The organism is Phenylobacterium sp. (genome assembly GCF_035276905.1).
Taxonomy (GTDB): Bacteria; Pseudomonadota; Alphaproteobacteria; order Caulobacterales; family Caulobacteraceae; genus Phenylobacterium.
The window spans coordinates 1-53015 of the sequence record NZ_DATELG010000162.1 but is presented as its reverse complement, the minus strand read 5'-3'; the positions used below and the strand labels follow the sequence as shown (position 1 = coordinate 53015).

Annotated in this window: 67 protein-coding genes and 1 pseudogene (1 of these 68 running past the window's edge); 25 read left to right on the top strand and 43 right to left on the bottom strand. The window is 67.7% G+C overall.

Features of this window, described 5'->3' with window-relative positions; genetic code table 11:
- The 3 genes from VJS38_RS07565 to VJS38_RS07555 form a co-directional block, all read left to right on the top strand.
- On the top strand, positions 1–285 hold the end of the coding sequence (locus VJS38_RS07565; protein ID WP_324087542.1) for an SDR family oxidoreductase. 471 nt of this gene lie to the left of the window's left edge; 285 of the gene's 756 nt are visible here — the last part of the coding sequence; the start codon falls outside the window, past its left edge; the stop codon is at positions 283–285.
- A gap of 98 nt (positions 286–383) precedes the next feature.
- On the top strand, positions 384–602 hold the full coding sequence (locus VJS38_RS07560; protein ID WP_324087541.1) for a hypothetical protein: 219 nt from the start codon (positions 384–386) through the stop codon (positions 600–602).
- Complete coding sequence (locus VJS38_RS07555) at positions 599–2080, top strand: PAS domain S-box protein (protein WP_324087540.1); 1482 nt, start codon at positions 599–601, stop codon at positions 2078–2080. The genes VJS38_RS07560 and VJS38_RS07555 overlap by 4 nt, the downstream gene beginning before the upstream one ends.
- Before the next feature lie 26 nt (positions 2081–2106).
- On the opposite strand, the gene VJS38_RS07550 is transcribed toward VJS38_RS07555, so the two are convergent.
- Positions 2107–3030 carry a hypothetical protein gene (locus tag VJS38_RS07550; RefSeq protein WP_324087539.1) on the bottom strand — a complete coding sequence of 308 codons (924 nt, stop codon included), beginning with the start codon at positions 3028–3030 and terminating at the stop codon, positions 2107–2109.
- 219 nt (positions 3031–3249) lie between these two features.
- Entirely contained in the window at positions 3250–3897 is a 648-nt protein-coding gene (locus tag VJS38_RS07545) for a TetR/AcrR family transcriptional regulator (protein ID WP_324087538.1), read from the bottom strand.
- A gap of 457 nt (positions 3898–4354) precedes the next feature.
- Between VJS38_RS07545 and VJS38_RS07540 the strand changes: the two genes are divergently transcribed.
- Positions 4355–7795: an indolepyruvate ferredoxin oxidoreductase family protein gene (locus VJS38_RS07540; RefSeq protein WP_324087537.1), complete on the top strand. Its 3441-nt coding sequence runs from the start codon at positions 4355–4357 to the stop codon at positions 7793–7795.
- A 43-nt stretch (positions 7796–7838) separates the two neighbouring features.
- Positions 7839–8804 (top strand): fumarylacetoacetate hydrolase family protein, encoded by a 966-nt coding sequence (locus VJS38_RS07535; protein WP_324087536.1) that lies wholly within the window; start codon positions 7839–7841, stop codon positions 8802–8804.
- A gap of 39 nt (positions 8805–8843) precedes the next feature.
- Here the strand turns inward: VJS38_RS07535 and VJS38_RS07530 are convergent, their stop codons facing one another.
- A complete protein-coding gene (locus tag VJS38_RS07530; RefSeq protein ID WP_324087535.1) occupies positions 8844–9119 on the bottom strand; it encodes a metal-sensitive transcriptional regulator in 276 nt (91 codons plus the stop codon).
- Between the two features lie 113 nt (positions 9120–9232).
- Between VJS38_RS07530 and VJS38_RS07525 the strand changes: the two genes are divergently transcribed.
- Entirely contained in the window at positions 9233–11596 is a 2364-nt protein-coding gene (locus VJS38_RS07525; protein WP_324087534.1) for a heavy metal translocating P-type ATPase, read from the top strand.
- A gap of 69 nt (positions 11597–11665) precedes the next feature.
- Here the strand turns inward: VJS38_RS07525 and VJS38_RS07520 are convergent, their stop codons facing one another.
- The 7 genes from VJS38_RS07520 to VJS38_RS07490 form a co-directional block, all read right to left on the bottom strand.
- Positions 11666–12259, bottom strand: a complete 594-nt coding sequence (locus VJS38_RS07520) for an RNA polymerase sigma factor (RefSeq protein ID WP_324087533.1) — start codon at positions 12257–12259, stop codon at positions 11666–11668.
- Positions 12256–12696, bottom strand: coding sequence for a Spy/CpxP family protein refolding chaperone (locus tag VJS38_RS07515; protein ID WP_324087532.1), 441 nt, complete (start codon positions 12694–12696; stop codon positions 12256–12258). Before VJS38_RS07515 ends, VJS38_RS07520 begins: the two co-directional genes overlap by 4 nt.
- Positions 12693–12986, bottom strand: coding sequence for a hypothetical protein (locus tag VJS38_RS07510; protein ID WP_324087531.1), 294 nt, complete (start codon positions 12984–12986; stop codon positions 12693–12695). The genes VJS38_RS07515 and VJS38_RS07510 overlap by 4 nt, the downstream gene beginning before the upstream one ends.
- Positions 12987–13053: 67 nt before the next feature.
- Positions 13054–13371, bottom strand: coding sequence for a copper-binding protein (locus VJS38_RS07505; protein WP_324087530.1), 318 nt, complete (start codon positions 13369–13371; stop codon positions 13054–13056).
- A 90-nt stretch (positions 13372–13461) separates the two neighbouring features.
- The gene (copD, locus tag VJS38_RS07500; protein WP_324087529.1) at positions 13462–14370 is read right to left on the bottom strand and encodes a copper homeostasis membrane protein CopD; all 909 of its coding nucleotides are present in this window, start codon (positions 14368–14370) and stop codon (positions 13462–13464) included.
- Positions 14371–14374: 4 nt separating this feature from the next.
- The gene (gene copC, locus VJS38_RS07495; RefSeq protein ID WP_324087528.1) at positions 14375–14737 is read right to left on the bottom strand and encodes a copper homeostasis periplasmic binding protein CopC; all 363 of its coding nucleotides are present in this window, start codon (positions 14735–14737) and stop codon (positions 14375–14377) included.
- Positions 14738–14925: 188 nt separating this feature from the next.
- Entirely contained in the window at positions 14926–15225 is a 300-nt protein-coding gene (locus VJS38_RS07490) for a hypothetical protein (protein WP_324087527.1), read from the bottom strand.
- A gap of 178 nt (positions 15226–15403) precedes the next feature.
- Here VJS38_RS07490 and VJS38_RS07485 point away from each other — a divergent pair, with 178 nt between their 5' ends.
- Positions 15404–17116 (top strand): copper resistance system multicopper oxidase, encoded by a 1713-nt coding sequence (locus VJS38_RS07485; protein WP_324087526.1) that lies wholly within the window; start codon positions 15404–15406, stop codon positions 17114–17116.
- A complete protein-coding gene (locus tag VJS38_RS07480) occupies positions 17113–17949 on the top strand; it encodes a copper resistance protein B (protein WP_324087525.1) in 837 nt (278 codons plus the stop codon). The genes VJS38_RS07485 and VJS38_RS07480 overlap by 4 nt, the downstream gene beginning before the upstream one ends.
- Before the next feature lie 67 nt (positions 17950–18016).
- On the opposite strand, the gene VJS38_RS07475 is transcribed toward VJS38_RS07480, so the two are convergent.
- The 6 genes from VJS38_RS07475 to VJS38_RS07450 all read right to left on the bottom strand — a co-directional run bounded on the left by VJS38_RS07475 (position 18017) and on the right by VJS38_RS07450 (position 24347).
- Positions 18017–18889, bottom strand: a complete 873-nt coding sequence (locus tag VJS38_RS07475) for a ribose-phosphate diphosphokinase (RefSeq protein ID WP_324087524.1) — start codon at positions 18887–18889, stop codon at positions 18017–18019.
- On the bottom strand, positions 18886–20409 hold the full coding sequence (locus VJS38_RS07470; RefSeq protein ID WP_324087523.1) for a thymidine phosphorylase family protein: 1524 nt from the start codon (positions 20407–20409) through the stop codon (positions 18886–18888). The genes VJS38_RS07475 and VJS38_RS07470 overlap by 4 nt, the downstream gene beginning before the upstream one ends.
- Complete coding sequence (locus VJS38_RS07465; protein WP_324087522.1) at positions 20406–21764, bottom strand: MBL fold metallo-hydrolase; 1359 nt, start codon at positions 21762–21764, stop codon at positions 20406–20408. The genes VJS38_RS07470 and VJS38_RS07465 overlap by 4 nt, the downstream gene beginning before the upstream one ends.
- A 17-nt stretch (positions 21765–21781) precedes the next feature.
- The gene (locus VJS38_RS07460) at positions 21782–22129 is read right to left on the bottom strand and encodes a hypothetical protein (RefSeq protein WP_324087521.1); all 348 of its coding nucleotides are present in this window, start codon (positions 22127–22129) and stop codon (positions 21782–21784) included.
- Between the two features lie 67 nt (positions 22130–22196).
- On the bottom strand, positions 22197–23468 hold the full coding sequence (locus VJS38_RS07455; RefSeq protein ID WP_324087520.1) for an MFS transporter: 1272 nt from the start codon (positions 23466–23468) through the stop codon (positions 22197–22199).
- 15 nt (positions 23469–23483) lie between these two features.
- Entirely contained in the window at positions 23484–24347 is an 864-nt protein-coding gene (locus VJS38_RS07450) for an MBL fold metallo-hydrolase (RefSeq protein WP_324087519.1), read from the bottom strand.
- Between the two features lie 72 nt (positions 24348–24419).
- Between VJS38_RS07450 and VJS38_RS07445 the strand changes: the two genes are divergently transcribed.
- From VJS38_RS07445 to VJS38_RS07435, 3 genes are read left to right on the top strand one after another with little or no spacing between them, the layout of a single operon-like run.
- Entirely contained in the window at positions 24420–24791 is a 372-nt protein-coding gene (locus VJS38_RS07445; protein WP_324087518.1) for a metalloregulator ArsR/SmtB family transcription factor, read from the top strand.
- Positions 24748–25281, top strand: coding sequence for a rhodanese family protein (locus VJS38_RS07440; protein ID WP_324087517.1), 534 nt, complete (start codon positions 24748–24750; stop codon positions 25279–25281). The genes VJS38_RS07445 and VJS38_RS07440 overlap by 44 nt, the downstream gene beginning before the upstream one ends.
- A 2-nt stretch (positions 25282–25283) precedes the next feature.
- Positions 25284–26060: a sulfite exporter TauE/SafE family protein gene (locus VJS38_RS07435; RefSeq protein WP_324087516.1), complete on the top strand. Its 777-nt coding sequence runs from the start codon at positions 25284–25286 to the stop codon at positions 26058–26060.
- Positions 26061–26133: 73 nt separating this feature from the next.
- Here the strand turns inward: VJS38_RS07435 and VJS38_RS07430 are convergent, their stop codons facing one another.
- On the bottom strand, positions 26134–27012 hold the full coding sequence (locus tag VJS38_RS07430) for a DUF1259 domain-containing protein (RefSeq protein WP_324087515.1): 879 nt from the start codon (positions 27010–27012) through the stop codon (positions 26134–26136).
- A gap of 403 nt (positions 27013–27415) precedes the next feature.
- Between VJS38_RS07430 and VJS38_RS07425 the strand changes: the two genes are divergently transcribed.
- From VJS38_RS07425 to VJS38_RS07415, 3 genes are all read left to right on the top strand, one after another.
- Complete coding sequence (locus tag VJS38_RS07425) at positions 27416–30172, top strand: HAD-IC family P-type ATPase (protein WP_324087514.1); 2757 nt, start codon at positions 27416–27418, stop codon at positions 30170–30172.
- Positions 30069–31214: a M10 family metallopeptidase C-terminal domain-containing protein gene (locus tag VJS38_RS07420; protein WP_324087513.1), complete on the top strand. Its 1146-nt coding sequence runs from the start codon at positions 30069–30071 to the stop codon at positions 31212–31214. Before VJS38_RS07425 ends, VJS38_RS07420 begins: the two co-directional genes overlap by 104 nt.
- 204 nt (positions 31215–31418) lie before the next feature.
- Complete coding sequence (locus tag VJS38_RS07415; protein WP_324087512.1) at positions 31419–32207, top strand: hypothetical protein; 789 nt, start codon at positions 31419–31421, stop codon at positions 32205–32207.
- Here the strand turns inward: VJS38_RS07415 and VJS38_RS07410 are convergent.
- Both VJS38_RS07410 and VJS38_RS07405 read right to left on the bottom strand, forming a co-directional pair.
- Positions 32185–32472 (bottom strand): multiubiquitin domain-containing protein, encoded by a 288-nt coding sequence (locus VJS38_RS07410; protein WP_324087511.1) that lies wholly within the window; start codon positions 32470–32472, stop codon positions 32185–32187. The genes VJS38_RS07415 and VJS38_RS07410 overlap by 23 nt on opposite strands.
- Positions 32473–32562: 90 nt before the next feature.
- A complete protein-coding gene (locus VJS38_RS07405; RefSeq protein WP_324087510.1) occupies positions 32563–32760 on the bottom strand; it encodes a DUF2188 domain-containing protein in 198 nt (65 codons plus the stop codon).
- Between the two features lie 156 nt (positions 32761–32916).
- On the opposite strand from VJS38_RS07405, the gene VJS38_RS07400 reads away from it, so the two are divergent.
- Positions 32917–33816, top strand: coding sequence for an ImmA/IrrE family metallo-endopeptidase (locus VJS38_RS07400; RefSeq protein WP_324087509.1), 900 nt, complete (start codon positions 32917–32919; stop codon positions 33814–33816).
- 40 nt (positions 33817–33856) lie between these two features.
- Here VJS38_RS07400 and VJS38_RS07395 read toward each other — a convergent pair whose 3' ends face one another.
- Positions 33857–34786, bottom strand: a complete 930-nt coding sequence (locus VJS38_RS07395; RefSeq protein ID WP_324087508.1) for a 5'-nucleotidase — start codon at positions 34784–34786, stop codon at positions 33857–33859.
- Between the two features lie 249 nt (positions 34787–35035).
- Between VJS38_RS07395 and VJS38_RS07390 the strand changes: the two genes are divergently transcribed.
- Positions 35036–35863: a hypothetical protein gene (locus VJS38_RS07390; protein WP_324087507.1), complete on the top strand. Its 828-nt coding sequence runs from the start codon at positions 35036–35038 to the stop codon at positions 35861–35863.
- Between the two features lie 30 nt (positions 35864–35893).
- Here VJS38_RS07390 and VJS38_RS07385 read toward each other — a convergent pair whose 3' ends face one another.
- The 5 genes from VJS38_RS07385 to VJS38_RS07365 form a co-directional block, all read right to left on the bottom strand.
- Positions 35894–36298: a type IV toxin-antitoxin system AbiEi family antitoxin domain-containing protein gene (locus VJS38_RS07385; protein WP_324087506.1), complete on the bottom strand. Its 405-nt coding sequence runs from the start codon at positions 36296–36298 to the stop codon at positions 35894–35896.
- Complete coding sequence (locus tag VJS38_RS07380; RefSeq protein ID WP_324087505.1) at positions 36274–36501, bottom strand: type IV toxin-antitoxin system AbiEi family antitoxin domain-containing protein; 228 nt, start codon at positions 36499–36501, stop codon at positions 36274–36276. Before VJS38_RS07380 ends, VJS38_RS07385 begins: the two co-directional genes overlap by 25 nt.
- Before the next feature lie 126 nt (positions 36502–36627).
- Positions 36628–37215, bottom strand: a complete 588-nt coding sequence (locus VJS38_RS07375) for an RES family NAD+ phosphorylase (protein ID WP_324087504.1) — start codon at positions 37213–37215, stop codon at positions 36628–36630.
- Positions 37212–37928, bottom strand: a complete 717-nt coding sequence (locus tag VJS38_RS07370; protein ID WP_324087503.1) for a hypothetical protein — start codon at positions 37926–37928, stop codon at positions 37212–37214. Before VJS38_RS07370 ends, VJS38_RS07375 begins: the two co-directional genes overlap by 4 nt.
- Before the next feature lie 125 nt (positions 37929–38053).
- On the bottom strand, positions 38054–38500 hold the full coding sequence (locus tag VJS38_RS07365; RefSeq protein WP_324087502.1) for a DNA-binding protein: 447 nt from the start codon (positions 38498–38500) through the stop codon (positions 38054–38056).
- A 247-nt stretch (positions 38501–38747) separates the two neighbouring features.
- Between VJS38_RS07365 and VJS38_RS07360 the strand changes: the two genes are divergently transcribed.
- Complete coding sequence (locus VJS38_RS07360) at positions 38748–39281, top strand: chemotaxis protein CheB (RefSeq protein ID WP_324087501.1); 534 nt, start codon at positions 38748–38750, stop codon at positions 39279–39281.
- Between the two features lie 164 nt (positions 39282–39445).
- Here the strand turns inward: VJS38_RS07360 and VJS38_RS07355 are convergent, their stop codons facing one another.
- The 5 genes from VJS38_RS07355 to VJS38_RS07335 all read right to left on the bottom strand — a co-directional run bounded on the left by VJS38_RS07355 (position 39446) and on the right by VJS38_RS07335 (position 41747).
- The gene (locus VJS38_RS07355; RefSeq protein ID WP_324087500.1) at positions 39446–39712 is read right to left on the bottom strand and encodes a hypothetical protein; all 267 of its coding nucleotides are present in this window, start codon (positions 39710–39712) and stop codon (positions 39446–39448) included.
- Between the two features lie 54 nt (positions 39713–39766).
- Entirely contained in the window at positions 39767–39922 is a 156-nt protein-coding gene (locus tag VJS38_RS07350) for a hypothetical protein (RefSeq protein ID WP_324087499.1), read from the bottom strand.
- Between the two features lie 50 nt (positions 39923–39972).
- Positions 39973–40122 (bottom strand): hypothetical protein, encoded by a 150-nt coding sequence (locus VJS38_RS20985; RefSeq protein WP_414692419.1) that lies wholly within the window; start codon positions 40120–40122, stop codon positions 39973–39975.
- A gap of 634 nt (positions 40123–40756) precedes the next feature.
- Positions 40757–40939, bottom strand: coding sequence for a hypothetical protein (locus tag VJS38_RS07340; protein WP_324087498.1), 183 nt, complete (start codon positions 40937–40939; stop codon positions 40757–40759).
- A 340-nt stretch (positions 40940–41279) separates the two neighbouring features.
- Positions 41280–41747 (bottom strand): hypothetical protein, encoded by a 468-nt coding sequence (locus VJS38_RS07335; RefSeq protein WP_324087497.1) that lies wholly within the window; start codon positions 41745–41747, stop codon positions 41280–41282.
- A gap of 565 nt (positions 41748–42312) precedes the next feature.
- On the opposite strand from VJS38_RS07335, the gene VJS38_RS07330 reads away from it, so the two are divergent.
- Positions 42313–43101 (top strand): hypothetical protein, encoded by a 789-nt coding sequence (locus VJS38_RS07330; protein WP_324087496.1) that lies wholly within the window; start codon positions 42313–42315, stop codon positions 43099–43101.
- On the opposite strand, the gene VJS38_RS07325 is transcribed toward VJS38_RS07330, so the two are convergent.
- The 7 genes from VJS38_RS07325 to VJS38_RS07295 form a co-directional block, all read right to left on the bottom strand.
- The gene (locus VJS38_RS07325; protein WP_324087495.1) at positions 43085–44452 is read right to left on the bottom strand and encodes a cation:proton antiporter; all 1368 of its coding nucleotides are present in this window, start codon (positions 44450–44452) and stop codon (positions 43085–43087) included. The two genes, VJS38_RS07330 and VJS38_RS07325, sit on opposite strands and share 17 nt — an antisense overlap.
- A gap of 197 nt (positions 44453–44649) precedes the next feature.
- Positions 44650–44904 (bottom strand): hypothetical protein, encoded by a 255-nt coding sequence (locus VJS38_RS07320; protein WP_324087494.1) that lies wholly within the window; start codon positions 44902–44904, stop codon positions 44650–44652.
- A gap of 628 nt (positions 44905–45532) precedes the next feature.
- Positions 45533–45733, bottom strand: a complete 201-nt coding sequence (locus VJS38_RS07315) for a hypothetical protein (protein WP_324087493.1) — start codon at positions 45731–45733, stop codon at positions 45533–45535.
- Positions 45734–45823: 90 nt separating this feature from the next.
- Positions 45824–46018 carry a hypothetical protein gene (locus VJS38_RS07310; RefSeq protein WP_324087492.1) on the bottom strand — a complete coding sequence of 65 codons (195 nt, stop codon included), beginning with the start codon at positions 46016–46018 and terminating at the stop codon, positions 45824–45826.
- Positions 46015–46374: a DUF6481 family protein gene (locus VJS38_RS07305; protein ID WP_324087491.1), complete on the bottom strand. Its 360-nt coding sequence runs from the start codon at positions 46372–46374 to the stop codon at positions 46015–46017. Before VJS38_RS07305 ends, VJS38_RS07310 begins: the two co-directional genes overlap by 4 nt.
- Positions 46375–46844: 470 nt before the next feature.
- Entirely contained in the window at positions 46845–47057 is a 213-nt protein-coding gene (locus VJS38_RS07300; RefSeq protein ID WP_324087490.1) for a hypothetical protein, read from the bottom strand.
- Positions 47058–47180: 123 nt separating this feature from the next.
- Positions 47181–47390: a cold-shock protein gene (locus VJS38_RS07295; protein WP_324087546.1), complete on the bottom strand. Its 210-nt coding sequence runs from the start codon at positions 47388–47390 to the stop codon at positions 47181–47183.
- Between the two features lie 155 nt (positions 47391–47545).
- Between VJS38_RS07295 and VJS38_RS07290 the strand changes: the two genes are divergently transcribed.
- The 5 genes and pseudogenes from VJS38_RS07290 (at position 47546) to VJS38_RS07270 (ending at position 49561) form a co-directional block, all read left to right on the top strand.
- Positions 47546–47827 carry a hypothetical protein gene (locus VJS38_RS07290; protein ID WP_324087489.1) on the top strand — a complete coding sequence of 94 codons (282 nt, stop codon included), beginning with the start codon at positions 47546–47548 and terminating at the stop codon, positions 47825–47827.
- A gap of 92 nt (positions 47828–47919) precedes the next feature.
- Entirely contained in the window at positions 47920–48078 is a 159-nt protein-coding gene (locus tag VJS38_RS07285; RefSeq protein ID WP_324087488.1) for a hypothetical protein, read from the top strand.
- A 234-nt stretch (positions 48079–48312) separates the two neighbouring features.
- Positions 48313–48551: pseudogene (locus tag VJS38_RS07280) on the top strand (transposase domain-containing protein); the annotation flags it as partial.
- 122 nt (positions 48552–48673) lie between these two features.
- Positions 48674–49036 carry a response regulator gene (locus tag VJS38_RS07275; protein WP_324087487.1) on the top strand — a complete coding sequence of 121 codons (363 nt, stop codon included), beginning with the start codon at positions 48674–48676 and terminating at the stop codon, positions 49034–49036.
- A gap of 135 nt (positions 49037–49171) precedes the next feature.
- Complete coding sequence (locus VJS38_RS07270; RefSeq protein WP_324087486.1) at positions 49172–49561, top strand: hypothetical protein; 390 nt, start codon at positions 49172–49174, stop codon at positions 49559–49561.
- 9 nt (positions 49562–49570) lie between these two features.
- On the opposite strand, the gene VJS38_RS07265 is transcribed toward VJS38_RS07270, so the two are convergent.
- The 6 genes from VJS38_RS07265 to VJS38_RS07240 form a co-directional block, all read right to left on the bottom strand.
- A complete protein-coding gene (locus tag VJS38_RS07265; RefSeq protein ID WP_324087485.1) occupies positions 49571–49990 on the bottom strand; it encodes a hypothetical protein in 420 nt (139 codons plus the stop codon).
- A gap of 1 nt (position 49991) precedes the next feature.
- Positions 49992–50123: a transglutaminase N-terminal domain-containing protein gene (locus VJS38_RS07260; protein WP_324087484.1), complete on the bottom strand. Its 132-nt coding sequence runs from the start codon at positions 50121–50123 to the stop codon at positions 49992–49994.
- A 10-nt stretch (positions 50124–50133) separates the two neighbouring features.
- Entirely contained in the window at positions 50134–50313 is a 180-nt protein-coding gene (locus VJS38_RS07255; RefSeq protein ID WP_324087483.1) for a hypothetical protein, read from the bottom strand.
- On the bottom strand, positions 50310–50501 hold the full coding sequence (locus VJS38_RS07250; protein ID WP_324087482.1) for a hypothetical protein: 192 nt from the start codon (positions 50499–50501) through the stop codon (positions 50310–50312). Before VJS38_RS07250 ends, VJS38_RS07255 begins: the two co-directional genes overlap by 4 nt.
- A gap of 134 nt (positions 50502–50635) precedes the next feature.
- On the bottom strand, positions 50636–51022 hold the full coding sequence (locus tag VJS38_RS07245; RefSeq protein WP_324087481.1) for a hypothetical protein: 387 nt from the start codon (positions 51020–51022) through the stop codon (positions 50636–50638).
- Positions 51023–51071: 49 nt separating this feature from the next.
- The gene (locus VJS38_RS07240; protein ID WP_324087480.1) at positions 51072–51260 is read right to left on the bottom strand and encodes a hypothetical protein; all 189 of its coding nucleotides are present in this window, start codon (positions 51258–51260) and stop codon (positions 51072–51074) included.
- A 507-nt stretch (positions 51261–51767) separates the two neighbouring features.
- Here VJS38_RS07240 and VJS38_RS07235 point away from each other — a divergent pair.
- Positions 51768–52229, top strand: coding sequence for a ParB/Srx family N-terminal domain-containing protein (locus VJS38_RS07235; protein WP_324087479.1), 462 nt, complete (start codon positions 51768–51770; stop codon positions 52227–52229).
- A complete protein-coding gene (locus VJS38_RS07230) occupies positions 52226–52915 on the top strand; it encodes a hypothetical protein (RefSeq protein ID WP_324087478.1) in 690 nt (229 codons plus the stop codon). Before VJS38_RS07235 ends, VJS38_RS07230 begins: the two co-directional genes overlap by 4 nt.
- The last annotated feature ends 100 nt before the right edge of the window (positions 52916–53015 follow it).

Below are 53015 nucleotides of genomic sequence, written 5' to 3'. Positions count from 1 at the left end.
GTGACCAAGCACGCGATCACCGGCCTGACGAAGAGCCTGTCGCTGGACGGCCGGCCGTTCCGCATCGCCTGCGGCCAGATCGACATCGGCAACGCCGACACCGATCTCGCCGCGAAGATGAAGATCGGCATGCCCCAGGCCGATGGATCAGTGCGCGCCGAGCCGGTCATGGCGGTGGAGGATGTCGCCCGCGCCCTTGTCTACATGGCCGAGCTGCCGTTGGAGGCCAACGTGCAGTTCATGACCCTGATGGCGACGAACATGCCGTTCGTCGGGCGAGGGTGAAGCGGAGCGATCCCGGCCTGGCTCCTTGACCAGGGTCCCTAGCGCCGCCGCATGCCGCAGTGGAAAGCACCTAGCGCGGGAAGGTCCGGATTCTCACGGTGGTCGAACTTCCCCTGTTGGCGCAGCTCGGCCAGACAGCTGAGGATCCACCGTCGACAATCCGGCGCCGGGCCGTCAATGTCGCGATGCAGCATGAGGCGGCGCAGATGGCCAATGTCGCGGAAAAATCCGGCCTTTTCGGCGCGCGCTTCGACGCCAAGGGAGGCTTGTCGTCATCGTATTCGGGCCTTCGCCCCTCTCCGCGGAGATCATGGTGAGCGTGGAAGCCGCCGACAGCAACCGGCCACAGCTGGCCAGCGCCTATCTGCGCCTCCTCAATGAGGCCGCAGGCCGTCTGCTGGCGGCGACCGACGCCGAGCTGGCGACCGCTGAGCTCTTCGCCTTGATCCGAGGCGAACTCAGGCTTGACGTGTACGTCAGCTACACGGCCGAGCCGGACGGCCGGTTGCGCCTCGGCGCTGTCGCCGGCGTGGACGACCCGCGCCGCGACGAGGCCGCCTACCTCGAACTGGGCGCGGCCGCATACGAAGGTGCGGCCTCGCGCCGAGAGCCACGTTACGCGGCCGGGATCCACTGTTCCGAAGATTCGCGGGCCGTTCTGCTGAGGCGCCTGGGGCTGACCTGCTACGCCTGCACCTCGATGCTCGTGGGGCCGCGACTGCTCGGCGGGCTCGGGTTCGGGCGCCGCCACGGGGAGAAGTTCAGCGAGGACGAGCTGCAATTCCTCCGCACCGTCACGCAGTACTTGGCGATGGCGAGCGAGCGGCTGCGCGTCGAAGCCGCGCTGCGCGAGAGCGAGCGGCGGCTGAACGCGGTTCTCGACAATGCGAGCGTGGCGATCTTCCTGATGGACGCCCGCCAGCACTGCACCTACATGAACGCGACTGCGGAAAAGCTGACGGGCTACAGCCTGGAAGAGACATTCGGCCAGCCGTTGCACGACGTGGTGCACCACACGCGGCCGGACGGCTCTCCATACCCGCTCCACGAATGCCCGATCGACCGCGCCTACCTGGAGAACAATCAGGAGCAAGGCGAGGAGATCTTCGTCCACCGCGACGGGCGCTTCTATCCCGTGGCTTTCACCGCAAGTCCTATTCGCGACGAAGAGTCGAAGACCGTCGGCACCATCATCGAGGTGCGGGATATTTCCGAGCAGAAGCGCAACGAACAGGCGCGAGAGCTGCTCATGCGCGAAGTGGATCACCGGGCCAGGAACGCGCTCGCCGTGATCCAGTCGATCGTGCAACTCACGAAAGCTCCGAACACTGCGGCCTATAAGGAGATCGTGCTGAACCGCATCTGCGCGCTCGGGCGCGCGCAAGGCTCGCTCGCCGCCCAGCGGTGGGAGGGCGCGCCGGTGCGACAGGTGATCGAGCGCGAACTCGAGGCCATCGCCAAGCCTGGGCAGTTCAAGCTCGTGGGTCCCCACCACATGCTTCGACCCGAGCAGGTGCAGCCGCTCGGAATGATTTTCCACGAACTGGCCACTAACGCCGCCAAACACGGGGCGCTCACGACGGTTCCGGGACGCGTCACGGTCCGGTGGCGGTTCTCTCCTCGCGGCGGGCTCGACATTGACTGGGAGGAAATCGGCGGCCCGGAGGTCCAGCGGCCCTCGCGCCAGGGCTTCGGATCGCGGCTCATGGAAGGCCTGGCCAAACAGTTGAACACGGCCATCGAGCGGGAGTGGCGCCGGGAGGGGCTCGTCGCCAGCATCCGGCGCCTGAGCTGACCGACGCCGCGCCCGCGCAATCGGCTCTAATCTCCGGCGGGTAGCAGACCCTCCGCAAGGTGGGGAAGGGCGGAGCCTTGCGCAGGGGCGATCCGCGCGACGTAGGTCTCGATCTCGTGCTCGTCGGGGTCGGCGCCGATCACAGTCGAGACGCTCAGGCCTGACCGACGGGGCGACAGGATGACCTTGCAGCCGTTGTTGACGTAGTCGGCGGTCAGATAGGGCTCCGAAGCGACGACCTGGGCGAGGGAGAGGCCGCTCTCATGGGCGATCGCGCCCGCCAGGGCGAGCGCGTAGATCCGGTTACGGCGGGCATAGGCCGCGACCTCGGCCCGATGCTCGCCGAGGAACACATAGGGGTCGTCGCCGATGACCACGTTGGCGATGCGGGGGTCGGCCTGCGCGGCGAACACGCCGGCCTGTGGCCGCGCGCCAGGCGAGCCAAAGGTGACCGCGCGGTATTTGTCGTCCCCGGCATGGGCGAACATGAAAAGCTGCACCACTGCGCCGCCGAAGCTATGTCCGACCAGGAGCACCTTTCGGCGGGCCGCGGCGTCTGCTTCAAGAGCGCGCATCAGCGGCCGGAATTGTCGATACGGCGCATTGATGTCCCGCAGGTCGGCAAGCCAGGTGGCGGCATCGTCGCTTCCCCCAAAGCCGACAACGAGCACGGACGCTTTATCGAACTGGGCTGTCATGACGAGGGCGGTCGCCGATTCATTCCGATAGCGCCCGGCCCGAAGCGAAACGCCGGCGATCTCGGCGGCGTGGAAATCGGGCGGCGGCGTCGCTGTCGGATCGCCCCCATAGGCGGCGTCGGCAAATCGGGCCAGCTTCCGCAGGATCTGGGCGCAGTCTGCAGGGCTGAGCGAGGGCGAAACGGCGCAACTTTCGGCCCGGGCCGTCCGCGCGGGCGGGGCGGCGCTGTCCGGCGCGCCGCCGCCGAGCAACAGGCCTGCAGCCAAGGCTGGAGCGAGCCCGGCTCTCATCGAAAGCGCTTCCCGGTCGGTCTGATGTTCGGACCAGCGTGCCCGCGCGCCGCGACGCCTGCATCAGGTCAACGCCCCAAGGTCGCCTCATAGACCGGCGCGGCCGACGGCTCACATTGCCTAGTCGCCGGACAGCCACGCCCCCGGCGAAGGTCCGCCTCCTGGAGCCTTCCGCTGTCCTCAGGACTTGCCGAGCGGGATGACGTTGGGGGCCGGCGAGGCCGGGGGGCGCGGTGGCGAAGCGGCGTCCACGCCCGTCGCCGCCAGAGCTTTGAGCCCGCCGGCCGCGAACGGCAGCAAGCTCCGCAGGATGTCGTCGGCGGTGGCGAGCGAATCGTCGCCGGTCAAATCTTCATATTTATTATTATCGTACACGGCGCCGAGCATGGCGAATACAGTATAGGTGAAGCCGCGCGCCAATGCGGTCTCCGAGGCTCCCGGGATGGCGCGCACAAGGGCTTGGTAGAATTCTCGGGCTGTCGGGTAGAACAGCCGTATGTTCAGGTCTCGCCAGCGTTCGCCGTGGTAGACTTGGTTCGTAAGCCGCGAGTAGTTCCGCCATTCCGGGCGGAAGCCCATCTCCACGGCCGGGCGAACGAAGGCGTCGAGCACCTGCTCAATCGTGGGGTCTTCGTGCTTGCGAAGGGCCGCAAGCCGAGCTGCGTTCGCTTCGTCCGCCCTGCGGGCGACCACCTCTTCGAAGAGCTTCTCCTTGCTTTTGAAGTGATAGCTGACCAGCCCCAGCAGAACGTCCGCCTTCTGCGCCACGTCGCGCATGGAGATGGAGTCGTAATGATCGTTGCCGAAGAGCTCTTCTGCGGCGTCCAAGATCGATTGCCGGGTTTTAGCGCCTTTGGCCAGGATCGCCTTGTCTGCAGCTTCACGCATGGTCCGAAAATAGGGCGGTTCACTCCGGTGGCAAGCGTCCAGGCCCGGGGAGGGGCGGCCAAGGCGCTTCGACTGGACAGTCGTACAATAATGGCTAGAGTGGCTCTCCTGAGCGAGGAGGGAGAGCCGTGTCGCTGATGTTCAAAGCGCCGCAGACGAAGGTTTTTGGGGGGCCGCGCGACCGAAGCTATGCGCCACCCGTCAAGCTGCGCCGGAGCGAGCTTCGGATCCAAAGATCACACTAGAAAATGGCTGATGAACGCGGCGGCGTTTCGAGAAGGCCCTGGCCAGGCTCCGCCGCCAGGTTCCCTTGCCGTTTGCAGGGATGTCCGGCGCCTGCTCGCGCCACTTTCCCGCACGACGCCTTGGTCAACGTCGCCGAACGAGGTTCAAGACCATGACGGTGCTCGACTACGACTATAGACTTGAGGACAAGTATCTCCGCGCCTCGGGCCGGGTGTTCCTCACGGGTATTGAGGCGCTGGTCCGCCTGCCGATGCTGCAGCAGCAGCGAGATAGGTCGGCAGGGCGGAACACGGCCGGTTTCATCAGCGGGTACCGCGGTTCGCCTCTCGGCGGCTACGACAGCGCTCTATGGAAGGCGCGCAAGCAACTCGCCGACAATGGCGTGGTGTTCCAGCCGGGGCTGAACGAGGAATTGGCCGCTACCGCCGTGTGGGGCTCGCAACAGCTCGACCTTTATCCCGCGGAAGCCAAGGTGGCTGGCGTCAACGCCATCTGGTACGGCAAGTCGCCCGGCGTGGACCGGGCGATGGACGCGCTGAAGCATGGCGCCCTGGCCGGATCGTCCAAAAGCGGCGGGGTCCTGGTCGTGGCGGGCGACGACCATGCCTGCCAGTCTTCCTCCGCCGCCAGCCACAGCGACTTCAACTTCGTCACCGCGGGCATTCCCACCCTGCAGCCGACCGGCGCGCAGGACATCATCGATTACGGCCTCTGGGCGTTCGAGCTCTCCCGTTTCTCAGGCCTGTGGGTCGGCTTCAAACTGGCCGTGGATACGGTGGAGAGCGGCGGATCGGTGGACGTGTCCCCCGATCGGATCCACACCATGGTCCCGCCCGACTTCGTCCTTCCCGAAGGCGGCCTCAACATCCGCTGGCCGGACCCGTTTCTGGAACAGGAGCGGCGCCTGTTCGGGCCGAAGATGGACGCGCTGGCGGCGTTCGCGCGGACCAACTCGATCGACAAGGTGGTGCTGGACAGCCCCAGGCCGCGCCTGGGGATCGTCGCTGCGGGCAAGAGCTACCTGGATGTGCGTCAGGCGCTGGCGGACCTCGGCATCGGCGAGGCGCAGGCGTCCGAACTCGGCATCCGGGTCTACAAGCTCGGCCTTTCCTGGCCATTGGAGGCCCGCGGGGCGCTCCGGTTCGCGGCGGGCCTGGAAGAGATCCTCGTGGTCGAGGAGAAACGCGGGCTCATTGAGGAGCAACTCGCGTCCCTGCTGTACCGCATCGAAGGGCCGCGCCCGCGGATCGTGGGAAAGAAGGACGAGGCGGGGCAGGCGCTGATCCCGCCTTTCGGAGAGGTGAATTCGGCCTTCGTCGGCCGCGTCATCTGCGAGCGCCTGCAGTTCCTGAACGTGGATGTGCGGCCCTTCGCCCAACGCCTGCCGGCGGCGCAGCTGCTTGCCAAGCCCGACGTGGTGCGGCAGGCCTACTTCTGCTCGGGTTGCCCGCACAACACATCCACCAAGCTGCCTGACGGCAGCCGGGGCATGGCCGGCATCGGCTGCCACGGCATGGTGATGTGGATGCCGGAACGCAACACCGGCCCGGTCAGCCAGATGGGCGGAGAGGGCCTGCATTGGGTTGGCCAAGCGCCCTTCAGCAGCCGGGCCCATGTGTTCCAGAACTTGGGTGACGGCACCTACAGCCACTCGGGGCTGCTTGCGATCCGCGCGGCCGCCGCGGCGGGCGTCAACATCACCTACAAGATCCTCTACAACGACGCTGTCGCCATGACCGGCGGTCAGCCGGTCGAAGGCCACCTGACCGTCCCGCAGATCACCCATCAGGTGAAGGCGCAGGGCGCCAGAAAGACCGTCATCGTCACCGACGACGTGGGCCGCTATGCCGGCGTTAGCGGATTGGCTCCCGGCGTGACCGTCCGCCCGCGCGAGGAGCTTGACGTCGTCCAGCGCGAGCTGAGCCAGACGCCGGGACTGACGATCCTGATCTACGATCAGACCTGCGCGGCCGAAAAGCGCCGCCGGCGCAAGGGCGGCTCCTTCCCGGATCCGGACCGGCGCATCTTCATCAACAAGCTGGTCTGCGAAGGATGCGGCGATTGCCAAGCCGCCTCCAACTGCATCTCGGTCCAGGCGGTGGAGACCCCGTTCGGCCTGAAGCGCCAGATCGACCAGTCCAGCTGCAACAAGGACTACTCCTGCGTGGAGGGGTTCTGCCCGAGCTTCGTCAGCGTGAAGGGCGCCAGGGTGCGCAAGTCCAAGGTCGCCACGGACGACCCGGCCGAGGGCCTGCCGGCGCCTGCTGCGCGGCTGGACGAGCCCTGCAGCATCCTGATCACCGGCATCGGCGGCACCGGCGTGATCACCGTCGGCCACATCATCGGGATGGCGGCGCACCTGGAAGGCCGCGGCGTATCGGTGCTCGACAATACCGGCATGGCCCAGAAGAACGGCGCGGTCATGAGCCATGTGCGGCTGGCGCCGAAGCCTGCCGACCTGTTCGGCGTGCGCGTGGCGCAAGGCCGGGCGGACCTGTTGCTCGGTTGCGACATGGTCACCGCCGTCAGTCCGAACGCCATGGCCTCGCTGGCGGAGGGCGTCACCTGGGCGGTCGTGAACGACGACGTGGCGCCCGTCGCAGCCGGGCTGACGCGTCCGGACTACCGGATCAACGTCGCCGCAATGCGCAACAAGCTGCGCCGGGCCGTCGGCCGCGAAAATCTCCACCTCGTGCCGGCGACGCGGATCGCCACCCAGCTGATGGGCGATTCGATCGCGGCCAACATGTTCACCCTGGGCTACGCCTTCCAGAGCGGCCGGCTGCCGCTATCCTACGAAGCGATCAAACGCGCCATCGAGCTCAACGGCGTCGCCATCGAGGCCAACCTGCGGGCGTTCGCCTGGGGCCGCCTGGCGGCGCACGACCTCGACAGGGTGACGACGGCGGCCCGGATGGAAACCGAAAGCGCCGAGGCCGAGAGCCTGGAGTCGGTCGTCGGGCGGCGCGTCGCCTTCCTCGAGGACTACCAGAACTCGGCCTATGGCGAGGCTTATCGGCAGTTTGTCGAGCAGGTCCACGCCGCCGAACAACGCATCGGCGCCACCGACTTCGCGCTGACCGAGGCCGTGGCCCGGTCGTTGTTCAAGCTGATGGCCTACAAGGACGAGTACGAGGTGGCGCGCCTCTATCGCTCGCAAGAGTTCCGCGAGGCGCTGAAGGCCCAGTTCGAAGGCGACTACAAGATCAGCTTCCACCTGGCGCCCCCGATCCTGGCCAAGCATGACCGGTTCACCGGCAAACCCGTGAAGCGCACGTTCGGCGGGTGGATGCAGGGCGCCTTCGCCCTCCTGGCGCCGCTCAAGGTCCTGCGCGGCACGCCCTTCGACATCTTCGGCATGACCGCCGAGCGTCGGCAGGAACGCCGGGACATCGAGGACTTCAAGCTGCTGGTCGGCCGTCTCATCGAGGGCCTGTCGCCGGCGAACCGGGACGTCGCCGTGAAGCTGGCGGCTTCGGTCATGCAGATCCGGGGCTACGGCCACGTCAAGGACGCCAATCGCGCGCGGGTGCTGCAGGAGCAGGCCGAACTGCTCGCCACCTTCGACTCCGCGCATGCGAAGGCGGCCTGATCAATCCGCCGCCGCCTGCAACACCTCTAACAGGAGATGGCCCATGAAGTTGGTCACTGTTGCTCGCACGCCGCTCGGCGCGCCCGGTTGCGTCGTAGGCGGGGAGGTCCTGGATTTCGGCCTGGCGGCCGACGCGCTTCCGGTCGCGGCGGAGGCGCCGGATTCGGTCGCCGCCATTATCGACATGTCGGGAGACGGGTTGGCGGCCGTCAACCGGATCCTGGACGCCTTGGCGAGCGTCTCGAATGAAGTGCGCGGCACGCTGCGGCGGCGCGGCGCCCTGCGTCCGCTGGACGAGGTCCGATTGATGGCGCCGCTGCCGCGGCCGAAGATCCTCTTCCTGCACGGACAAGCCTACCATGGCCACGTGCAGGACTGGGATCCCAACGCCCCGCGGGAAAAGCCCGATCATCCGCCGGCCGGCTTCATCAAGGCCTTGCATTCGATCACCGGGCCGTTCGATCCCATTCAGATCCCCGCGGCGGCTCCGGACTACATCGACTACGAAGGGGAACTGTGCGTCGTCTTCGGCCGCCGCTGTTTCGGCGTAACCCGCCAGGAGGCGATGGACTATGTCGCCGGCTACACGATCCTGAACGACGTATCGGCGCGGGACTGGACCCGCGCCGAGGCGCAAAGCCACACATTCGTCCACGCCCGGCCGGCGTTGAACATGATCTACAAGAGCTTCCCGACCTTCTGTCCGATTGGCCCCTACGTCACCACCAAGGACGAAATCCCCGACCACCGCAGCCTGCGACTTGTCACGCGGCTCAACGGGGAGGTGATGCAGGATGCAATCCTGTCCGATCTGATCTGGGACATCCCGGACCTGATCGAGAGCTACTCGAAGTCGATTCCCTTCGAGCCGGGCGACATCCTGAGCACCGGCACCCCAGGGGGCGTGGGCGCCGGACGCAAGCCGCCGGTGTTCATGAAGGCGGGAGACACCATTTCCGTCAGCGTGGAGGGCGTCGGGGAGATCAGGAATCCCGTGACCGGTCCCTGAGCCAGCGCGGTGACCGCTCGTGAGCGTCGGTGCGCTCGTTCAGCGCGCGCCGCGCTGCAGGACTTCGACAAGCTCCTCGAGCTTCTGCTGCTGGTCCTGGGCGTCTCCCGATGCGAAGGCGCTGCGAACGCAGTGGTCGACGTGGTCGCGCAGCAATTCAGTCTCCACCTTGGCCAGCGCGGCGCGCAACGCCTGGGTCTGGGTGAGGATGTCGATGCAGTACCGGTCCTCTTCCACCATGCGGGCGACGCCCCGGACCTGGCCCTCGATGCGCCGCAACCGGTTCAGCAGTTTGGGCTTCTTGTCTTCAATCAAAGACGCGTCCTCCTGGACCGCAATATACCCTTCCAGGGCATGCCTTGAAATACCACGTCAGGGTATATACGTCCTCCCCCGAACCCCGCAACGGGCATGCCGGAGATGACGCGATGAGCGACGGCCATCATCACCATCATTATCATCACGAACACGGCGGTCAGCGGACAGCGACCCTCGATGATGGGCGCGTCACAGATCCGGTCTGCGGCATGAAGGTGGATCCCAAGACGACGCCGCGTCGCGCGGAACGGGAAGGGCGCTCCTTCTTCTTCTGCTCCGCGGGCTGCAAGACCAAGTTCGACGCCGACCCCGACCGGTATCTGGCCTCGCAGGAGAAGCCGCCGGCGCCGGCTGCGCCCGCTGGCGCGATCTACACCTGCCCGATGCACCCGCAGATCCGCCAGGTGGGCCCGGGGTTCTGCCCGATCTGCGGCATGGCCCTGGAGCCCGCCACGGTCACGGCCGAGGACGGGCCGAGCCCCGAGCTCAAGGACATGACCCTGCGCTTCTGGGTCGGGCTTGTGCTCGCCTTGCCGGTGCTCGCACTCGAGATGGGCGGCCACGTCAGCGGCCTGACGATGATGCTGAGCCGGCAGACCTCCAACTGGATCCAGCTGGCGCTCGGCACGCCCGTGGTGTTGTGGGCCGGCTGGCCCTTCTTCGTCCGCGGCTGGGCCTCGCTAAGGAGCCGCAGCCTCAACATGTTCACCCTTATCGCCATGGGGGTGGGCGTGGCCTGGGTCTACAGCATGGCGGCGGTGCTGGCGCCTGGCGTCTTCCCGCCGGCGTTCCGTGACAAGAGCGGGGCGGCGCCGGTCTACTTCGAGGCGGCCGCGGTGATCACCGTCCTGGTGCTGCTCGGCCAGGTGCTGGAGCTGCGCGCCCGGGAGCGGACGTCCGGCGCCATCAAGGCGCTGCTCGATCTCGCCCCGAAGACCGCCCGGCGGATCAAGGCCGACGGCTCTGACGAGGAGGTTACGCTCGACCTCATCCATGTCGGCGACCGGCTCCGCGTCCGGCCGGGCGAGAAGGTCCCGGTCGATGGCGAACTGCTGGAAGGGCGCGTGTCCATCGACGAGAGCCTGGTCACCGGCGAGTCCATGCCCGTGACCAAGGAACCCGGCGCCAAGGTGATCGCCGGCTCCATCAACAAGACCGGCTCCTTCGTCATGCGGGCGGAAAAGGTCGGGGCCGACACCCTGCTGTCGCGTATCGTCCAGATGGTCGCCGAAGCCCAGCGAAGCCGCGCGCCGATCCAGCGCATGGCTGACCAAGTTTCCGCCTGGTTCGTGCCGGCGGTCATCGCCGTGGCCTTGCTCGCCTTCGCCGTCTGGGCGTTCGTCGGCCCCGAGCCCAGGTTCGCCTACGCGCTCGTCGCCGCCGTTTCGGTGCTGATCATCGCCTGCCCTTGCGCGCTAGGTCTCGCCACGCCCATGTCGATCATGGTGGGCGTCGGGCGCGGCGCGCAGGCGGGCGTGCTGATCAAGAACGCCGAGGCCCTAGAGCGCTTCGAGAAGATCGACACCCTGGTGGTGGACAAGACCGGCACCCTGACCGAGGGCCGCCCCGCCGTGACCGCGATCGCCGCGGCCCCAGGTTTCGAGGAGACCGAACTCCTCCGGCTCGCCGCCAGCCTCGAGCGCGGCAGCGAGCATCCGCTGGCCGACGCGATCCTGCGCGCCGCCAAGGGCCGCAACCTGACCCTGTCGGAGGCCCAGGACTTCGACTCGCCGGTCGGCAAGGGCGTGCTCGGCACGGTGGACGGCAACCGCATCGTCCTGGGCGGCGCGCGCCTGATGACCGAGCAGGGCGTCGACATGAGCCCGCTGGAGGGCCGGGCCGAGCGGCTTCGCGCCGAAGGAACCACGGCCATCTTCGCCACCGTCGACGGCAGGCTCGCCGGCGTCCTGGGCATCGCGGACCCGGTGAAGGCGACCACGCCGGACGCCGTGAAGGCGCTGAAGGCCGACGGCGTGCGCCTCGTCATGATGACGGGCGACAACCGCACGACCGCGCTCGCGGTGGCCAAGCGGCTGGGGATCGACGAGGTCGAGGCCGAGGTCCTGCCCGAGGACAAGGCCAAGGTCGTCCAGAAGTTCCGGTCGGAAGGCCGCTCCGTGGCGATGGCCGGGGATGGCGTCAACGACGCCCCGGCGCTGGCGGCCGCCGAGGTCGGCGTGGCGATGGGCGCCGGAGCCGACGTCGCCATCGAGAGCGCCGGCGTGACGCTGCTGAAAGGGGACCTGCAGGGGCTGGTAAAAGCGCGCCGCCTGTCGCGCGCGGTGATGCGCAACATCCGCCAGAACCTGGTGTTCGCCTTCATTTACAACGTGGCCGGCGTGCCGGTCGCGGCGGGGATGCTCTATCCGGTGTTCGGCTGGCTGCTCTCGCCGCAGATCGCGGCCGCGGCGATGGCTCTGTCCTCGGTGAGCGTGATCACCAACGCCCTGCGGCTGCGGGCCACGAAGCTCTGACCGGCGCCGGGATCGCGCGACCGCGCCGTCAGCGCTGTTTGAGCGTGTCGACGCCCTTGCGATGCGGTCTCAGGCCTTGTCGGCCGAGGGCCGCAGTTCCGCGTCCAGGCGTTCGGCGAGGATCTTCCGCGCCCTGTAGACACGGGTCTCGACCGTCTTGGTCGATACGCCGAGGATCGCGCCGGCCTCCTGCTGCGAGCGCCCTTCGAACGCCGTGAGCAGCAACGCCGCCTTCAGTTGCGGCGGCAGAGCCGCGATCGCCCGGTCCAGCTTCTGGCTGCGCTGCCGGCCGATGACGGCCTCGTCGGCCGCCCGCGCCGGGTCGGCGACGTCCATCGCCTCGCTCTCCTCCAGCGGCCTCGTCCCGAACAGCAGGCGGCGCACGCGCGCTCGCCGGCCGCGGTCGCGGGCCTTGTTGATGGCGATGGTCCGCAGCCAGGCGCCGAACGGGCGGCCCGGATCGTAGCGGCCGAGCACGCTCCAGGCGGCGACGAAGGCTTCGTGCGCCGCCTCGTAGGCGTCCTCCGGATCTCCGGTGTAGCGACGGAGCAGCCGATAGAGACCGTCCTTGTGCCGGCGCACGAGCTCCGCGAAAGCCCGCTCGTCGCCGGCGGCGGCCCTTTGCGCCAGCGCATTGTCTGACGCTTCCGCGCCTGAGCTCACTTGGGCTCTTCGGTCAGGGACCTGGCGACGGTCGCGTCGAACTGCGCCGCCTGCTCGGGCGTCAGCACGTGCCGCATCGCCAGCACATGCAAAATGGTCTCCTTCTGCAGCGCGCCCATGGCGTGGTGGAAGCGGTCCACCGCGGCCTGGACCTCAGGCGTGTAGGCGTGCTGCGCCTGGATGGCGCGCGCCAGGTCGGCGTTCGCCGCGCGCATCTCCGCCTGCAGGGCCGCGCGTTGCGCCTCGTGTCGCTGCTCCAGGCCCGCGATCCGCTGTTGCTGCTCGGCCGTGAGATGCAGTTTCTGATGCACGAGCTCGTGCAGCGGCGGTTCCGGGCGCAGCCGGCGCATCACGTATTGCGCCCCGCCCCAGGCGCCCAGCGCCGCGACGATGATCGAGAGAACCAGGGTGAGCGCGATGCTGCGCGCGAGGCTCATCCTGCGCCATCCAGCAGGGTCGAGGGCGCAAGCCGGGCGCCGGCGGCGAACGCGCCGGCTGGAGTAGCTGTCCCGATCGCAGCTGTGGCGACGGCGCCGCCGGCCGTCACGCCCATGGCGAGCGCCAGGCCAAGCGTGGCTAGGCGGACGGGCCCCAGCGCCTTCAGCGTCCGGGCCTCGCGCGTCTTCGCGGTGATCGCCCGGCCCACCGAGGCCTCCAGGCCAACCAAGGAACGGTCGACCGGCGCCGCCGCCAGTTCAGCGATCCAGTCGTCGAGGTCTCTCGTCATCTCCGCAGATCCTGGTGGGTCCATCGAGTATACGCACCGACGCCGCGAAATCCCTGAGGCTTCGCCGTCACTGCGGCTCGATGGCGACGATCTCGTTGTCCGGCGTCTTCAGGGTGAATTTCACCGCCTGGCCGGATTTGGCGACCAGCAGCGCGTCCGGCGCGGCCTTGAAGCTCATGGTCATCGCCGGCCAGCCAAGGGCGGCGATCGGCCCATGATGGATCGTCACCGTACCGGCCCGAGCGTCCACCGACTTGATCTGTCCCACCGCTTGAACCGTCGTCTGGGCGGCATGATGGCTGGCGTGGGCGTCAGGCTCCGCCGTCTGGGCGAGAGCGGGCGTGGCGATCAGCAGAGCCGCGGCGGCGGCGAACACGAACTTCATCCTTGTCTCCATGGCGCAGAGGCCGGGGGCCGGGCCAGATCTCGCAGGGTTTACGCGCCCGGCGGGGCGCATCCCTCAACCTCAGCGAATTCAGTTCGCCGCGGGCGGCGCCAGGAGTCCGAGCCCAGCCACCAGGGCCAGAACCAGGAGGCCTGCCGCGCTCTCCAGGGCGAGGCTGCGGCGCAAGGCCGACAATGCGGTTCGCGGGTCTCCGACCAAGGCGGCCTCGAGGCGCGGCGTAAGGCGGAAGCGGTTCAGCGCAGCCAACATCAGCATGGCGGCGAAGATGGCGAGCTTCGCGAGAAGCAGCCGACCCCAGAGCGAGGCCGCGAAATCCGTGACGTGGTCGGGTCCGACGAGAAACCAGCTGTTCGCGAGACCGCTGGCGATCAACGCCGCCACGACCACGGAGCCGACCCCGGAGAAGCCTTTCAGGGCTCGGTGCAGGACGCCGAGCGCCTTGGGTCCCGGCTCCGGCGCCCACAGGAGCAGCGCCAAGACGAGAAGCGCGCCCAGCCATACGCCGGCGGCGAGCAGATGGACGATGTCGGCGGCCGTGTGCGCCAGGCCGACGGCTCCTTCGTCGGCCGCGCCGTGTCCGGACCAGGCGAGGGCGGAAAGACCGACGGCGCCCAGGGCTGCGGTGACAATCCAGAGCATTCGGCCAGCCCGCAAGGCGATCAGGAGGCCGAGCGCCGGCAAGGCGGCGCCCAAGCGCGCCAGGATCGAGGCCCCGAAGCCGCCGCTCGTGATGACGTCGCGCAGGGTCGCCGGATCGAGGCCCGCGGCGGGCTCGCCCGCCATCTCGCCCGTTTGCAGGACGAGCGCCGCGCCGGCCGCCAGGCCCGACGTTAGAGCCGCCCAGGCGAGCAGGGGCTTGAGCGGCCCCGGCGCGACCTCCTCCGGCGGGCCGCCATAGAGGACGAAGAGCGGCGCCCCGAACAGCGCCACGCCGGATGCGAGCGCGACGAGCCGGACGAGGATGAGCGCCGCGTCCACCGTCTCAGCGCACCGTGAAGCTGTAGGCCCCCTGGACCCGGTGCGTGTCGGCCGTCACCGCATGCCAGCTCACCTTGTAGACTCCCGCGGACAGCGGCGTGGTCGGCGTGGCGACCAGGCTCCTTCCGTCCTTGGAGACCGCGACCTTCGTCGGCGCGGCGATGTTGTTCATCTGCGGCATGGTGATCGCCAGGCCGGAGAACTTCGGCTGCAGCTTTTCGCTGAACTTGAGCGTGAGCTGGCCGGGCGCAGCGACCGTCGCATTCGCAGCCGGGCTCGAGCTCAAGAGGTGCGCGTGCGCCGAGGCCTGCGTGGCCAAGCCGGTTAGGGCGAGGGCCGTCGCCGCGGCGATCAGGTTCAACTTCATGCGTCATATCCTTGTTGGATGCGCCGGGGATACGCGCCGGGGCGCGCGCATCCCTCGGAATACGGGGCTCGGGGAGGCGTTCGCCGACCTACCAGCGGCGATAGCCGCCGTAGGGCTGGTAGCCGTAGCCATAGCCCCAGTCGTTGTTCATCCGTTCATGGCCGCGCTCGTGGGCGATGTGCATCCGCTCATGCAGGTCCTGCAGCCGGTCGCTGATCTCTTCCGGATCGAACTGGCCGGTGCGCCGCTCCCAGTCGGCGCGCCTGGATGCCGCGCAGCTGGCGATAGAAGTACTGCGCCTGCCGCGGCGAATAGGATCCGTCGGAGACGCCATGCTGAATGCCGTCCCAGATGTGGTGGTACTGCTGGGTGAAGGCGTCGTACGACTCGATCGACCAGTCGTCGTCATCGCCTTCGTGGGCCAGGGCCGGCGCGGCGACCGCCGCCATGGCGGCGGCTGCGAGCGCCGCCAGAACGAGCTTCTTCATCGAATCCTCCTTGCCCGCACCCCGGGCGTGAGAAGAGGAAACGCGATCGCGGCTGAGCGGCGTCTGAGGCGAAATGTCAGCGGCGGTTCATCTCGGGTGAGGGGCCGGAGCTGGGTCGAGCGTATCCCCATCGCCGGTCAGCGCTTGCGCTGCCGCTTCGGGCTCCTGGGACGACGTCATGGACGACATCAATCGGCGGCGCATTCTGCGGAGCGCTGCGCTCCTCGGCGGCGGCCTCGCCGCCTCCGCCATCGTGCCGGCCTGGGCGCAGACCGTCACGCCGGGCGTGGCCGCCATGCCGACCCTGTCCGGCGAGGACCTCAAGCTTTCCATCAGTCGGCGCCGCTGGACGGTAGATGGCCGCGCCGGCGGCGCCGTGCTGATCAACGGCGCCCTGCCGGGGCCGCTCCTGCGGCTGAAGGAAGGCCAGCGCGTCCGCATCGCCGTCGAGAACCGCATGGACGAGGAGACCTCGATCCACTGGCACGGCGTGCTGACGCCCGCGCACATGGACGGGGCGCCGGGGGTGAGCTTCCCCGGGATCGCGCCGCGCTCGACCTTCGTCTACGAGTTCCCGGTCATCCAGAACGGCGCCTACTGGTACCACAGCCATTCGGGGTTCCAGGAGGGCGAGGGCCTGTTCGCCCCGATCATCATCGATCCGAAGGGCGCCGACCCTGTCGCCTACGACCGCGAACACGTGGTGATGCTGTCGGACTTCACCTTCATGCCGCCGGCCCGGGTCCTGCAGAAGCTGAAGCAGGAGGGTGGCGTCTTCAACTATCAGCGCCAGACCATCGCCGGCCTTCTCGCCGGCAAGGACCAGACGCTGCGCGAGCGGGCCGAATGGGCCAAGATGCGGATGGATCCCACCGACATCTCCGACGTCACTGGCGCGGTCTTCACCTTTCTGGTCAACGGCCATGGGCCAAAGGACAACTGGACCGGCCTTTTCAAGCCGGGCGAGCGCGTCAGGCTCAGGTTCATCAACGCCGGCTCGCAGACCATCTTCGACGTGCGGATCCCCGGGCTCAAGCTGACGGTGGTGGCCGCCGACGGACAGCTCGTCCGCCCGGTCGAGGTGGACGAGATCCAGATCGCCAACGCCGAGACCTATGACGTCATCGTCCAGCCGGCCGAGGACAAGGCCTACGCCATCGTCGCCGAAGCCGTGGACCGCTCCGGCATGGCGCGCGCGACGCTGGCGCCGCGGCCGGGGATGCGCGTCGAAGCCCCGCCGCTCCGGTCACGCCCGATCGACACCATGAAGGACATGGGCATGGACATGTCCAAGATGGACATGGGCGGGGGCGCCGGGGCGATGGCCGGCATGGAGATGTCCATGCTCGATCCCCTGAACGCGCCGCAGGTGAAGCTCGGGCCCGGCGTGCAGATGATCGCGCCCATGCCGCAGGACCGCACCGGCGAGCCGGGTCAGGGGCTGGAGGGCGTCGGACACCGTGTGCTGGTCTACCAGGACCTGGTCGCGCTCGAGCCCAACCCCGATCCGCGCCCGCCGGCGCGCACGCTTGAGATCCACCTGACCGGCAACATGGAACGGTTCATGTGGGGCTTCGACGGGGTCAAATACAGCGAGACGTCGAAGCCCTACACCTTCCGCACCGGCGAGCGGACGCGGGTTATCCTGGTCAACGACACCATGATGTCCCACCCGATCCACCTGCACGGCCACTTCTTCGAACTGGCGCACGGACCCGACGGCTACAGGCCGCGCAAGCACACGGTCAACGTGCTGCCGGGCGGCAAGGTCAGCTGGGACTTCACGCCCACGGCGGGGGACTGGGCGTTCCACTGCCATATGCTCTACCACATGGCCGTCGGCATGTTTCAGGTCTTCGCCGTGCGCCCGCTGGCGGAGACGCCGGCATGACCCGGTTCGTGTTCGTGGGCGTCGCCGCCATGCTGGCGGCCGCCCCCGCGGCGGCCCAGCAGATGGACCACAGCCAGACGCCCGGCATGGCCATGCCCGCCCAGCCCGCGCCGCCGCCCTGGAGCGGCGATTACGCCGCCGATCGCGAGTTCGACCCGCAGACGATGGCCCACGCCCGGGCCATGGCCCGGGAGGAGATGGGCGGCATGCGCTTCTCCAAGGTCATGCTGAACCTCTTCGAATATCAGGTGGGCGGAAAGCAGGACGGCTACCGCTGGGACGGCCAGGCCTGGTTCGGCGGCGACATCAACCGCCTCGTGGTCCGCTCGGAAGGCGAGGGCGGCGCGAGGGAAGGCCTCGATGCCGGCGAAGTCCAGGCCCTCTATTCGCGTGCGGTCGGCCGTTATGTCGATCTGCAGGGCGGGGTGCGTCAGGACTTCGCCCCCCGCGCGCGGACCTACCTCACCGTGGGCGCCCAGGCGCTCCTTCCCTTCTGGTTCGACCTCGAGGGCGCGCTGTTCGTCTCCACCCAGGGCGACGTGCTGGCGCGCACGGAAGGGACCTATGATGTCCGGCTCACCCAGCGGCTGGTCCTTCAGCCCCGCGCCGAGCTGAACTTCGCCGCTCAGAACAGCCCGGAGATGCGCACCGGCTCGGGCCTGTCCAACGCCGAGCTGGGCCTTCGGCTACGCTACGAGATCCGTCGGGAGCTCGCCCCCTACATCGGCGTCTCCTGGGACCGGAAGGTCGGCAAGACCGCCGATTACGTCCGCGCCGCCGGCGAGGACCCCGCGGCTACAAAGTTCGTGGTGGGCCTGAGGACCTGGTTCTAGTGTCCCGATTCCGGAGTTCGCATGCGCTTGTGGCGAGCTCGGACGAACTTCGGAAGCGACAAGGACACTAATCGCGCAGGCTGCTCGCCAGGAGCGCGGCGACCGAGATTGTGTTCGTGGGATGCGGCACGGTGTTGGTCGACACGATCTGGGCGGACACCGTGCGCAGCCGGTCAAAAGCGTTCTCGGCGAACAGCGGGTGCACCACCACGCAGATGGGCTGGGGGAACCCGCGCTGCTGCAAGCCCTGGCAAGCCATGACCAGCGTGCGCCCGGAGGACGCGATGTCGTCCACGAGGACCGGCTGGCGGCCGGCAAAGGGCGCAAGGTCCGGGAAGGCGATCTCAACCTCGCGATCGCCGCGCCGCTTCTTGCGCAGCACGACCGCCGGCGCCCCCGCGGCGATGGCGCTGGCCCATTGCTCGCTCTCGCTGTCCGGCCCGACGATAAGCGGTGCGGCGACATGGGTCCTGATCCAGGCGCTCAACAGCGGGGCGGCGTGCAGCGCCTCGGCGGGCACGCCGTAGATCTCGCCAAGCGCCTTGTGGCGGTGCAGATGCGGATCGACGGTGACGAGGCGATCGATCTCCGCTGAGAGCAGGGCGGCGAACTGGACCGAAGTGACGGCTTCCCCTGCATGGAAGGCCTGGTCCTGGCGCATGTAGGCGAGATAGGGCGCGACCAAGATGATGCGCGCCGCCCCGCGCTCGCGGGCCGTCCGAGCGGCGAAGATCAGCCGCAGCACTAGCGGATCCGGGTCGGCGAGGGTGCAGACCAGGATGACGTCGCGGCCGGCGACGTCGGAGAGCAGCCTCAGATAGGTCTCCCCGTCGGGGAAGCGCCGCGTTTCCAGCGTTCCGAGCTGCGCCCCCGCCTCGGCGGCGATTTCGGCGGCCAGGGTCTCATTGCCCGGCAGAGCGAGGATGACCGGGCCGCTCATGCCTCGATCTCGATGAAATCCGGGTTCGCCGCGGCGTAGTCCAGCGCATAGGTCAGCTCGCCCGGCGTTTCGGAGTGCACGGTCAGAAGCGGCTGGCCCTCGGCCGTTTCCTCGCCCAGGCGCGTGTGCAGCGTCAGGCCTGCGGCCTTGGCCTCCGGCGCGCCGGCGAGCTTGGCGAGCCGGGCGATCTTCCGGTTGTTGATGTGGACGATGCGACCGCTCCGTCCGGCGCACAGATCTTGCCCGAGCGGCGCTTTTGGGGGCGTACGCAGACCGCCCTGAGCCTCGCAGATGCGCTGGAACTTGGCCCAGGCGCGCCCGTCCGCGAGGGCTTCCTCGGCGGCGCTTTGTCCGGTTCCGGGGATGGCGGCTCCGCCCAGCTCCAGCGCGGCGCCGGCGAGCTGGCAGGCGCGGCGACGCAGGTCCTGCGGCGCGTCAGCCCGGTTCTGCAGGACCGCCAGGATGTCGATGGCCTCCAGGGCGGGTCCGATTCCGCGGCCGACCGGCTGGCTTCCGTCGGTCTGCAGGCAGAGGGTCCTGAGGCCGAAGGCGCCCGCCACGCTCTGCAGGCGATCGGCGAGCGCGCGGGCGGCATCCTCCGTTCGGACCTTGGCCGTCGGCCCCACGGGAATGTCGAGGACCACATGGGTGGAGCCCGCGGCGAGCTTCTTCGACAGCACCGAGGCGACGAGCTGGCCTTCGGCGTCGATGTCCAAGACACGCTCGACCCGGATGAAGATGTCGTCGGCGGGGCTGAGCCGGACCGCGCCGCCCCAGGCGATGCAGCCGCCCTCGGCCTCGACCACGCGGCGCAGGGTCGCCAGATCGAGCTCCACAGGCGTGAGCGTCTCCATGGTGTCGGCGGTCCCGGCCGGCGAGGTGATCGCGCGCGACGAGGTCTTCGGCATCACGAGCCCGAAGGCGGTCACGATGGCGACCACGATCGGCGTGGTGCGGTTGCCGGGAAGGCCGCCGATGCAATGCTTATCCATCACGACCGGCGCCGGCCAGGTCAGCCGATCGCCGGCGTCCGCCATCGCCTGCGTCAGGTCACGGGTCTCCTGTTCGTCCATGGGCAGGGCGGAGCTCGCGGTGAGGAAGGCGGCGAGGTGCACGTCGGCATAGCGGCCGGCGACGACGTCCTTGACGATCGCCTCTATGGCGGCGGCGTCGAGCCGGTGGCCATAGACGCGCCGGCGGACATGCGAGAGAGACTCGAGGGTCGGGGCGTGGGTGATGCTGATGAGGTCGCCGTCGGCCAGCCCCAACAGCGCCCAGGCCGCCTCGGAGAGGGCGGCTTCCTCCGGAGCCAGGAAGTCGTCGATCTGGAACAGGGTCGCATAGGCCCGCCGACCCCCGGCCGAGATCAGGACCTGCGACCGTGCGGAGAGCCCTTCGGCGCGGCAGACATGGCAGTCCGTCCGCATCATCACGATCGGCTCGTGCTGGGCGTGCAGGCCGAGCCGCCTCGCCCGCAGGTGCGGCGGGTGATCGGCGCCTAAGGCAGGGGCGACGCTCACAGCTCTTGAACCCGGTCCTGAAGGGGAGCGGACGCCTCCCATCCCAGTTCGCGCTTGATCCGCACCCGCAGCGCCTCAGAGGCGCCGGGCTCGCCGTGGACGACGAACGCCTTGCGCGGCGGCCGCTCGAAGCCGGCAAGCCAGCGCATGATCTCGTTGGCGTCAGCGTGGGCGGAGAGCATCGGCAGGTCGGCGACCTCGGCGCGGATCGGGATCCAGTCGCCATGGATCTTCACCTCGCGCGCGCCTTGGATCATGTCGCGCCCGCGGGTGCCTGCGGCCTGGAAACCCGAGAACAGGATGGTGTTGCGTCGGTCGGGGCCATACGCCTTGATGTGGTGGAGGACGCGGCCGCCGGTCGCCATTCCGCTCGCCGAGATGATCACCTTCGGCATCGGGCTGGCGGTGACCTTTTTCGACTCCTCGACGTCGCGGACATAGGTCGCCACCTTGCACGCGGCCCGGCAGACGTCGGGCGAGAGCCGGGTATCGTCCGGGTGTGCGCAAAGCAGCTCGCTGGCGTCGATCGCCATCGGGCTGTCGAGATAGATCGGTACGAGCCCAAAGCGGCTGGCCTGCTTGAGTTTCCACACGTGGTAGAGCAGTTGCTGGGCGCGGCCGACGGCGAAGGCCGGGATGACCACCGTGCCGCCGCGCGTCACCGTACGCTCGATGACTTCGCCCAGGGCTTCGGTCGGATCCTGAGGCTCATGGAGGCGGTCGCCGTAGGTGGATTCCACCACCACATAGTCGGCGTGGCGGATCGGTTGCGGATCCACCATCACCGGATCGTCGTAGCGCCCGAGATCGCCGGAAAAGGCGATCGTCAGGCCCTGCCAGGCGATCTCGATGCTGGCCGCGCCGAGGATATGACCGGCGCGCCGGAAGGTGGCCCTCGCGCCGCCGGGCAGCGTCACCGGTTCGTCCACCGGGATGATTTCGAACCGCTCCAGCGCGCGTTCGGCGTCGCGCACGCCGTAGAGCGGCACGGCGGGATGATGTTTCGAGAACCCCTTGCGGTTGGCGTATTCGGCGTCCCTTTCCTGCAGGTTGCCGCTATCCCGCAGGATCAAACCCGCGACATCGAACGTCGCATCGGTGCTGAGAATCGGGCCGCGGAAGCCGTCGCGCACCAGCTTGGGCAGATACCCCGAGTGGTCGAGGTGCGCGTGGGTCAGCAGCACCGCGTCGAGGCTGGATGGCTTCACCGGAAGCGGCGCCCAGTTCAGCTCGCGCAGGTTCTTGAGACCTTGGAACAGGCCGCAGTCTATCAACAGCCGGCGGCCGTTCGACTCCAGCAGGTGCTTCGAGCCGGTCACCGTTCCGGCGCCGCCCAGGCAGGTCAAGGTTGGCAAGTCTGCTGTCTCCCGTCTCAGGCGGCGGCCGCCGCGAGGCCCGTCTCTTTCGCCTTCCGCTCGCCCATGGCGACGATGTCGTCCTTGGAGAGCGTCGCCTTGGCGAAAGGCAGCCCACCCTGGCCGGACATCGGCTCGCCGTTCGGCCCCGGCTTCACACAGCTGCCGGTGATGCGCGTGGGACCCGCCACCTCGTTGAGCGCACCCTTCGCGAGGAGCTGCTGGTATTCGCCGTAGAGAATGGTCTGCTCGTGGCTTCCCACCAGCAGGTCGCGAATCAGCAGCACTGAAAACAGGACAAAAATGAAATAGACGATGTTGAAGGCCAGATGCCGTTTCGGCGGCGGAGCTTTCTCGGCGGCCATCGATTTGCTCCTTGCGGCGGTGATTTCTAAGGATGCGCAGCCGCCCGGCGGCCGGCCTTGCGTCAAATCAAGCCTGGCCTAAGTCGCGACCTTGACCGTGCCGCAGCGGGGTTTGCCGCATGGCGATCGCCACCACACAACCCGAGAGCAAGGTGACCAGGCCTGCGCCAGCAATGGCTGCCGGCACGCCGAGGACGTCGGCGATCAGTCCCGCGGCGAGGCCCCCGATCGCATAGCCCATGTCCCGCCAGAAGCGGTAGACGCCCAGGGAACGTGCGCGCCAGGTCGGGTGGGATGCGTCCGAGACGGAGGCGATGAGCGTCGGGTTGACCATGGCCGTGCCCAAGCCCAACAGGACGCTGCCGAGCAGCCACCAGGTGAAGGTGCGAGTGAGCGCGGTCACAGCCAGGCCCGCGGCTTGCACCCACATCCCGCTGACGATCAGGCCCTTGCGACCCCAGCGGTCGCTCAGGGGTCCGGTGAGCGTCTGCACGACGCCCCAGACGGCCGGATAGATCGCCTTCAGGACGCCGATGCGCTCTACCGCGAGGCCGAAGCCGGCGAAGAACAGCGGGAACAGGCCCCAGCTCATGCCGTCGTTGAGGTTGTTGACGAGTCCCGCCTGGGAGGCGGCGAACAGGTTTCGGTCGCCCCAGGAGGTGCGCCGGAACACGTCCCAGAACCGCACCTCCTTCACGGGCTCGGGGTGGACCGAGCTCTCCGCCGCGACGTAGCCCCGCGTGTCGCGCACCAGGAAGCTCGACAGAGCCAGGCCGAGCGCCACATAGACTATCCCGAGGTAAAAGGGCGCTGGCCGCAGCCCATGACGCTGGGCGATGTAGCCGCTGAGGAAGGCGGTCACCCCGACGGCCAGATAGCCCGCGAACTCGTTGAGGCCGACGGCGAGCCCGCGCGAGTTCGGCCCGACCAGGTCCACCTTCATGATCACGGTCGTCGACCAGGCGAGGCCCTGGTTGATCCCGAGCAGCACGTTCGCCGCGACGATCCAGCCCCAGCTCGGGCCCCAGCCGATCATGAAAGGGACGGGAACGCCGATCAGCCAGCCGATCACGAGCAGAGCCTTGCGCCCGTGAACATCCGCCAGATGCCCGGTGAGCAGATTGGCAAAGGCCTTCACCACACCGAAGCTCACGATGAAGGCGGTCACCAGAGTCGTGGAGGTGATGTGGAACTCTTCGCGGCCGATCAGCGGCACGACCGTGCGCTCCAGGCCCACCATGCCGCCCACGAAGGCGTTGACCAGCATCAGCAAGACGAACTGCGGCCAGTTCTCGCCGAGCCCGAGCTTCACCGCGCGAGAAGGCTTACCGGGTCTCATCCGTCGTGTTCCGGCTCAGGTCCAGGTCACCGGCAGGCGCAGGAAGACGCGGCCCTCCGCTGTCGGCGGAGGCAAAGCGCCCGCGCGGATGTTCACCTGCAGGGACGGGAGCAGCAGGACCGGCGGCGGAAGGGTCGCGTCGCGCGCCTGGCGGCGGGCGACGAAGTCCGCCTCGGTGACGCCTGTGTGCGCGTGCACGTTGGCGGCGGCCTCGTCGGCCACCGTGCTTTCCCAGCGGTGCTCCGTGCGCCCGTGCTCTGGCAGGTAGTCGTGGCCGACGAAGAGGCGCGTCTCAGGCGGTAAGGACAGGATCTTGCGGATCGAGCGGTAGAGCGCAGCTGCGTCGCCGCCCGGGAAGTCGGCGCGGGCGGTCCCATAGTCGGGCATGAAAAGGGTGTCGCCGACGAAGGCCGCGTCGCCGATCCGGTAGGTCACGCAAGCCGGGGTGTGTCCAGGCGTGTGCAGGACCTCGATGCGTAGCTCGCCGAGCTCGAAGCGCTCGCCGTCGTGGACCAGCCGGTCGAAGGCGGCCCCGTCGGGGGTGACGTCATAGGCCTCGAAGCGGGGAATGAAGGTCTTCTGGACCTCGGTGATGTGGGCGCCGATGACGACCGCGGCCCCGGTCCGCCCGCGGATGTAGTCGGCCGCCGAGAGGTGGTCGGCGTGGGCGTGGGTCTCCAGCACGTAGCGCAGATCCAGTCCGTGGTCGCGGACGGCGGCGAGCACCGCGTCGGCGGATCGGGTCGAAAGCCGCGCGCCCTTGGGCTCGTAGTCGAGCACGGGGTCGACGACGGCGGCGGCCTTGCTGGCCGGATCGGAGACCAGATAGGTCGCGGTCGCCGTGGCGGGATCGAAGAAGGCTTGAACGGTGGGATGCATGGGCGGAGCTTCCTCTCGGCTCGCGCTTACATAAGAACTTGCTAAATTAGAATCAACTCATATATAGGCCTCATGTTCGATCTCGCGAACTTCAACCTCAGCCAGTTCGAGGCGAGCGCCGCCGAGGCGGCGAAGCTGCTCAAGGCGCTCTCCAACGAGCGGCGGCTGATGATCCTGTGCCAACTCGGCGACGGGGAGCTTGCGGTGGGTCAAATCCAACCCCGCGTCGGGCTCTCACAGTCGGCGCTGTCGCAGCACCTGGCGGTGCTGCGCGACCAAGGCGTCGTGGCCACGCGCCGGGAAGGTCAGACCATCTTTTACCGGATCGCCGACCCCGCGGCCGTAAAGGTGGTGGCGACGCTCGCGGAGATCTTCTGTCCCACAGGAACGACGCAGAGCCATGAGCGCCCCACTGATCCCCCTGAAACCCGCCGAGGTCGCTGAACGCATCGCCAAGCGCGGCGCGAGATTGATCGACATCCGCGAACCCGACGAGTTCCGCCGCCGCCATGTGCCAGGCGCCCTGTCGCGCCCGCTCTCGGCCCTCGAGGCGGCGGGCCTGAAGGTCGAGCCCGCCGGGGAGGTGATCTTCACCTGCAAGAGCGGCATGCGCACGGCGGCGAATTGCGAGCGGCTCGCCAACTCGGTCGACGGCCCGGCGCTGGTGCTCGAGGGCGGCGTCGACGCCTGGGCCGCGGCAGGGCTTCCCATCGCCGAAGACAAGAAGCAGCCGATCGAGATCATGCGTCAGGTGCAGATCGCGGCCGGCGGACTGGTGCTGGCCGGCGTGGCGTTGGGCCTGCTGGCGCATCCCGCCTTCTTCGGGCTCTCGGCCTTCGTCGGCGCGGGCCTCGCCTTCGCGGGCCTCACCGGCTTCTGCGGCATGGCGAGGCTCCTGGCGCTCGCGCCCTGGAACCGCGCCGCGCGGGTGTGAGGATGCCGCTCGACGTCTGGTCCTATCTGGCCGCCACCGCGGGCGGCGCCTTGATCGGCCTGCTGCTCGCGGTGTTCGGCGGCGGCGGCTCGGTGCTGGCGACGCCGCTGCTGATCTACGTCGTCGGCGTGCGTGACCCCCATGTCGCGATCGGCACCTCGGCGGCGGCGGTGAGCCTGAATGCGCTGGTCGCGCTCGGCGGCCAGGCCCGCGCCGGCCAGGTGAAGTGGCCGTGCGCCCTGGTGTTCGGCGCAGCCGGGCTCACGGGCTCCCTGATCGGCGCCGAGATCGCCAAGCAGGTGGACGGCCACCGGCTGCTCCTGTGGTTCGCGGCCGCCATGGCCCTCGTCGGCGCCTCCATGCTGCTGCCGAAAAAGGCCGAAGGTGATCCGGCCGTGCGGATAAACCAGACCCTGGTGATGCGGCTCGCCCCGCTCGGCCTGATGACGGGCCTTGCGGCGGGCTTCTTCGGGATCGGCGGAGGGTTCCTGATCGTACCGGGCCTGATGGCGGCGACCGGCATGACCTTGGCCCATGCCGCGGCGGCCTCCCTGGTGTCCGTCGTCCTGTTCGGCGCGGCCACCAGCGCGAGCTATGCGGCGTCCGGCCTGGTGAACTGGCCCGTGTTCGCCGCCCTTGTCGCCGGCGGCGGCCTTGGCGCCCTCATCGGAACGCCCGTGGCGCAGAGGCTGAAAGGTCACGCCAGGACGGCGCGGCGGGGGTTTGCATTCATGGTGATCGCGGCGGCTGGTTACGTGGCCTGGCGCGCGACTCGTTAGGCAGGGCGCAATTCACGTCGCGCCTGCGGCGGCGCATTCGCCGCTCAGACGATGGCGATGCGTGGCGGCGTGGTCATTGACTGTTCGTCTGCCGGACGGCGGCCGAAAGACCATGGGCCAGGGCAGCGGCGTCGCCCGTGGCCCAGAAGTGCATGAAGAACAGCCGAGGCTCGTCATCGAGCATGTGGTTGTGCAGGGCGCTGACCTCGATCCCGTGCGCCCTGAGCGTCTTGATGACCGGATTCACCTCGCTGGCGATCAGGACGAAATCGCCGGTCGTGGCCGCCCGACCGGACCCGGCCGGCTGGAAATTCACGGCCGTGGCGGCGCCCATTGCGGGGGGCACGGCCATGCCGCCGGCGCTGATCTGATCCTTGCGCGGAAAGCTGTACTGCAGCACGCCGCCGTTGACCTTGCCCTCGGCGCCTAGCGCCCGGTCGATCGCAGCCACGTCGAGACCGATGTTCGGGGCCGCACCCGTGGCGGGCGCAGCTGCGAACGGCGTCTTGCTGAACGACAGGGCGGCGTGCAGCGCGCGGGCGAGCTTCACCGGGTCGCCATGGGCCTCCACGTGCATGTACATGGTCGCCGGTTGCGACCTCAGCAGGTGGTTGTGCAGGCCGGTGACCGCGAACCCTTCCTGCTCGAGGCGCGAGAGGACCGGGTTCACCTCGGCCTGCGTGAGCACCAGGTCGCCCATGACCATGGCCTCGTCGCCCATGGGCTCGAACGCCACCCAGGACCCCAATGCAAACCCCGCCTTCAGCGGCACGCCGTCGAGGGTGACCTTCAGGTCAGTGCGCGGGAGCGAGACCTTGTAGATTCCCCCGGGCTGCATCGCGCCGTCCTTACCGAGCGCCTTTCCGACAGCGGTCCAGTCCGGCGCAGCGACGGCTGGGGCGCACGCCAGCAGCGCCGCGACCATGGTGAGAAGAGGGGCTCGCAGGTTCATCGTCAGGTCCTCGTGCGTGCGCCGCCAGCCGGGAGAAGCCCGAGAGCCAAGCGTGGCGAGATCGCGCCGAGCGACAGGGCGAGCGCCAGCGCGCAGTCGCAGAGGGAAATTCCGCTCCGCGGCGATAAGGCGATCTTGGTCGAGGGCGGCCGGTCCACACGCGCGCTCCAAGGCCCACGCCCGAACGGCGTGACCAAAGAGCGGGTTCTTGGACGCTTGGCGTCTGTGTCCGGGCGACCCGCATCGGCCCGGCCGCTGCAAATTAGCGCTCGGAACGAAGTGGTTCAACGATGCTGTAAGCCGACGCGCCCCGGGGCGGCGGCGCGGCAATGGGTTTCGGCCTTGCCCCAGGTCAAGGTCCGCGCGGCGGGCGCGTTTAGGAATGGCGCGTGCAGGAGCGAGCATGGCCGACGCCAGCGACAAGGCTGATCCTCGTGGCCTTGGCGGCCTGACAAGCGCCGAAGCCGCGCGGCGGCTTGCCGAGTTCGGCCCCAACGAGCTGCCTTCGCCGGGCGGACGCAGCGTCGTGACGATCGTGTTCGAGACTCTGCGCGAGCCGATGTTCCTGCTGATGTTCGGCGCGGCAATCCTCTACCTGATCGTGGGCGACATCGGCGAGGGCCTGTTCCTGGTCGCGGCCGCGGCGACCTCGATTGGCCTCGTCATCGCCCAGGAGGCCCGCAGCGAGCGCGCCCTGGCCGCCCTGCGCGAGCTCGGCCAACCGACGGTGAAGGTGGTGCGCGACGGCGCGGCCGTGACTTTGCCGGCGCGAGACCTCGTTCCGGAAGACATCATCCTGATGGGCGAGGGCGACCGCTTGCCGGCTGACGGCCTCCTCGTGGCGGGGGACGTCCTCAGCCTGGACGAATCCGCCCTCACCGGGGAGTCGGCGCCGGTGGTCAAGCGCCTGGCCGAACGCGGTCAGGGGTTCGATCCCGAAGCCCAGCCGCACTGGCAGGTCACGCCGCATGTCTTCTCCGGGACCCTCGTCGTGCGTGGCCAGGGCGTGGTGCGGGTCGGCCGAACCGGAGCCCGCACGGCGCTCGGCCGGATCGGTGCGTCGCTGGCGTCCATCGCCGCCGAGCCGACGCCGCTTCAGAAGTCCGCCGGGCGCCTGGTGTCTCTGCTGGGCGGCGTCGCCCTCGGCTTCTGCGGCTTGATCGCCGTCGTCTACGGGCTGCTTCGCCACGACTGGGTCGATGGCCTGCTCTACGGCGTCACCGTAGCCATCGCCCTGGTTCCGGAAGAGTTTCCGATGGTCCTGGCGGTGTTCATGGCCCTGGGCGCCTGGAGGCTCGCCAAGGAAAAGGTGCTCGTTCGGCGCAGCGCTGTGATCGAGGCGCTCGGCAGCGCCACCGTGCTGTGCGTCGACAAGACCAGAACCTTGACCGAGAACCGGATGCGCGTCGCCCGCCTGTGGCGCGAGGGGCGCGAGGGGCGCGAGACCGAGCTCGAAACGCCCTCGGAGGTGGACGCGCTGAGCCCGTCTGCGCAACGGCTTCTGGAGGTGGGCGCCCTCGCCTCGGCGGTGCGTCCGGTCGATCCGATGGACCGGGCGATCCGCGAGCGTGCGGCCTCGCCGATCCAGCTGAGGCCGACAGACTCCGAACCGGAGCGGACCTGGCCGCTAAGCGCAGGCTTGCATGCGATCACCCAGCTCTGGCGGATGTCCGACACCGCGCGATTGGCGGCCGCCAAGGGCGCCCCAGAAGCGATCATCAAGCTGTGCCGTCTCGAAGCGGCGGAGGCCGACCGGCTCATGAAAGCTGTCGCGCGCTTCGCCAAGGCGGGGCTGCGCGTCCTGGCCGTCGCCGCCTGCCCGACGACGGACGGGTTCCCCGAGACTCCTGAAGCGGCGGCCTTTCAATTCGAAGGGATCATCGGCTTCCGTGACCCGATCCGCGCGGAGGCGCCCCGCGCTCTGGCCGAGGCGCGCCGAGCCGGCGTGCGCATCGTGATGATCACTGGCGATCATCCGGCCACCGCGCTGGCCATCGCCCGCCAGGCGGGCCTCGACGCCAGCGGCGGCGTCCTGCAAGGGCCGGCGCTGGCGGATCTTCCGTTCCCGAGCCTGCGCGAGCAGCTGCGCGAGGTGAACGTCTTCGCCCGCATCGCGCCGGAGCAGAAGCTGCTGATCGTCGAAGGCCTGAAAGCCGACGGCGAGGTCGTGGCCATGACCGGCGACGGGGTCAACGACGCACCGGCGCTGGAAGCCGCTCACATCGGCGTCGCCATGGGTCAGAAGGGGACGGATGTCGCCCGCGAAGCCGCCGACCTGGTGCTGCTCGACGACAGCTTCCCCTCGATCGTCGCCGGGGTGCGGTTGGGCCGGCGGATCTTCGACAACCTCCGTCGTGCGCTGATCTATGTCACCGCCATCCACGTGCCGATCGCTGGCGTCGCCCTGGTCCCCCTCCTGCTCGGCCTGCCGCCGATCCTCTATCCGATGCATGTCGTCCTGCTCGAGCTCGCCATCGACCCAATCTGCGCGCTGGCCTTCGAAGGCGAGCCCAGCGACGCCGCCGCCATGAGCCGGCCGCCGCGGCGCGCCGACGAGTCGCTGTTCGGGGCTCGCCAGCTCGGCGCGGCGCTGCTCCAGGGCGCGAGCATCTTGGCCGGGACCTTGGGTTTCTATCTCTGGGCGCTGCAGACCGGCCCGGAGACGCAGGCGCGCGGCGCGGCGTTCCTCACTTTGGTGGTTGGCAACCTCGCCCTGGCGCTTAGCGACTCCGTTGCGCCCGGCGGGAAACTGTTCGCTCGCCATCGCCTCGCCTATTGGGTCATCGCGGCCGCGGCGGTCATCGCGCTGGCCCTGGCGTTGGAGGCGCCCTGGCTCGAGGCGATCTTCCGGATGACGCAGCCGCCGGCGCCGGTCCTGGCCGCTGCGGTCGTCGTCGCCGTCGTGTGCGGTGCGTGGATGCGCCTCCTGCGATTTACCCCTGATCCAGGGGGTGCTGCGCCGTCGCCAAGGCCTGGGCGTACGCCCTGGACCGGCCGCAACGAAAGCGACTCCGGTCGGTTGTCTTGGCGGCTCGCCATGCAACAGGAGCTGGCCGATGTCCTACATGTTCGGCGACACCTCCGGAAATTTGGGAGACCACAAGCAGGCGGGCGCCCAGACGATCACTCAGTCGTTCGATCAGACATCCCAGACGACTAAGCCGTCGCCCATCCTGGTGGGCGACGCCGCCGCCCTGCTCGACCACGCGCGTGGCGGCGACGACAGCCTCACCAACCTGCTCCCCAACGCCACGTTTGGCGATCCGACGGTCATCGGCGACGCCCTGACGATGACGAAGCATGCCGTCGGCGGCGACGACACGCTGCGGGCGGGCGGGGCCAACGGCGCCAATCCGGTCGCCTACGGCGACGCCCTCGAGATGAATGGTCACGCTCTGGGTGGGAATGATCAAATCTCGGTCGCCGCGACATTCGCCCAGGCAACTGGCTATGGTGACGCCAAGACGATGAGCGGTCACGCCCAGGGCGGAAACGACAGCCTCACCGGCTCGGCTGGCCACGGCAATGTCGTGCTCTATGGCGACGCCGAGTCGATGACCGGCCATGCGATCGGGGGCGGCGACACCCTGACCGGCGGGGCGACCAGCGGAACGATCGCTTTTCATGGCGACGCCCTGACGATGGATGGGCATGCGCAGGGCGGAAACGACAGCCTGTCCGGCAGCGCCCCTGGCCCCTTCGCCATGTACGGCGACGCCGAGACCATGAGCGGGTTCGCGCACGGCGGGGCCGACACCCTCGACACCGGAGGCTATGGGGACGCCAGGACTCTCAACGATCATGCGCAGGGCGGCGACGACGTGCTCTACGGCGGCTTTCAGAACCCCCTCTACGGTGACGGGCTCGAACTGCTCGGCCACGCTCAGGGCGGGAACGACACGCTCATCAGCGGCGCCGGCGCCGACACCATGTACGGGGACGCCCAGACCGTAGCGCCGGGCGCCCGTACCGGCGCCGACCTGTTCGTCTTCTCTCCTCCGAACGGGCAGGACCAGATCATGGATTTCGAGCCCGGCAAGGATCACATCGAACTGAAGGGATCTGGCTTCACGAGCTTCCAGGATCTGGCCAGCCACATCCAGGACACCGTGGCGGGGTCCCTGATCTCCTTCGACGCGAGCGACAGCATCCTGGTCGCCAATGTTCACCAGTTGGGCGCAGGCGACTTTGTCTTCACCTGACCTGGGGAAGCCAAGGCGAGGGTTCGAAAATTGGGGAGAGTTGAGCCGCCAGCGCTTGATCCCCGTCAAGGCCGGGTCGACCGGCGGTCCACGCTCATCGGCTCCGCCGGCGCCGGCTGACCGAAGGCGCGGCGCATTTGATCCGGGTCGTATCGCACCCGCCGAATTGCTGCTGAACTGCCTCGGGATCTAGGGAACGACGCCATGGCAGCGGCGGCAGGTCTGAACGAGGGCGTCGTCGTCGCGGTGCGCGGACCGGTGCTCGACGTCAGGTTTCCGCCCCCGCTTCCGGCTATCAACTACGCCCTGCAGGTCGTTTGCGGCGAGCGGGCGCTTGTGGCGGAGGTGCAAAGCCACGTCGATCCGACGACCGTGCGGGCGCTGGCGCTCGCAGACACCAACGGCCTGAGCCGCGGGACTCCCGTCCGGGCCATGGGCGGCCCGATCACCGTGCCGGTCGGCGAGGCGACGCTAGGCCGGGTGCTGAACGTGCTGGGGGACGTCTGCGACCGGGCCGCGCCGCTTCCGGCAGACGCCCCGAGATGGCCGGTCCACCGCGCGCCGCCCAGGCTCCAGGATCAGAGCGCAGCGACCGAGATCTTCGAGACCGGCGTAAAGGCGGTCGATCTGCTCGCGCCGCTGGCGAAGGGCGGCAAGGCGGCCATGTTCGGCGGCGCCGGCGTCGGCAAGACGGTGCTGGTCATGGAGCTCATCCACGCCATGGCGGCGCGCTACGAGGGGGTGTCGGTCTTCGCCGGCGTCGGCGAGCGCTCGCGCGAGGGTCACGAGCTTTTGGCTGACATGGCCGCCTCCGGCGTGCTGGAGCGCACGGTCCTGGTTTTCGGCCAGATGAACGAGCCGCCAGGGGCGCGCTGGCGCGTGGCGCTGAGCGCGCTGACCATGGCGGAGTTCTTCCGGGATGTCGAACGTGACGGCATATCCCCTCTCGACGAGGCGCCGGATGTCGTCGTTACGACTGACCAGTGTCTGTAACATTGAACTCCATCCCGTCCTTCACCTTCACCGACCCGCCCGGCGACAGGACGCCTTCCGGCTTGTTCCCGTTGCCCTTCTTGTAAGTCACGGAATAGGTGCGTTCGGGGTGTTGGGGGTAGTCCGGGAACTCCAGCGTCACCACCTGGGCGTAGGTGATGTCGGTGTTCTTCGGCCACTCGTGGGGCGTCGCCTCCACGATGATCGTGACCGTCTTATCGTTGCCGCCACCCCCTCCGGGGCCCTTGTCACTATGCTCGGCCATGGGCCGCGCTCCTTTCTTGATTGTGCGTCACTACGCGGCCCTAGACCGCGCTCCGATCTGCGGGACCTCGCGCGGGTGTAAGCCTGGCGCTTATGTGCGCCACTTGTCGCGGCCCGGGCCGACGCTCCGCACGCGCTCGACGTGGATGGTGGCCTCAGGGTTCAGGGCCTTGGCCCTGGCGATTGCCTCGGCCTGGGTCGGGGTTACCGCGCTCGCCCGGTGGGCGTTGGGTTTCAAGACTTTGTACTGCCCGTCCTCACGCCGCTCGATAAAGAACCGATCTGACATTTCGCTCTCTCCTTTCAGGGTCGACTCGCCCTGGCTCGACAAGGTGAAGGTGGCGGCTGTGGCGGACGGAGTCAACCATGTTGGATGATTTCCTGCCGAAAACGACGATTTGATGCGAGATTGCGATTCAGAGTATGCTCGCGCGCGGAGGAACACATGATCACACCCTTCGGCATCGCAACCAGAAAGCTACGTTTGGACAAAGGCTTGCGCCTTCTGGACCTTGCAAGTCTGCTCAACCTTAGCTCGTCGTTCGTCTCCGCGGTCGAGACGGGAAAGCGCCCCATCCCGTCCGGATACGTCCAGTCCGTTTGCGAGGTGATGAAGCTGACCCCCGACGAGGCCGTCGAGCTTCAGAAGGCTGCCGACCGAAGCCGAAGCGCGGTGGATGTGGACGGTTTGCGGGGGCCGCAACGAGAGTTGGTCGCGGCCTTTGCCCGCCAGCTTGATGAACTCCCGCCGGAGCTATTGGAAGAGATTAAGCAAAAGGTCTTCAAATCTACAACCGGCGAGACCCCGTTTAGGCGGCGCCGGAAAGGGCTGATGGTCGCCCCTGCCTCCACGAAGGCTCTCTGGACTTTTGCCGAACAAGTACGCGCCACCTTCGTCAATTCTGATGAAATATATTTCCCTATTATGGATGTTCTAGAGTTTCGGCTCCAGCGTTTCTTTGATGGATTTTATGTAGATCCATGCAGCAAAGAAGAGATGGGTTCTGAGGAGGGATTGGTAATTGCGGGAGAAAATTGCATAAAGCTCCGAGAGGATGTTTACGAGGGAGCTTGGAATGACATAGGTCGTGATAGGTTTACTGCATGCCACGAGTTCGGGCACTTCCTGATGCATCGGCAGATAACGATGGCGAGGGTGCGCGATGACGCTTCACCGATTTACTGCGACGCCGAATGGCAGGCCGATACCTTTGCTGGTGCGCTCTTGATGTCGGCGAACCACCTCCCGGAATTTCCAACCTCCGACGCTGCTGCGATCAAGTGCGGCATGACCCCTATGGCGGCGACCGTCATGTGGTCGAAGTACAAAAAGGAAGGCGTGTAGAGTTGAGTTGGCGCTGACGGGTGCGCATAAAAAGCGGCACCTATTTCGCCGCGGGAACGATCAATTCATCAGGAGCGTGTGGGCCGGGAACATGGCCTGCTGGCGCTACGCCTCGGGCGCCGAGCACATGCTTCTCCTGATCGTCGAAGAAGATGTGGGCTCCGAATGCCTCTACGAATGGAGCCTTGATATGATGCCCCACGAAGTGGGCTTCATCGAAGGGCGTTCCCCACTCTCGGAAGGTGAGAACGACGCGCTCGTGCGCTGGTGCATTTCGAGCCGTTACCAGTGCGAGCCGGACGCGGCTGGATCCGTCGTCTCGCATCACCTGGCCCCTAACCGCCGCCAATTTTCTCAGGAAATGGCCAAAGGGCCCCCGGTTCATCGGCACGTGAGCGTTCGCACGCTCGTGTGCCAGAAAGGCGTCCAGGCCGTGGGCCTTATAGATCTCATCTGATGCTGCATCGAAGAGCACGGCGTCCCCATCGAAGGCGATGCGGACCTCGTCCTCTGGCGCGAGGGCGGCCCGTTCCGGCGGGGGATGCAGCCTTGCAGCGGCCGTCCCCGCGTCGGCGGCCATCCGCACATCACCTTCTTCGTTCGATAGAAACAAGTCGACTGACCACGCCTGCACTAACGGTCCAGCCGGACGTCCGCTGACAAAGCTGCCGTGTTTAATACCCAGGCCGTATTCGGCGATCGAATGGAACGCGCGAAGGGATAGATCCGGAGAATTACGGGAGATAAGGACCACCTGAACCAACGGAGGTCCTTCGGCGGGATTTAGCCCCAGCAATCTATCCACGACGTCAAACCCAGTACCCTTTGGCAGGACCACCTGCTCTCGCTCTCTCTGCAGCGCGGCATATGCCTCTACGCCCTGTTCTTCGAAAACACTGTGCTCTTCCCGAAGATCGAACAGTGCTCTCGTCGAAATTCCAACGATCAGGGGGCCGGTGACCTCAGGCATCAGGCGTGCGTCTCAATCATCTCGCTGGCAAGTTGGTGAGAAGAAAGTGCCGCTTCAAGGCGTAGCTCCGCGCTTGAGCGCACCGGTCACGTCGCGCTCCCGCGCGGGGCAGGGGCCGCACCTGGCGCAGCAGAGAACAAGTCGCCGGGTCCCGGCGAGGATTCGTCTTGAGCGATCCCGGCCGCGGGCGCGCTATGCGCAGGGCCGCCCGGTCTCCGACGTGGCGTGGCTCTGCCGCTCGGAGGTCTTATGCACGAAGAACCCTCGCTGCAGCTGACACCGCCGGATGGATTGCACTCACTGGTGCTCGCCCGCATCGCCGACGGGGGCTGGCCATCCAACAAGATGGCCCAGGCTGCACTCACGTTGGAAAGCGCCCTGTACGAGGCGCTGGAAGCGCGGGGACATCGCGCAGAGGAGGGGGAAATCTTCATTAGCGGCGAGTCGTTTTCCTTCACCATCGAGGAACCGCTTCGGCGGACCCAGGTCCGGGTTCGCCGCGGCGAACCCGGCTACAGGCGCGGTGAGGAGACCTGGCAATCGAGGCTTGTCCCCTCGGGCAGGCTGACCCTCATCGTTTCTCGCCTCACGGGACCTCCGCCGACGCGGCGATGGACCTACCGCCCTGATCGGCCGCTGGAGCGCCAGGTGGATCGCCTGGTGCGCAGGTTTGAAGGGCTGCCCCAGGAGATCGCCGAGGAACGCGTTCGTCGGGAGCAGTGGGATAAGGAATGGGAGCGGAAGTGCCGCCGCATGGCGGCCCGCTACCGCTGGGATTTGGAGGCCGAGGAACGGCCGGCCCGACTTCGTTCGATGACGGAGAATTGGCACGAGGCCCGCCGCATTCACGACTTCCTCGACGCGCTGGAGGCGCATCTGGCCTCAGCCCCTTCTGGCGCCCTTAGCAAGTGGTTGGACTGGGCGCGGGACTACGTCGAGGAGTTGGACCCGTTCTCGGTCGGAAACATGGCCGACCTCGAAGATCATGCCGCGATCCTGGCCAAGCCAAAGCGCGGCAAGCCCGATCCGGACGAGCAGGAGCTGCGCGATCTCGGCTTCCTCGACGACTACCTCTGACCGCTGCGGCCAAGCCGGCCGGCATCCTTGTCACGCCAGCGCTTCCAGATAGGGCCGGATCACGGTCTGCACGCGGTCCACTTCGGCATGGCGCCAGAGATCGTCGATGGAGGCGCGCCGGGACCTGGCCAGCAGGTCCCTCAGCGCCTCCACGGCGACGTCGACACCGATCTTGTTGCGGTACTTGAAGCAGTCCGCCACGGTTTTCGCGGGCGCGGTGATCGGCACGGGCACGCTGTCGATCGTATGGACCTGAATCCCGGCGCGCAGCGAGGCCGCGCTGGCGCGGAAGACCCTGATCTGCACGGCGGGATTCACCGGCGCCCAGTCTTTTGGTTCGAGCAGCATCCAGACGGCGTGGGGTGTTTGCGTGGTCAGCTCATGGAATTGCAGGGCCGACAGCAGGCCGATCACCCCTTCGGCTGGATTCGCCACGCCTCCGCCAGGCTGGAGGCGGCACCGGACGGAGCGTCGCTGAGCTTGTAGAGCCCGCGTCCGATCCGTTGCAGGGCGCCTTCTCGCATGAGACGCTGGAGATAGACTCGCGGGACGCCGGCTTTATCGAAGTCGACGCTGCGCGCGATCCCACGCTCACGGGCGACCGCGATGGCGCGATCCTTATGCTGGCGGGCTTCCAAGAATGCTGTTCCAAATCCTCGGCAATTGTGGACTATTTCCGAGGATTTGTAACAAGTGGTTTGCCGGAACCGCTGGCTAGGCCTCCCCTAAGCTGGTTCCCGCGGGCGCGGCGAAGCCTGGCATGCCTACGAGGCCGAGGTGATGAGGCTCACATTGAGGGCCTGCACCGCGCCCACAAATCCGGCCAGCCGCGCGACCTCCATGACGGGTGATGCGACCAGGGGCCCGGGCAAGGCGCGCTCGTACACGCAGACGCAGGTCCGGCCCGTGAGGCGCGACAGGTAGAGCAGCCCGTCCGCGTCGGTTTGATCGTGAACAGCCTGGCTGAGCTTGCGTCCCTGACCTTGCGCCTTGCCCCGCGCCGCCTCCGTCGAGACGCCCAGCCGCACGAGGCCCGTCGTCCTGAGGTCGACGAGGGTCAGCGGCGTCGTGGCGCTGACTTCAGTGGCGCCCCAGTGGTCGACTTCGCCCAGCATCAGCCGGCGCTGGGCTTTCCCCTGAAAACGATCGCGGACAATGGTTTCGGCGACGCTGGTGGTCAGATCCTGGCCCAGGTAGATCACCTTGAAGGCCTTTGTCGGACTTGCAAACCGGCTGACGCCGTATCCGGCGCCCAGCGGCGTCGCGGCGTGGGCCAACGGCGTCACCCGCACGTAGCTCTTCGGCGTGAAGGCGACCGCGAGATCCGCCAGGATGGCTGGATCGAGCCTCACCCTCGCGCGAAGTTCGATTGCGCGACCTCGATCACGCTATCGACCGCGCCAGCCTTGAGGCGCGCCAGAGGTGAGGCGCCGGCCAGGGCGGGGTTCGGCTCGCGCAGCCAGAGCCAGGCGATGCGGGGATCGCCAATCGTCTCGAGCACGCGAGCCAGACCGGCGACGGGACGGCCGTCGATGAATTGCTCGACCGGGAAGGCGTGCTTGCGAACGCCCACCAGCAGGCCGATGACGGCCCCCTGCTTTTGCCAGGCATGGAGGGTCGAGCGGGCGACCCCGTGTTCACGCTCCAGTTCGGTCGCGCCCGCCAAAGGCCCCGCCCAGGCCTCGACCTTCAGCGGGGTCGCATAAGCCGCCAGCCGTTCCCGCCCGTCGGCCGCCGAAACGAGCGGGCCCAGCCCTTCCCCCTGGCTGACTTCCGGCGCCGCCTTCGGGGCGAGCTTCAGGGGCTCGGGCGCCACTTCGGGTTCGGCGACGATCTCGGCGATCAGCTTGCCCAGCTCGGCCTTGCGAGCGACGAGCCGGCGCCGCGCGGCCGGCGAGAGCTTCGCCGCCGCCGCGCCGAATTCGGCGACGAGCTTGCCCATCGCCTCGACCTGCTCGCGGCTGGTCTGCGGATTGCGCTTGGCGAAGATCCCGATCATCTCGGACGCTGCCGGGCTGGCGAGCTTCGGCGTTGCGGTCGATCGGCGAGCGGACGCGGCGGACATGGGCGTTCCTTTCCAGTCACAAGCCGATGTAGTGCAAAACGTCCCGTTTGTCCAGTTTGTGCGGAGCCGCGAGCGATGCTGTGACGTGGACGGAGAGGCAGGCGTCGTAGACCGAGACCGGCGGGCTAGACACCATAGGTCTTCGCCAGGTCGTGGGTGTCCTGGGCCAGCGCCTTTACGGCGGACCTTTGCTCGTCGAGCTTCGCCTTGAGCGCCAGCACATCGGCGAGACGGGCGCGCCGGTGCTTGCCCACATACCGGAACGGCAGGTCGCCGATGTCCATGCGATGGACCACGAGAGGCCGCGAAATGCCCAGGATCACCGCCGCTTCATTCGGCGTGATTTCCGCGTCCTCGGACAGCACGGCGACCCGTTCGCCCCGCGAGAGCGAGGCGAACATCGTCTCGATCAGGGCGACGGCGGCGTGCGGCACGGTGACGGTCCGGTCGTCTCCGGCCTTGGTGCGTACGTGCATCTCGACCACCTCGGCGTCCGCCAGCCGTGGGAGCTGCTCGACTTTTCCGCGGTTCTGCCCGGAGAGCGAGACGAAGTGCAGGGCGTGAGCGGCCATGGCAAACCTCCGAACCGAAGATAGGTCGCAGGCAGTCTAGCTGAAATAACTGAAAACCAGAGGGGAACTTCCCTGCGGTCGAGCCGCCGTCTCGTCCGAGCTCTTCCGAAGGGGCAGCCCCTACAGGCCGTGCAAAAGCTCGGGCGGGCGGTCGCCTGCCGCCGCCGCGGGCCAGCATCAGACGCTCCGTTCGGGTCGGGGTGGAGTACAGAAGGATCGACCGCGGTCGAAGATCGTTAGCCGCGACGTGGATCAACGCCGCGACATCGTCGTTCTTGCAGCCTCCCTTGGCGGCCTGGCCGCCATCCGCGACCTGGCCGCAGCGCTGCCTGCACGTTTCGACGCCGCCTTGCTCGTCGTACTTCACACGCATCCACAAAGCCCAGGGCTCCTGGACGAGATCATCGGGGCGTGTACGCCGCTCCCGGTGTCCTACGCTTCGCAGGGCGAGCCCGTCGAACGTGGGCACGTATATCTGGCGCCCGCGGACCGTCACCTCACCGTGAAGCCCCCTGGCAAGTGCATGCTCGATACGGGTCCCAAGGTCCACTTCCACAGGCCCGCGGCTGATCCGCTCTTCGAGTCGGCGGCCCGGACTTTCGGCCCGCGTGTCATCGCAGTCGTGCTCACCGGCCGCGATAGCGATGGAGCCGAAGGCCTCCGCGCAATCAAAGGCGCTGGCGGGATTGGCGTCGTTCAAGACCCGGCAGAGGCCATGATCTGCCTGACGGATACGTCAGCCTCGCCGGTCGGCGGATCGTTAAGCGCGAGCGATTCCTAGTCCCGCTTTACGCGTCGCGATTTTCAGCCTCGTCGGCGGCGATCAGCGCATCGAATTCAAGGATCTGCTGCTTCAGGTCGGCGATGGCGTCGGCTGAGATGTTCACGCCGCTCGAACGCAGGCTCAGTCCGCCCCCTGCACGACCCTATGTCTGTGGTTCCGCCTCACTCGTCCTCCACCTGCTCGTAGGACGCCGTGAAGGCGTCGGGCTTGCAGGGGTAAAACTGGCCGTCGCCAGTCTGAATGATCCAATCGCCGGGCATAACGTCGAGCAAGCCCTGCCGTGTGGGAATGGCAAGCAGAGGTCGATCGGCGCCATTGGCTGTGTAAGAGCTCGCAGGGAGGCCCATCCAACGCTCAATCATGTCGCTGTCGAATTGCCCCGTGAAGCGGCGCGCTTCGACCACGACAGGTTTTTTGCGAAACTTCATCTCGGTGGTCCTCATTGCGAGTGACGGGCGGGACGCGGCGCGCCAAGGCCGCGTCTAGGCGGGATTCATCGGGTCGCGCGGGTGCATCATCTTGCCAAGGAGAAGGTCATCCGTGGCGCGGCGGCGCGCTTCATACTCCGCGAGCAGCTCGGCATAGGTTTTCGCGGGCTCGGGCGGTGCGGAAGCGGGCGGGGCGGCAGGCGTTTTCATCGGCGTCGCAGCTTGCGGACGCAGACGCGCTGCAACTCGGCCCGGGGCGCTCACGGGGTCCTCTTGCGGCTCAGGGGCTCTTTTGCTCCCTTCGTCGTCGCGACGTCCAGGAATGAACGCGGCTGGGTGGCCGCGGGCTTGGGCGCAGCCTGCTTGGGCTTGCGCGGTTCGCGATTAGATCGCTTCTGGCCCTTGGCCATCGTCTGGCTCCTTGTCGGACGCCCGGGGCGGGCCCCCTATCGAAAAGCTCAACACGAGGTCGTCCGCGCGGGAGCCTGGCCTGGCCGGATTGCAGAACCCGATCCGCAGTTCGTCGGGAGTATCCTCCTGGACCGTGCATCGGTCGTCGTTCCATCCATCTCGTCCGGAGTGGCGCGAGCGGATCTCGACCCTGCAGTCGGCGTCCTGTGGCGGAATATCGATCCTTTGGTCGAGGTCGTGCTCGCCGATTTGAGAGCTGAACGCCAGGCGAGGCGCCGCGCCTGCTTCTCCCGCTGTCATGACGAGGACATCCCAATGGTGAAGGTCCGTTCCGGCGCGCGCCGTCGCGATAAGCCTTATGCGAGAGCCCACCGGCAGATCCAGGCTACGCACTGGCAAGCCTCGCCGGTTGAGGCCGAGGCGGCGCGGTCCGCTTGACGGGCGCGCCAGCCGCCAGCCGGCGAGCCACGACGCTGCGTTGATCCTCCCTCCGCGCGAGCTCGAGCCAAGCGGAGGCGGCGTGCTCGTGCTTGTCGCGCACCTGCGGCAGCCCGCAGGTCTTGGCGAGCCAGATCGCGTGTGAAGCCTTCTCGCGGTAGAGGTCGGCTCTGAATTCACTTTTCAGCATCGCAGCTACTGGCCTCCGCTGAGCGGGTTGGGCGGCCGCGCCGCCGTTCGGCCGTGGAGGCGCTCGACGATCTGTCGCAGACGCTCGGCTTCTGCAGCGAGCGCCAGCACGTCTTCCTCCAGCTGAGCATTGCGCTGCCTCAGATAGGCGTTCTCGCGACCAAGGTCGGGGATCGGGGCGGCGGTCACGGTGAGCGCCTCAGATCGGAGTGAACACGCGTCGAGGCTCGTGCGGCTTGCGCGCTGACCTCGACCGCTACGGAGAGGGTGAGCATGTCCGTCTCTGGACTGCGCCACGTCGGGTGCGATCGACCGCTTGGCTGGCGGCACACGACCGACGGCGCTCTTAGGATGTGGGCCCGAACGGGCGAAACAGCCAGGAGCAAGCGAAGATAAATCCGGGTCCGCTCGTTCTGCGCGGCAGAATGCGGAGCGCTAAACGCGCTCGAGGGCGATCATTTTGCCGCGCAAAGCGGTTATTCGTGCTGTGCAGCTTGCGCCAAGCTGGTTGTGACTCGAGAAGACTAGCCTACCGGCCATCGTCGAAGATCACCTCTGCACGACGTCCTTGACGCTCGACCTCGCGCGCCGCCTGCGCCGCCGCCGTGCGCGCCGGTTCCTGCTCCATATAGTCGCCCAAGAAGGCGTCCTCGCGCGTCACGTGCCAGACTCCGCCCCGATAGGCGCAGCGGATAACAACGGGAAGGTCGGTCGCCCGCGCCGGCGGGGGAGAGTAGGTGTCCTCGGCGGCCGGCGAGACGGCGCGCTTTTCGCCGTGCCCGCGACCCAGGCGCAGGACCTCGTGGATGAAGACCTCGGCATAGTCTGCTGTCTCGAAATAGTCCTGCTCATGTGCGCCGCGCCGGGCGCCGGCGAACCGCTCGCGCATCCGGTCCAGAAAGTGGGGGTGGTCTTCCGCGAGCTGCGCCATCAGCTCCTGCAGGATCTGCTCATGCGCCAGAACCCGGCGTTCGAGGTCCGTGTTCTCAACGGGCATAGGGGCCTCCGCGCCTCTTGTCGCTTCGTTGGGCCAGACGGTCCTGCTCGTCCTGAGTTATGGTCCGCTCTGTCTGGCCTTCTCCGAAATGATGAACGCGGGGCGCCTTTGGCCTGTCTGAAGCTGCGGGCGGCGTGTTCACCTTGCGAGAGGAGGTTCGACTGGACCCCCCTTCGTTTTCCCACCGTTGCGTTTGGCGTTCCCGCGCTGTCCGCTCCTCATCGGCGGCGGGGTTGGGTGTTGGGTTGGTTCTTTCGACCGTCATGACCTTAGTCCCAATGCGGGGCCTTGGCGGTCTTAGGCGCCAAGGCGCCTCGTAACGGAAAGCCGCGAAGCTCGCAGAATGAGCATCGGCCAGACTACCTGCCGGCGCCCTTGGCAGGCCGCCGCCGCCCCCTCCTGGCGCGTGTGGAAATCATCGTGAGGCATATGGTTCCGGGAATCGTCGCGTCGCCTGATGCCGCCGCGCGGCCTGCAGAAATACGTCTCTACAACGAAGTGAGCGGGCCTGACCGGCGATGGGCGTATGATGCGTTCGCGGGGAGGCGTCAAAGCGAGGTCCGCGATGTGCCCCTCACCGCCGCAACCCACCGATCCCACCAACAGCGATGACCTCGCGGGGAGGCCGACAACACCCGCCGCCGGCCAGCCTTGGGAAGATGTTGAGGGTCGGGTCACGGCGCATGAACTGGTGCTCGCCAGTTTGATCGAGCACATCGCCGAGTCCGAGCCCCGCTTTCTGGAGCGCTTGAAACACCGGTTCGCTCAGGCGGCCTCGGCGGACACCGAAGTCGTCAGCATCGCAACCTACGCCAACCGCATGGTGGAGCGGATCGATGCGATGCTGCGGGGAGCTGCCGTCCCGCCCGGCAAACGCACGGCGCCGCCGGGACCGCGCGTCACCGGCCGGGCGGAAGACTTTGCGGCGCGCTCCCCCGAGGCTGCTGCGTTGCTGGATGTCGGCGAGGGAACGATCAAGACCGTGGCCTTGCCCGCCGGGATCGGCGTCGAGCTGACCGCCAGCTCCTGGCCCGACGTGGTCGGCAGCCACTGTTGGCTCGTTGACGTCTGCGTCGACACCTGGGACCCGGAGAAGCGGCAGACCAAATTGCACTACAGCTCCACGGTTGGTCGTGATGAGCCGGAGCAGCGCATCGAAATACCCAAGCAGGACGTCGACTGCATCCTCCGGATCTCGGCCGCCCACCGAACGAACGGCGGCTGGGAGGCCGACGAACCCTACGTCGCTGTGAACCACGGGGGCTGGGTCGCCATCGGTTTCGGTGCGCCGAACGTCACCGCCGCAGATCCCGCCGCGTTAATGCTGACCTTTCACTTCAGGCCCGGCGGGTGAGGGCTGGGGCGAGCTCCGAGGGCCATCTGCGACGATAACGGAGGCTGAGTTCGTCAGGCCGTGGGTTGTATCGCGGCGCGCTATTGCGCACTTCGCCCTCGCGTTTGGCGCTCAACCGAACATCCATTCTGCGCAGCAGCGGCGTGGCGGTGATCCCGTGGAGGAGGATCGACAACAGCACCACCAGCCCGGTGATCGCCCAAAGTTGGTGGCTAAGTCCGAAGGCGCCGTGATTCACCGCGTAGGCGACGTAGTAGAACGAACCGATCCCTCGGATGCCGAGGAACGCAATGAGTCGCCGCTCGCCAAACTTCGGAGGCGCCCCGACCATCGACAGCCAGCCCGCGACAGGGCGGATGACCAGGATGACGGCCAAGCCGACGAGAAAATCGCGCCAGGTAAGCGATGAAAGCAGACCCGAAGTGAGCGCCCCGCCGAACAGAACGAGCAGCGAGACCATGAGGAGCCGCTCGATTTGCTCCGCCACCTCGTGCAGGGCCCGATGATATTGATGGTCCCGTTCTCGAGTCCGCAACGTGAAGCCGGCGACGAAGACGGCAAGAAATCCGTATCCATGCGCCAGCTCGGTCAGGGCATAGGCCACCAGCGTGGCGCCGAGCGCCGCAAGCCCGTCACGCGTGCTCGCAAGGCGCCGTTCGGAGCCGAAGGTCAACCACCCCAGGGTGCGGCCGACGAGCCAGCCGACTCCGACGCCGGCCCCCGTGCGCCAAACCACGTCGATGATCAGCCAGCGCCAGAGATCAGAAATTGCGGCGGGCGCTTCGACCGACATTGCGGCCCCGGCGGCGAGCGCGATGGCGAGATGGACGAAAGGAAACGCAAGCCCATCGTTGAGCCCGGCCTCCGATGTGAGCGCGAAGCGCACCTCGTCGCCCTGGCCGGAGCCCGGAGATCCCACCTGGATGTCTGACGCCAGCACGGGGTCGGTAGGCGCGAGGGCGGCCCCGAGAAGCAGGGCCATCGCCAGGGAAAAGCCGAGGCCGTAGTAGGCCGCGACCCCGACCGCAGCGATCGTGAGCGGCATCGCCACGCCGAGCAGCCGCCAGGTCGTCTCCCATCGACGCCATCCCAGCGGGCGGTCCAGCTTCAGACCGGCTCCCATGAGAGCGATGATCAGCACAAGCTCGGTGAGCCGCTCAGTGAGGGTCGGGTAGGTCCTGGGATCGGGTCTGATCTCGAGCCAGCCAAGGCTGAAGACGGCGGCCCCCAGGCCGACGAAGACAATCGCCAGCGTCAAAGGCAGGCGTCGCAGCGCAAGTGGCAGCCAGACCGCCAACAGCACCACTAGACCGATGCCGAGCAGACTGAGCGTGTAAGGAAGCGGCGTCACGCGGGCCCCGGGAAATGGACGCCACCACCCTTGCAGCGTGCTGGGCCGATGTCGCCTGACGCGGGGAGAGCGGGCCAACGAGGATCAAGTTCCTGGCTTCAGCTGGGCTTGCGCACGCCTTCTCGTGGTGAACGGAGTGGCGCGAGATCGATGCTTAGGTCGGCGGACCAGGGCGCGGAGCGAGCGCTGAGCCAAGCCTAGTTGCCGGAGAGGCCGCCGAGGCTCTTGATGAGGCCGCTCGTATCCATCAACTCGCTCCGGATCCGTCTCCAGGTCTCCGAGGCTGCCCGGCCGGCGTCGTCCGACGCAAAGTCCGGGTTGGCGAACACCGCCTGAAGCCCCTCGAGGAGACGCGGGTCGCGAGCGGACAACAGGGCGATCAAGGTTCCGAGCAGGCGCTCCGTGGCCAGCGTCCGCTGTTCGAGGTCTGCGAAATCGGGCGTTGGAGTCATGCCTGGCCTCGCACCAACAACATCGGTCAGTGAGGACGCCGCGGCTCTAGTCTCTGATGTGCTTGTCCTGGCCGATTGGCGGCCCGACTTAGAATATCGAGAAACGAGGGGGGAACGTCTTCGTCGAGAACGTAATCGTATAAGAGATGTACCGCGTAAGAATGCCGCGGAGACGCTGCAGAACCTGCGCATGAGCGGTCGTAGACCTGTCGTGTGTCATGATAGTTTCCAGACAGGCCAACGTCCCCCCGCACGCAGGGGTTCCGACGGTTGAGGCTTCGGCGGAGGCCTTGCGCGACTGCCATCGCGCGTCGACGGCCCGCGCGACCGCCTGGGCCGATTAGAGGCGTCGCGTCCCGGCGCCGACTGGTCGATCAGGGCGCGCGTCGTCCAACGCGTGAAGGCGGAAGCGGCTCTTTCGGTGCTCGCTTTCAACATCCTCCACGCCGTGAACGCCCTTAGCGCCCGGAAACTGACGCCACGGGCTGAGCACCCCGCCACGTCTCCTTGTTGCTAGCAGGGGCATGGGCCGACCGGCGAGCCGCACTTGGCGTCGGACCGAACTTGGGAATTCCAGCTCGTTCACCCGCTGATACAGGAGCGGTGAGCCGATGACGGCGGGGATGACCTATTGAGCCAGCGGCGAACGCCGTGCGAGCGCGGCGCTGCCTTCCGGAGTGATGTCCCAGCCTTCGTGGCTGCGGGTGGCCCAGCCGAGGTCGACCAGCCGGCGTGCGGCGGCGATGTTGATAAAGGGAACGGCGTTACCGGCCTTTTTCTCGGCCAGGATCTGCAGGGCATGAAGATCGATTTCGGACAGGTCGTTCATCGCAAAGGACCTCTTCAACGCTCAGGTGATCACCTTCAAACGTGTTCTCAGCCGATGTGGGTCGGGCGGGCCGGATCACATGGGTCGGGATCAGACGGGATCGAGCTTGCAGACGGCGGTGAGGCGCCGGTCAGTGGGGGACCACAGGTCGACCGTTGGCGTCTCCGCGCCGCAAAGATCCTGCGCCATGAGTTTCGCCTCCGCGACGTGGACGGCGTCGATCCACGCCGCCCAGGTAATCGCGCCGTCGCCGTCTTGCAGATAGGCCCTGAAGGTCTGCATCACCTGCGGGCCTTGCGGGCCGCATATCGCGCGTCTCTCTTGACCTTCTGTTCCGCCTTGGTGAGCGCTTTGCGTTCCTTCCGCTCGCCGCGCTTGGCGTCCAGCGCCGCCGCAGCGATCGACTCATCCGCCAAGCGCGCGGCCTCTGCGGCGTCGGCCAATGCCTGACGCTTCGCCGCCTTCGCGGTTGCGCGATCGTCGCGGACCCGCTGCAGCTCGGCCGTCCGCTGAGCGTCCCGGTCGAGGCCCGCCGGCGCAGGGACGGCAGCCCTCGGCTTGAATTTCGCCAGCATGGCGCGTTTGGCGTCCGCCGCTGCCGTGAGCCGTTCGGCGAAGCCGGTTCCTTGAAGTTCGGTCATCAGATACTTTCGTTTTGGCGGCGCAGCCGCGTGAGGGATGGTGCGAAAGGTCGCCGCGCAAATGCACCTGGCAACCGATCGGGTGGAGCCGGCAATCGCCTCGGGCGTCGCCTGAGGCTCAACATCGACATGCCCGCCTCTGCGGGCGCCCTGGCGGCCAGATTGGTGAAGCTCTGAGGAATAGAGCGGCGCTGCTGTCAGGTTGTCGCGCCAAGCGCTTTCATGATGTCTTCCGGAACGCCGACAACGACAACACCGCTGCTCTCGGATCCGAAGTGAATGTGCGTGCCCCCGCCATCTCCCCGGTTCGTGTTCACGTAAGTTACCTGCTCGACGTTCACGTAGACGTCGCCGCCGCCGATTGCGCGCTCGAACCGCCTGAATTGGGCCGTCTCCTGGATGGGGCAGGGGCGGACCGGACCGTAATCGTGTCGTCCAGCTTGACGCCCAAGGGGCGCACCCGACCCTCGTTAGAAGATTGTCGTGTTCACGCCCCAGAGCTGCGCATTGATCTGCGCGGCGAGATCGTTCGCCTTGTCGAGCGTGACGCCGGGGCGCAGATCGAGCGTGAAGAGTGAATTGCTGAAGGAAGAGCGTTCGCCGCTGGACGGCTCGAAAGCCAGATACGGAGCGCCGTCGCTTTTGACCTGCACCGTGCAACGGTGCTGCTGGTCAGGGTTCATGGCAGCCTCCTGCATTGTTCGCCGGGGCGCGCTCCGCCTGACAGCAGGGCGGCTCGCGCCAAGGTCGCCCGTCCCGCTCGCGGACGTATGAGCGATCCGCCAGGCGGACCGCTCTGGCGTGGCTCAAGCGACCTGCAACTTGCCTGCCGACATCTTGCCGCTTCGCTCGTCGCGCTCCACCTCGAAGCCCAGCTTTTGGCCCTCTTGCAGAGAGGCCATGCCAGCCCGCTCCACTGCGGAGATGTGAACGAATACGTCGGTGCCGCCGGTGTCCGGCTGAATGAAGCCGAAGCCCTTTTGGCCATTGAACCACTTAACAGTGCCAGTTTGCATAAATTGTCCCTTTTCGGACATGAGTTCTCGCGCCCGAAATGGGCCTTGAGGTCAAATTTTCGGAAAGGGTCGCGTGGCGAATCCGAAGGTGAAATCCAAGATTTCTTTCGGAGGTCTGTCGAGCCGAAACGAAATTCGATTGGACGATATTGGGCTTGATGGTCATCATAATCAAGGAAATTCTGATAAATAACTTTTCCCTCCCCGTGGACCTGTTAGAGAGCCCTATGCGAATGGTCACAGACCGGGCGGTGCTCACCGTCCTGCGACACGAAGGCGCTTGGGCGGTCGAGCTTGACGGCGAGCTGTTTGGGCGGTCCCGCGATCAAGAGGGCGCCAGGGCCGCCGCCAACCGTCGCGTCCGCGAAATCCAGGACTCCGGCCGCGCCTGCCAGGTGCGCGTCAGCGGTGAAATCGGCTTCTACCCCGTCCCATGAAACCATCCGCTCCGTCACGCCGCAGACCTCCAGCCGTTCGCTTCAGAGAACAGATCGAGAAGGCTGAGGCGGATGGTCTCGCGCGCGAAAGGATGACGCTTCGGCTCACCTACGGAGACGCCAGTCTGCTGAAGCGCGACCGGGCTCTGGGCGTCTCGGACATCAGTTTCGCAGGCGGGTCGATGCGGTTCCTCGGCGTCAGGGTCGAGGAAGGCGGCGTGCCCGAGAGCGAACTGGTCACCTCCAGCTAAGGACGAGGTGCTGGCCAGGTCAGGGGGTCGAGACCGTCACTTCCACGTCCATGCTGGTCAGGTCGCCCGGCGCGCCGACATAGCTGCCGACGACCGGCATGATTTGCGCATTGCATCGTCCTACGGCGATGGGGATCAGGCCCGCGCCGCCGATACGGGCGTGCGTGGGGTCGAAGACGATCCACCCTGCTCCGGCCAGAGTCCGACCAGGCGGGGGCCGTGTCGCCCCGCCGCGGTTCGCTGCGCGGCGACTCCAACGTCGTCGAACGCGTCATCCGGCCCCTGGCGCGGGGCCAAGAACCACCTCTTCGCCGGCTCCGACGGCGGCGCCGAATACTGGGCGGTGCTGGCCTGTCGAGCCCCAGGGCTACCTGGCCGACGTAATCGCCTGCATCGTCCAGGGCCATCCTCGGCGCGAGATCGATCGGCTCCTGCCCTGGGCCTATCGCTCCGAACCCTCAGCAGCGGCCTGAGCTCGATCCCGCGGCTGGGTGAGGCCGCGGAACTTTGGTCGCACCGGGCCCTTACGCTTCGAGCGGGCGTGGTCTTCCACCGGTTGAACCCGCGCCCAAGGGCGCCTTCCATGCGCATTTCAATGACCGTGCTGGTCGTCGAGGACGAAGTCCTCGTTCAAGACCTCCTTGAAGTTGCGCTCGTTGAGGCAGGATATGAGGTCCGCCTCCTTCTCAGCGGCGCCGAGGCCATGTCGTTTCTGGATGACTGCTCCGAATGCCCGCGGGCCCTGGTGACGGACGTGAACCTTGGTCCGGCGCCAAACGGTTGGGAAATCGGGCGGCGCGCGCGCGAACTGAACCCAGCCATGCCGGTCGTCTACATGACCGGCGACAGCGGAGATCAATGGGACACGCAAGGGGTGCCTGACAGCCTGATGATCGAAAAGCCCCTCGCACCGGCGCAGGTAGTGGCAGCGGTGTCGTCGCTCCTGGCCGCGCGCTAACGACGTGCGCCCAGCCGAGCGTGGGATCGGCGCGCCACGCGCGCCGACGGGCTCGCCCGACCAGCGCGGCGGATCTCTTCAGCTACCGCGTCAGTCAACCGGCGGACGCTGTGGCGGAGAGGGCGACGAAGCGCCTTGATCCACGCGACGGCTGGCCAACGCGACCTCTTCAACGGGCCGTATTACGGGTTGCTCGCGGTATCGAGCGACTACGGCGTGCTCATCGAGCCAGACCTCCACGTGGTCGCAGCTTGGATGTTCGTCGAGAAGCTCGCCCGCCTTCGCCAAGGTTGCCGCGTCGTGTGGCAGATCGACAATCTCCAAAGCGACGGGGGTTTCATCGAACCTGCGGAGATGGAAGGTGTACATCGGCATTTGACGGTTTCCCGCAACATGGCGATGTCCTACTCTATCGAGCTTGGGCGCAGTCGAAAACGGCGGCGGTCTTCCAGCCTCACCGGCAGTTCGAAATGTCGGCCTTCCGGCGCGCCCGGGACGTGGTCCGGTGCGCCGGCCGTGATCTGACAACAGCGCTTACGCTTCGATGAACAGCGCGGCAAGATCGCGGCACGACCCGCTGGCCAGGTCGAGAGTCTCCGCACCGGTCTGGCCCCCTTCTTCGTCCCGTTGCCGGTACGCCGCCGCGGCCCGGACGCCAGTGTTCACATCCTTCAGCAGGGCAAGCGTGTCGGTCGGTCGGCTGCGGACGAAGCCTTGCGCCCAGAGCCTGACGGTCGAGCCCCCTTCCGGCGTAGCCCGCAAGGCGCCCAGATCGGCGAGTTCGTCCGCGGAGTGCTCATAGGGAAAGGATTGCGCCCGGGCGGGATCGGAACACGGCCAGGGGTCGGCCCTGGCCTCGACCATGAGCTCGCTGGTGATCGCCAGCTCCGCGGCGCTCTCCCCGAACCGCGCGGTCGCGATCAGGTTGCCGAAGACGTCCTGCGACCACGTCACTTCAGCCGGCGGCCTGCAGCGCTAGCACTTGGACGTCCGGCCCGCCGCGGGGCCGCAGCATCAGCCGGTGCGGATTGAAGCCGACCTGCTGGGCGTAGCGGTAGGTCGTCTCATGTACGATGTTCAGCCGCACACGCGCCCGCCTACGCGGCGCCGCGTCGCGACGGCGCGTGGGGATCGGGCGGAATGATCATCTTCCGGAGCATCACCTCGTCTGCCGACCTGCGGCGCTCCTCCAGTTCCTGGAGGAGCCGCGGGTAATCCGGGTCGATTCCGGCGGCCTGCGGCGGAGACGTGGGTTTGTGCTCCTTCTTCGCACTCATCGAGCTTGGAGCTTCCAGACGCACGCGCGAAGCAGCACGACGCGCCCCGCCGGCAGACCGGGCGCCTTCAGTTCATCAAGGGCGCCTTCAAGCGGTTGGCCGTGATGACGCGCGCCCAGGCTCCAGATCTCGGCCCTGATGTCGGCCTCGCTTGGAGCGATGCTCCGGAACCAGGACGCAAGGCTCATGGACGCGCCCCTTTCGCGCCCGGAGCAGGTCCCAGGAACGAGCGCGGCGCAGCCGCAGGCTTGGGTTTCGCCTGCTTTGGCTTCCGCGGCTCTCGGTTGGATCGCTTCTGGCCCTTGGCCATTGCTGTCGCCTTTCAGGTCTGAGGAGAAGGTCTGCCAAATGCGAAGCTGAGCAGCAGTCCGTTCAAGTCGGCGAAGGGCCGGGCGGGATCGAAGAACCCGAGGTCCAATCGGCTTGGTGTGTCGTCCAGGACGGTCAGCTTGTCGTCCCGCCATTCGCCGCCGTCCGCGACGTGCTGAACCCGGACTTCGAGCCGGCAGTCTACGTTCTGGACAGGTATGTCGATGCGCTGGTCACGGTCCTGGCCACCGATTTGGGAACCATAGGCCAGCCGGGCTGGTGTCGCGGTCGCCGGGCCGGCGCCGTGTACTTGAACCGCCCAGCGATGGACGCCGGCGTCAGCGCCCGCCGTCGCTGTGAGCCGGATCGTCGCGCCGGCGGGCATGTCTATGTTGTGCATCGAACGTCCTCTTCCCTCGATCGCAGCACGCTGTCGGGCAGGTCGCCGCTCATGGCTGCTGGCCCCCGCTGAGGGGATTGGGAGGCTTCAAGGGCGTCCGGCCATGCAGACGCTCCACGATCTGTCTCAGGCGCTCGACTTCCGCCTTGAGCGCCGTGACGTCGTCTTGAAGTTGGCCGTTCCTGAGCCGCAGGTAGGCGTTCTCTCGCGCCAGGTTGTCTGGTGGGGAGAGGGTCATGGTCTCTCCCTGCAATCAAACCGGAAGGATGTTTTGGGAACGCGCAGCGCGGTCACGGCACGGAGCGCGGAGGCTGCCAAGAGCGGGGACATTTCGGATCTCGGATGCGTGCGCCCCTCGGGGGCGATCGACCGCTTCGGTCGCGGCACGCGCCCGATGGCGCTGCCGTGCAGATGGGAACGCCGAGGCTTACTTGCTATGGGCCGCAGCGATTTCCGACGATCCGCGCGAAATCTTTCGGACGAGGAGACGCTCGTCCGAAGCAGGCCGCGAGCCATTTCTCGCGCCGCGCTGGCGCGCGGCCGTGCCTTAGTCCGCCCCTGGCGCGCTTCGGAGCGGCTTCCGCCCGGCTTCGGTCCCTTCGCCGGGGCCACGTGCGCAGGGCCGGTCAGGGCCCTGCAGCCGGTTCCCCGCGAAGCCGCCCCTCCGCTTGCACCCCCGGTCTCGCCGACGGGCAGGGCCGCAGGCGCGCTTTGCGCCTGCAACCCTGACCCAAGGAGCTGGACCATGACGACCGAGACTGTGATCGAGTCCGGTGCGGTGCTCGAAATCCCCCTCAACAAGCTCAAGAAGCACCCGCGCAACGCCCGCAGGACGCCCCACGGGGAGGCCGACATCGAGGCCCTGGCCGCCTCGATGCGGTTCAAGGGCGTGCTGCAGCCGCCCGTAGTGGAGCCCGAGCGCGGCGAGGATGGCGAGCCCACCGGCTTCTTCCTCGTCACCATCGGCGAAGGCCGCCGCCTCGCCCTCAATCTGCGCGCCCAGCGCAAGGAGATAAGGAAGACCGAGCCCGTCCGCTGCATCGTGGACCTCGCCAACGACGCGCACGAGATCAGCCTGGACGAAAACGTCACTCGCTTCGCCATGCACCCGCCGACGAGTTCGAGGCCTTCCGGCGGGAGGCCGAGGAGCGCGGCCGGAACGCCGAGGAGATCGCCGCCCGGTTCGGCAAGAGCGTCCAGGTCGTGAAGCAACGGCTGCGGCTGGGCGCCGTCTCGCCCAAGCTGATGGCTGTGTTCCGCGACGGGGGCCTGACCCTGGAGCAGATGACGGCCTTCGCCGTCAGCGAGGACCACGAGCGCCAGGAGCAGGTCTATGAGCAGCTGTCGTGGAACCGTTCGGCCTCGTGCATCCGGCGCGCCATGACCGAAGCCAAGGTCCCGGCCCAGGATCGGCGGGCCGTGTTCATCGGCGTGGAGGCTTACGCCGAGGCAGGCGGGACGATCCTGCGGGACCTCTTCACCGAGGACGGCGGGGGCTGGTTCGAGGACGCCGCGCTGCTCGACCGGCTGGCGCTGGAGAAGCTGGAGGGGATCGGCGCCGAGGTGCGCGAGCGCGAGGGCTGGCGGTGGGCGACCGCCGCCCTCGACTATCCGCACGGCCACGGCCTGCGCCGGGTCTATGCGCGCCCGGTGGAGCGCTCGGAGGAGGACACGGCGCAGATCGCGGCGCTGTCGGAGGAGTACGACGCCCTGGTCAGCCAGTGGGACGCGGTGGAGGAGCTGCCACCCGAGATCGAGGCCCGCTTCAAGGAGATCGACGCGGCGCTCGACGCTTTCGGCGACGGCACGGCCTACGATCCTGAGGAGATCGCGCGCGGCCTGATCCGGCCCGCTGCGGATTCCGACCTGATCCTGCCACCCGTTCCGGAATGATGCCGCCACCCATTCCGATTTGATGCCGCCACCTATTCCGGAATGATCCCGCCAGGGATTCCGCTCATGCCGCCAGGGTCCGGGCGGGGGCTTCGTCGAC

Bases quoted from the DNA above. Each gene is read 5' to 3' on its own strand.
- VJS38_RS07490 (WP_324087527.1), bottom strand. From the start codon at position 15,225: ATGAAGAAGCTCGTTCTGGCGGCGCTCGCAGCCGCCGCCATGGCGGCG.
- VJS38_RS07255 (WP_324087483.1), bottom strand. From the start codon at position 50,313: ATGAGTGCGAAGAAGGAGCACAAACCCACGTCTCCGCCGCAGGCCGCC.
- VJS38_RS07475 (WP_324087524.1), bottom strand. From the start codon at position 18,889: ATGAGCGGCCCGGTCATCCTCGCTCTGCCGGGCAATGAGACCCTGGCC.
- VJS38_RS07405 (WP_324087510.1), bottom strand. From the start codon at position 32,760: ATGTCAGATCGGTTCTTTATCGAGCGGCGTGAGGACGGGCAGTACAAA.
- VJS38_RS07535 (WP_324087536.1), top strand. From the start codon at position 7,839: ATGAAGTTGGTCACTGTTGCTCGCACGCCGCTCGGCGCGCCCGGTTGC.
- VJS38_RS07355 (WP_324087500.1), bottom strand. From the start codon at position 39,712: ATGAAGTTTCGCAAAAAACCTGTCGTGGTCGAAGCGCGCCGCTTCACG.
- VJS38_RS07480 (WP_324087525.1), top strand. From the start codon at position 17,113: ATGACCCGGTTCGTGTTCGTGGGCGTCGCCGCCATGCTGGCGGCCGCC.
- VJS38_RS07460 (WP_324087521.1), bottom strand. From the start codon at position 22,129: ATGGCCGCCGAGAAAGCTCCGCCGCCGAAACGGCATCTGGCCTTCAAC.
- VJS38_RS20985 (WP_414692419.1), bottom strand. From the start codon at position 40,122: ATGGCCAAGGGCCAGAAGCGATCTAATCGCGAACCGCGCAAGCCCAAG.
- VJS38_RS07315 (WP_324087493.1), bottom strand. From the start codon at position 45,733: ATGAACGACCTGTCCGAAATCGATCTTCATGCCCTGCAGATCCTGGCC.
- VJS38_RS07320 (WP_324087494.1), bottom strand. From the start codon at position 44,904: ATGACTCCAACGCCCGATTTCGCAGACCTCGAACAGCGGACGCTGGCC.
- VJS38_RS07335 (WP_324087497.1), bottom strand. From the start codon at position 41,747: ATGCCCGTTGAGAACACGGACCTCGAACGCCGGGTTCTGGCGCATGAG.
- VJS38_RS07510 (WP_324087531.1), bottom strand. From the start codon at position 12,986: ATGACGAGAGACCTCGACGACTGGATCGCTGAACTGGCGGCGGCGCCG.
- VJS38_RS07410 (WP_324087511.1), bottom strand. From the start codon at position 32,472: ATGGCCGAGCATAGTGACAAGGGCCCCGGAGGGGGTGGCGGCAACGAT.
- VJS38_RS07445 (WP_324087518.1), top strand. From the start codon at position 24,420: ATGTTCGATCTCGCGAACTTCAACCTCAGCCAGTTCGAGGCGAGCGCC.
- VJS38_RS07235 (WP_324087479.1), top strand. From the start codon at position 51,768: ATGACGACCGAGACTGTGATCGAGTCCGGTGCGGTGCTCGAAATCCCC.
- VJS38_RS07365 (WP_324087502.1), bottom strand. From the start codon at position 38,500: ATGGCCGCTCACGCCCTGCACTTCGTCTCGCTCTCCGGGCAGAACCGC.
- VJS38_RS07515 (WP_324087532.1), bottom strand. From the start codon at position 12,696: ATGAGCCTCGCGCGCAGCATCGCGCTCACCCTGGTTCTCTCGATCATC.
- copC (WP_324087528.1), bottom strand. From the start codon at position 14,737: ATGAAGTTGAACCTGATCGCCGCGGCGACGGCCCTCGCCCTAACCGGC.
- VJS38_RS07245 (WP_324087481.1), bottom strand. From the start codon at position 51,022: ATGCACAACATAGACATGCCCGCCGGCGCGACGATCCGGCTCACAGCG.
- VJS38_RS07425 (WP_324087514.1), top strand. From the start codon at position 27,416: ATGGCCGACGCCAGCGACAAGGCTGATCCTCGTGGCCTTGGCGGCCTG.
- VJS38_RS07450 (WP_324087519.1), bottom strand. From the start codon at position 24,347: ATGCATCCCACCGTTCAAGCCTTCTTCGATCCCGCCACGGCGACCGCG.
- VJS38_RS07420 (WP_324087513.1), top strand. From the start codon at position 30,069: ATGTCCTACATGTTCGGCGACACCTCCGGAAATTTGGGAGACCACAAG.
- VJS38_RS07370 (WP_324087503.1), bottom strand. From the start codon at position 37,928: ATGTCCGCCGCGTCCGCTCGCCGATCGACCGCAACGCCGAAGCTCGCC.
- VJS38_RS07285 (WP_324087488.1), top strand. From the start codon at position 47,920: ATGACGCTTCGGCTCACCTACGGAGACGCCAGTCTGCTGAAGCGCGAC.
- VJS38_RS07415 (WP_324087512.1), top strand. From the start codon at position 31,419: ATGGCAGCGGCGGCAGGTCTGAACGAGGGCGTCGTCGTCGCGGTGCGC.
- VJS38_RS07300 (WP_324087490.1), bottom strand. From the start codon at position 47,057: ATGAACCCTGACCAGCAGCACCGTTGCACGGTGCAGGTCAAAAGCGAC.
- VJS38_RS07390 (WP_324087507.1), top strand. From the start codon at position 35,036: ATGCACGAAGAACCCTCGCTGCAGCTGACACCGCCGGATGGATTGCAC.
- VJS38_RS07430 (WP_324087515.1), bottom strand. From the start codon at position 27,012: ATGAACCTGCGAGCCCCTCTTCTCACCATGGTCGCGGCGCTGCTGGCG.
- VJS38_RS07240 (WP_324087480.1), bottom strand. From the start codon at position 51,260: ATGACCCTCTCCCCACCAGACAACCTGGCGCGAGAGAACGCCTACCTG.
- VJS38_RS07435 (WP_324087516.1), top strand. From the start codon at position 25,284: ATGCCGCTCGACGTCTGGTCCTATCTGGCCGCCACCGCGGGCGGCGCC.
- VJS38_RS07295 (WP_324087546.1), bottom strand. From the start codon at position 47,390: ATGCAAACTGGCACTGTTAAGTGGTTCAATGGCCAAAAGGGCTTCGGC.
- VJS38_RS07455 (WP_324087520.1), bottom strand. From the start codon at position 23,468: ATGAGACCCGGTAAGCCTTCTCGCGCGGTGAAGCTCGGGCTCGGCGAG.
- VJS38_RS07400 (WP_324087509.1), top strand. From the start codon at position 32,917: ATGATCACACCCTTCGGCATCGCAACCAGAAAGCTACGTTTGGACAAA.
- VJS38_RS07525 (WP_324087534.1), top strand. From the start codon at position 9,233: ATGAGCGACGGCCATCATCACCATCATTATCATCACGAACACGGCGGT.
- VJS38_RS07395 (WP_324087508.1), bottom strand. From the start codon at position 34,786: ATGCCTGAGGTCACCGGCCCCCTGATCGTTGGAATTTCGACGAGAGCA.
- VJS38_RS07330 (WP_324087496.1), top strand. From the start codon at position 42,313: ATGTGCCCCTCACCGCCGCAACCCACCGATCCCACCAACAGCGATGAC.
- VJS38_RS07540 (WP_324087537.1), top strand. From the start codon at position 4,355: ATGACGGTGCTCGACTACGACTATAGACTTGAGGACAAGTATCTCCGC.
- VJS38_RS07250 (WP_324087482.1), bottom strand. From the start codon at position 50,501: ATGAGCCTTGCGTCCTGGTTCCGGAGCATCGCTCCAAGCGAGGCCGAC.
- VJS38_RS07505 (WP_324087530.1), bottom strand. From the start codon at position 13,371: ATGAAGTTCGTGTTCGCCGCCGCCGCGGCTCTGCTGATCGCCACGCCC.
- VJS38_RS07305 (WP_324087491.1), bottom strand. From the start codon at position 46,374: ATGACCGAACTTCAAGGAACCGGCTTCGCCGAACGGCTCACGGCAGCG.
- VJS38_RS07485 (WP_324087526.1), top strand. From the start codon at position 15,404: ATGGACGACATCAATCGGCGGCGCATTCTGCGGAGCGCTGCGCTCCTC.
- VJS38_RS07350 (WP_324087499.1), bottom strand. From the start codon at position 39,922: ATGAAAACGCCTGCCGCCCCGCCCGCTTCCGCACCGCCCGAGCCCGCG.
- VJS38_RS07440 (WP_324087517.1), top strand. From the start codon at position 24,748: ATGAGCGCCCCACTGATCCCCCTGAAACCCGCCGAGGTCGCTGAACGC.
- VJS38_RS07275 (WP_324087487.1), top strand. From the start codon at position 48,674: ATGACCGTGCTGGTCGTCGAGGACGAAGTCCTCGTTCAAGACCTCCTT.